This is a genomic window from Fibrobacter sp., from assembly GCF_045112255.1.
Classification (GTDB): domain Bacteria; phylum Fibrobacterota; class Fibrobacteria; order Fibrobacterales; family Fibrobacteraceae; genus Fibrobacter.
Genome location: NZ_JBGUHR010000045.1, coordinates 57672 through 114973 on the forward strand (window position 1 = coordinate 57672; position 57302 = coordinate 114973).

A 57302-nucleotide genomic window follows, 5' to 3' on the forward strand; every position below is an offset into this window, starting at 1 on the left:
CTGTGCGTTTTGGAATGGTTGCCGATTTCATGCCCCTTTGCGGCCATCGGGAAGTACTTCGACTGGTTTCCGGCATTCATGCCGCCTGTCATGAAGAACGTCACCTTGATGTCCTGGTTCTTTTCGAAGTAATCTCCAAGATTGTTCAGCTGGGAAATTTCGCTGTCATCAAAGGTGAACGATACTGCGCCTGGATAACCATTCCAAGGAACAGTGGTGATGGGACCGGCATAAGCCACTGCGCCCATCAACGACATAACTGCTACGGATGCGATTTTCATTTACCCTCCAATATTGAGCTTCTTATAATCTAAATTCATAGATAGATTTCCCCCTTGCGCTCAATATCTTTTCCGTTGTTGCAAATGACAACGAAGAGGGTGTTCTTTAAATCTTGATTCTAATCTTCTTCTGCTTGTAAATCGATTGTCCGCCGTTGCAGATGTAGGCGACTGTGCAGACGATGAAGAATGCGGGGAGGCAATTGAATCCGAAGATTTCTCCGGCGATGAGGATGGGGGCCCAGAGCGTGTTGCTTGCGCTTGCGAACACGGCGGCAAAGCCGAGCGCAGCGGCGAATGCGACGGGCATCCCGAACATGCTAGCGATAAAGATTCCGAAGGTCGCGCCAATGGCGAAAAGCGGGGTGACGACACCGCCAATGAATCCTGCGGAGAGCGTGAGGATTGTGAGTGCGAATTTCAGAATCCAGTCGTACCCGGCGATCCCGGCGGCGGTTCCAACAACATTTGCGGCATCTGCCCCAAAACTCATATCTAGCAAGTTTGTTCCAAGTCCGGCGTAACGACCCTGAAAAAATACGAGCAACAATGCGCTTATTCCAACGCCCATAATGGCGATTCGCTTGATGTTGTTCGGGAACTTCTTTGCGAAAAAGTTTTGCGAGAGTCCGAGGAGTTTTGCAAATCCGCCACCGACAATGCCGAAGAGTACGCCCATCAGCGCAAGCTTCACAAGGAACTTGCCGTCAAGCGCGCCTTCGTTCGTAAAGATGCTTGCCGAGAATCCGCTTGCGTCGAGAATGCTGTTCAAATCAACGCTGAACTTGTGGAATCCGAGCATACTTGAAACTTTGCAGGCGGTGAAAGCTGCTGCGGCAGCGGGCAACAATGCGCCAAGTTCCAAGTGACCGACGAGCAGAACTTCTAATGCGAATGCGGTGGCGGCCATCGGGGCCTGGAAAATTCCAGCGAAGCCTGCGGCAAGCCCTGTCACGAGCATAACGTGTGCTGCGTTTTCGAAAGGCAACTTCTTGCTTATGTTGTACGAGAGCGCGGAGCCGATTTGCATGGCGGCGCCTTCGCGACCTGCGCTTCCGCCAAAGAGCTGTGTCAGCCAAGTGCTCACAGCTGCCATCGGAATGGAAACGAGCGGAAAGTCAGATTCCTTATTGAGCCCGACGGCGAAGACCTGGTCCATACCGCGTTCCGTCCAGCGTCCCCATTTCTTATAAGCGAATACGATGGCGGCACCGCCGATGGCGAGGGCGGGGATGAAGTACAGCGGGTTTGCGTCGCGGATGGCAGAAAGCCTGTCGCTGATATCGCCGAAGCATGCGGTGAGTGCGCCAATGACTGCGCCGAGAACAATCCCGAGCAGCACGAATGTCGGTGTCGCAAACCACTTGAGTAACTTTTCCTTAACGCGGGCCTTGGCCATCTTCATCATCTGTTCTTTCATCTCGGGGCTGAACTGATTGAACTGCTGGCTCGCCTTGCTGAAGTCGCTGAAATTCATGTAAAATCCTTTTTATGCAACTAAAATTTTTCACAAAAAATAGTAAAACGGAACGCCTTGTTCCGCTTTTTCGCGTGTTGTCAATTGCTCAATCCTTTTACAACGCTAGATCAAAAAAAGAGGCTTTTGCAACGCGCCTAAATATATACTTAACTCAAGGATTGGATTGGTGTGGCGCTCAAAATGTATCGCTCAATTCTAAGGGATCAGACATGAAAAAATTTTATTCTGGTGTAGCGTTATTTGGGATTAGTTTTGGTTTGATTTTATCTGCTTGCGGTGATTCGAATGAATCGAAGCTGAACCCGTTGGGGCCTGAACTTGGAGATGTGAGTTCCAGTTCGATCAGTGGCTTTGACGGTCTCTCTAGTTCCACGGATTTCTTGCCGGGTGGATCTTCTGCGGGCATTCCTGGTGATGGCGGTTTGTCATCTCCGGTTGCACAGTCTTCCTCTTCGGCTTTGGATGTTCCCGCTTCTAGTGCCCAGGTTCCTCCGGCTTCGAGCGTCTCTACAGTTATTCCGCGTTTTGAAGGGAATAGCCCGGTGTTCTTCTCGGAAGTTTCTCCTACGAATACTAATTTCAAAGACAATGACGGTAACGATCCTGGGTGGGTTGAATTTTACAACTCGTCTGATACGCCTGTTGATTTGAGCGGGTATGCACTTACGGATGACTTGTCTAATCCGCGTCGTTGGGTTTTTGGAAACGTGAAGGTCCCGGCCAAAAGCTACATGATTGTTTTCCTTTCGGGCAAGAATTATCCCGACTATATTTTGCCTTCTGATTCGCTTAATATGATGAACTCAGATTGCAGCTCTGAATCGGCTTCGGGTAGCTTGGGCGGATTCAATTTCCCCGGCATGGGTGGTGACTGGGGTGGTGGCCTGGGCGGTGATTGGGGCGGCGGCATGGGCGGCTATCCCGGTGGCGGGTCTTCTGGTAGCAATGTCGATAATTTGCAAGGCAAGTCAACGCTCTGCTTTAACGAAAATGGCGCTATTCAGATTGGTGCTGTAATGAAGGTGGCTCAGGGTGGGGATTATTCGCGTGTGGTTGTCAAGACCAATAATGCATCTAGCCTTAGCAAGGTCAACCAGCTTGTTGTGCGTGGCTTTATCACCAAAAATCATAAAATCCGTGTGAACTTTAAGGAAGGCGAATCGCTTAGCAATTGGAGTGGCAAGAATCTTCGCGGTACGGGCGATTTGTCATCGGTGTTCTATGTTCGTCTAGACGATAATGCAAAGGATCTCAAACGGAACAACGTAACAGCGACAACATTTGCTACTGAAACTCAGGGCAGTGAATCGACGACCATCCAGATTACGTCGTATATTGCTCGCAACCGCGGACATGAACCGCATGCATCATTCAAGGTGGACAAGGACGGCGGTGCTCTGTACTTTATAAATGCCGAAGGCGCCATGCTTGACTCCGTTCGTTTTGGCGCTGTTCCGACGACCGCTTCCTGGTCCCGTGATGGAGCTGGCAAGTGGGGGCTTGCAACGCCGTCGCCTTACGGTAATACGATCGGTGAGGTTTTTGCGGAACAGGTTCAAGTTGCTGAAGTGAATATTCCGCCTTCTGGATTCTACACGTCTGCTGTGACTGCAACATTCCCGGCGGGTACCCGTTGCGAACAGGGCGGTACTGAACCGACTACAAACTCTATGCCTGTACAGACGGTGAATATTACCGGTACGACGGTTCTGCGTTGCCGTGCTTATGTCGGCGGCTCCTACCCGAGTGAAGAAATTATTCGTACTTATGTTTTCGAAAAGCAACCTTCGCTTGCATCAATTTTTGTGACGACAGATCCACTCTCCATGTTCAGCCCGGATTCTGGCCTTTACATGACGGGTAATGGTGCTGCCATGATGGATCCGAAGAAGGGCGCTAACTTCTGGAGCAACCGCGAACTCCCGGTCTATGTGGAAATGTTTGAACCTGGCAAGCCGCAGGCACCCGCGTTTGGCGTGATGGGTGACTACAAGATTTCTGGCCAGTACAGCCGTGCTAAAGAGAAGAAATCGTTTGCCGTGACTTTGCGCGAAGAATATGGCGAAAAGCGTCTCAAATACACGCTCTTCCCAGATCATCCGGAACTCAAGAAGTTCAAGGCATTCTCGCTTAGAAACTTTGGTAACAATTCCGGCGATGATTACGTGCGCGACCGTTTGGGAACGTCAATGACGGAAGGGCTTGATGTGGATTATCAGCGTGGCCGTTACGTTATCGTGTATTACAATGGCAAGTATTACGGCATCCACGACTTGCGTGAACGCAACAACGAATACTATTACGAAACCAAGTACGGATACGATCCGAACGATATTGACCTTCTTGCAACAACGTCAAGCGGTACAGATGAAGCAAGCACGGGATCTTCTGCGGATTACAAGGCGATGCTTGATTGGCTGCAAAGCAACGATTTGAAATCGGATGCAAACTACAAGAAGATTGCAGACCAGGTTGATGTTGGTAACTTCATGAATTACATGCAGGCAGAGATGTTCCTGAACAACAGCGACTGGCCGCACAACAACATGAAAAAGTGGCGTGTCGCAAGCCAGAAGACGAAATGGAGATGGTTCTTGTACGATACGGACTTTGGCTTTGGCGTGTCTTACAATACTCAGACTGGAAACGTGTTCAGCTATGTGACGAACCGCAATGGAACGGGCGGTATGGGCATGGGTATTGGCTTCGGTGGCGGCGGCATGGGCGGTGGTCAGCAGACTGGCGGCGCTATTTCTGAACACACGATTCTCATGATTCGCTTGCTCGAAAACACGTCTTTCAAGAATGCGTTTATTAACCGATTCTGCGTACTGTTAGCCACGAACTTCTCGGCTGACAGGCTTCTTAAGCGCATTAACGATTTGCAGTCTCAGGTGGAATCTGAAATGGCCCGCGATCAGGAATTCTGGGGCTATAATGCTTCTAGCATGAGCAACAACTTGGCGACCGTGAAGAGCTTTGCTCAGTCTCGTCAGGCGACAATTCGTGAACAGATGGAATCGTATTTTACGCTTTCGTCCCCAGCGGAAATGACGCTTAGCTCACAGGGATCAGGAACGATTCTCGTGGATGGCCTCCAGCTGGACAAGTCTTCAATGACAGTCTCGTTCTACAGGGATGTGCCTGTCACGCTTACGGCTCAGGCGAACTCTGGAAGTACGTTCACTGGCTGGAGCGATGGCGTTACGGATGTGACCCGCAAGGTGAACCCGGGTGAAGTCACGTCTATTACTGCCGTGTTCAGGTAGTTTCACTCAACTAAAATCCAAAAACAAAACAGCTAGACGGGAAACCGTTTAGCTGTTTTTGTTTGTAAAGTTGTGCGCGGTTTAATCCGCGCGATTTGCGCGTTCCGCGCGTTCGCGTTTTTATCCCAGCATTTCTTCGGTGCTGAGCGTCTTGAAGTTCTTTTCCTTCAAGGTGGCGAGAGCCTTTTCCGTATCGTGGAAGCGCAGAATCATCACGTTCGTGCTTGCTTTGCATTCAGACGGGTAAGCGTACATGTAGTCAATCTGCAAATCGTCTACGACGCTGAGGAAGTCTGCAAGGCCGCCGACTCTGTCGGCAACAGGGCAGGCGATCACTTCGGTGATTGTTGCACTGAGGCCTGACTTTTCGAGAACGTCAACAGCCTTCGGAGCGTCGTTTACGATGATGCGGACAAGTCCGAATTCACCGGAATCGGCGAGCGTGAGCGAGAGGAGGTTGATGCCTGCATCTGCCAGGGAACGGCAAACAGCGTTCAAACGCCCGGGACGGTTCGAAACAAAAATGGATACCTGTGGAATTGTCATGTTATTTTCTCCTTAAATCTTCTTTCTGTTGTCGATAACGCGCTTGGCCTTGCCTTCGCTGCGCGGCAGAGAATCCGGTTCGCAGAGCGTGACAATCACAGAGATGCCAAGGATCTGTTCGATGGAGTGCTTGAACTTCTTGTTGAGCTGTTCCATATCGCTCATGGAGTCGCTCACCATGTCGCGAGAAACTTCGACCTTGACTTCGAGCGTATCCATGTTGTTCTTGGTGTCGAGCACAATCTGGTAGTGCGGCAAAGCCTTTTCGGCGCGGAGGAGGGCCGTTTCGATCTGGCTCGGGAACACGTTCACGCCACGCATGATGATCATGTCGTCGCTGCGGCGGCCAATGCGGCGGATACGGCGGATGGTGCGGCCGCACTTGCACTTGGTCTTTTCAATGGCGGTGATGTCGCGGGTGCGGTAGCGCAAAATCGGCATGGCGCGCTTGCTGAGCGTACTGATGACGAGTTCGCCTTCTTCGCCGTCCGGAAGCGGTTCGAGCGTTTCCGGGTCGACAATTTCCGGGTAGAAGTGGTCTTCGAAAATGTGGATGCCGTCGCGGCATTCGCATTCGCAACCCACGCCCGGGCCGACAATTTCAGAAAGTCCGTAAATGTCGTAAGCCTTGATGCCCGTCTTTTCTTCGATATAGTCGCGCATGCCGTCGCTCCACGGTTCTGCACCGAAGATGCCGCGCTTCACGTTCAACTTGGAAATATCGACGCCCATCTTTTCGGCAACATCGATAATGCGGACAAAGTAGCTCGGAGTGCCACCGACTGCGGTCACGCCGAAGTCCTTCATGAGCATCACCTGGCGTTCGGTGTTGCCGCCGCTAATCGGCACGACTGTTGCGCCGAGGGCTTCGAAACCGCCGTGAATGCCAAGGCCGCCCGTAAAGAGGCCGTAGCCATAGAAGTTCTGCACAATGTCCGTGCTGCGGAAACCGCAAGCGAGAAGGCCGCGCTTCACGACCTGGGCCCAGACTTCCATGTCTTCCTTGGTGTAACCGACAACGATCGGCTTACCGGTAGTGCCGGAGCTAGCGTGCAGGCGCACGACTTCGCTCATGTCCACGGCAAAGAGACCGTACGGATAGGTGTCGCGCAAGTCCTTCTTCATGGAGAACGGAATCTTTACGATATCCTTTAAAGTCTTGATGTCTTCGGGCTTGACGCCCTTTTCGACCATGCGTTCGTGGAACAGCGGGACCTTCTCGTAGGCGAGTTTCACGGTTGCACGCAAACGCTGCAACTGCAATTCGCGCAATTTTTCTTCGGGCATAAAATCAAGCGCCATTTCGGGCAAGATCTTGTTTTCTTCGTCGTTCCAGGCTGTAGATCGCATAGTATCCTTCAATAGAGGGTGTAGGTTAAAATTTTTCGCCTTAAATATATATAATGCGTTTGCGTTGCGTTTAATTTAGGAGCGTTTCTTTTTCTTTGCGAAAATGCCTGGCTAACCTTTATCCATATATATGGAGTTTCTTAGCGCATTGCGTAACACTTTCAGAAAGTGTAAAACGCTCTTTAAAAGAGTGTTGCCGTTGCGTCATCCTCCGTCAGGAGGATCCATACAGTTCTAACAGCACTTACAAGAATTGTGGATTCTCCTTCGGAGAATGACGAAATGCAATGTTGCCGTCGCGTCATCCTTTGCTAGAATGTTTATTCGTCGGCTGTAAGCCTGTTTTTAAAAAACTCGTGTGGGCGGGGGAATGTAATTTTTGTATTTTTGGGCAGAAAATTTAAATAAACTGCTTTTATAGGTAGGTCTATTCTGCGTTCTCGTTCGCTTTTATTTGTTCTTGCTTTGGTCGGTATGTCGAATGCCCAGCTGTTGGACATGTCGCAGATTTCCGACAAGTATATGGTTGAGAATAAGATCAACAAGATTCGTGTCGAAGGAACTCATCACATGGACGATCGTTCGGTTCTCGGACGTATCGGTATCCGCACTGGGCAGAGCTATTCTCCGACGTCGCTTTCTGAGAAAGTTCAGAATTCGGTGAGTACGCTTTACGCTTCAGGGCTTTTTGATGATGTGACCGCCTGGGTGGATTACGTTGGTGACGATGGATCTTACGTGGACTTAGTGTTCAAGGTCAAGGAACTCCCGGCTCTTGACACTGCCATTTTGGATGGTTGCGATGAAGTTTCCGAAGACGATCTCCGCCTGAAAATCCACATGGTTACAGGTCAGGTCTATAGCAAGGCGCAGTTGGAACGTACGCGTCAGGCCATGCTCGAACATTACCGCTCCGAAGGGTTCCTCCTTGCCGAAGTTGGCTACCGCGAAGAACCGGTAGACGAATACCAGAACAAGGTGACCTTCGTGATTCGCGAAGGCAACAAGGTGCGTATCCGCGGTGTTGAAGTGAAGGGCAATGATCACGTGCCGGTCGAAGAAATCACGGACCACATGCTTTCGAAGGAAAACCAGTGGTGGGGCGGCGGCGAATTCAAGGAAAACGTCTTTGAAGCCGACCGTGATACCGTGCTCAATGTATTCCGTCATTTCGGTTTCTTGGATGCAGAACTCAATGATTACCGTGCCGAATACTTGCCGGATTCTACGTGCTTGTTCTACCTTGGACGCATGGTGCCAGTTGGAGAAAAGTTGGCTCCGCTTTACATGCAGTTGAACGAGGCTATGTCCGATTCAACGAACCCGCTTTACAAGATGGCGGGCAAGCCGACGATGGAAGTGACGCACTATTACAGAAACATGCGCAAGGCATCTGACAAGTATCCGCTTGCAAGGCGCTTGCCTCAAGTCAAGGATGAAGAAGACGCCTGGAAGCTCCTGAATGACATTATCCGTTACGAAAGCGCCCGCAAGGAATGGATGGACTTGGTGTCGGACCGCAAGTGGAATAACCCAAAGATTGACTCCCTCCTCAAAATCAAGAAGCGCTCCGCTTACGAAAGCAAGCTCCTCGTGCGCTACATGATCGAGGACATGATTCCTGCGCTTTATAAGTATGATAACATCAAGACTTCTAGCGATATTATCGTTCACATCGATGTGACTGAAGGCCGCCGCTACTACATGGGTGGACTCCACTTTACGGGTAACGAAGTCCAGAGCGATATGATGCTCGATTACGTTTTCCGCCTGGATAGTGGCGCTGTGTTCGACCAGTACCTTTACGAAGCATCCCGCAAGGCTTTGCTCGATTCTTACCGTGAAGATGGTTACCTCTTTGCCCAGTTTGATGAAGAAAGAACTTTTGAAAACGATTCTATCGTAAACCTCACCTACAAGATGAATGAAGGTTTGCCGGCCCAGATCCATAAGGTGCATGTGCGTGGCAATACCAAGACAAACGAAAAGGTGATCCGCCGCGAAGTGCGCCTGTATCCGGGCGATACGTACCGCCAGTCTGCATTGGAACGCAGCTTCCGCGATATCATGCAGCTCAACTACTTCGACATGGTCGTGCCTGATATCAAAGTCGTTGGCGAACAGGAAGTGGACCTTGAGTTTGCCGTTCAAGAAAAGCAGGCAGGTACAGGCCAGTTCAGCTTGGGCGTTTCCTATAGCGAAAGCGACGGCTTTGTGGGTACGGCAAGCGTGTCTATCCCGAACTGCTGCATGGGTGATGGCCAGCAGGCTGCTTTGAATCTCGAATACGGTGCTGACAAGAAGAGCGCAACCATCAGCTTTACTGAACCGTGGTTCCTCGACAAGCCGATTACGCTTGGTGCAAGCCTCAGCTACACTTGGTGGAACATGGAAAAGTATGATGATCCGGACATTACCCGTTACGGTGGTAGCATCTTTGCTGGTAAGCGTCTCAAGTGGCCGGATGACTACTTCTATGGACAAGTAGGGTATAGCTGGCTCATGAACGATCAGGGTCCGAATATCAAGGATAGCTATGTGGTCTATACGGGTAAGGAATCTGCGTTCAACTTCCGCATCCAGCGTGATGACAAGAACCTGCCGCAGTTCCCGACGGATGGTTCCCGCTATGTGCTCGACGTGCAGTGGGCAAATGCCGCCTTTGGTAGTGACTTTGAATTCGTGAAGGCCGATCTCTCCATCAAGTGGTGGTTCCCGCTCTTCCGCGACCGCTTGACGATTGCCCTTACAAACGAATACGGTGTAATTTTTGGCGACAAGTTGCAGCACCGCACTCTGTATAGAATGGGTGGTGTGCTTGGCTATGATGGCATGCTCCGTGGCTATGGTGCAGGTTCTATCGGTAACAGCCGCCTGGGCCGCAGCTACCAGTACATCGGTGCCGAACTCCAGCTTGGTCTTGTCCCGCAGACATTCTACCTCTTGCCGTTCTTCTTTGATGCGGGTAACGTGTTCGGTGAACGCATCGATACGAATAACCGAATTGACAAGCCTAAGAAGAACCCGCTTAGTGAATGGGATCCGACTAAACTCAAGAAGGACATTGGCTTTGGTTTCCGTGTTGTTGTCCCGATGCTTGGTATTATCGGCTTCGATTTTGCATGGCCGCTCGATCCGGGTGAAGCTTACGATGGTACGCAGTACTCCAAGGTCGGCGATATGGAATTCAACTTTGTCATTGGTCAGTCTTTCTAACCTGATTGGAGGTGCTCTATGATTCGCAAGTTGATCGTTTTGTTTTCGGTAGTCTTTGCATGTGCAAGCTTTGCCGAGGATGGTCTTCGCATTGCCCATGTGGATTCAAAGATTATCTTTGACGGATACAAGGGCACCAGGAAGGCTCAGGAAGAATATGACCGTCAGGTGGCTAAGTGGGAACAGCAGGCGAACCTCTTGCAGAAGGAACTTGCTGCCATCAAGGAAAAGCTTGACAAGCAAGTCCTGATGCTCTCGGACGAAAAGAAGCGCGAGCTTGAAGCTGAATACAACAAGAAGGACACGGAACTCAAGTCGTTCATCGACCGCGTCTATGGCCGTAACGGAGAACTCATTACTGAAAACGAAAAGGTGAGTGCCCCGATTATCCAGCTCATCCGCAAGGCTGTGAACGAAATCGCGCTCCAGGAAGGCTATGACATGGTCATTGACCGTGCCACCGGCGCCGTTCTCTTCTGGAAAAAGGAAAACGACCTTACGAACAAGGTGCTGAATTATCTGAATAATAGATAGTTTCCGCCCTCGTCATCCTGAACGAATGCGTGATGCTCCGTCATCCTGAGCGGAGCGAAGTCGAAGGATCTAGTTAAGTTTTATGTATCTCGCAGTTTAGAAAGCTGCGGGATTTTTTTATTGCCTCATGTAATCGCAGATGGCGTCCACGAATTGTTGCCCGAACTTTCGGATTTTCATTTCGCCAAAGCCAAATACATCTTGCAGTTCATTTATGGAAATGGGCGCCTTGTAGGCGAGGTCTTTTAGCGTACGGTCAGAAAGCACAACGTAGGCTGGCCAGTTGTTTTCATCGGCAATTTGCCTGCGGACTTTTCGCAGCGCTTCGAATAGGGAATTGTCTTCGTCGGAGTCTGAAAAGTGCGCGTAGGTCGAATGTGTATTGCCGGCAGAAGTGCGCGAAAATGCTGCGCGACCGAATGATGTGCGGCTGCTTTTTGGCTTTGCGTCTTCTTTGGCTTCTGCTTTTGCCGCGATGGCGAGTTCAGCCGTTTTCCTTCCGAAAAGGACTTCGTTACCGCTCTCGGTAATTTTAAGGTGGTTATTCTCGTTGTAGGCAATTTCGATGTAGCCGAGTTGCAGCATCTGCAAAAGGTAATCGTGCCAATGCTTGAGAATTGTCTTGCTGCCGACACCGAAAGTTTTGAGCTTGTCGTAACCCTTTTGGACGATTTCGTCGTTAAGCGTACCCTTGAGAATGTCGGCGGTCATTGAAAAGCCGATGTGCTCGCCCGTGCGCTTGATGGCCGAGAGCGCTTTTTGCACGAGAATCGTGCCGTTGAAACACTGTGGCGGGTGCTTGCAAATATCGCAGTTCCCGCAGTTGCTGCTATTGTTCTCACCAAAGTAGTTGAGCAAAATGCGACGACGGCAAACTTGCGATTCGGCGTATTCCTGCATACGGTCAAGCTTCTCGGAGTTGATATTTCGCTGGCCGCTTTCGTTTACGAATTTGCGGAGAGTGATGATGTCCTGGAAATTGTAGAACAGTACTGTCTCGGAGGGGAGGCTGTCACGGCCCGCGCGCCCGATCTCTTGGTAAAAACTCTCGATGCTCTTGGGAAGATTGTAATGGATGACATAACGGACATTGCTCTTGTCGATACCCATGCCGAATGCGATTGTCGCGCACACGACATCGACATTGTCGTTGATGAAATCCTCTTGCACGTTGTTGCGTTCTTCGGCGGTGAGCCCCGCATGGTATGCTTTTGCGTAAACGCCTGCATTGATGAGTTCTTCGGCGACTTTCTCGGTGCTCTTGCGCGAAAGGCAATAGATGATTCCCGATTCGTGCTTATGCTTTGAAATGATGGACAAAATGGCTTTCAGCTTTTCGGATGCGGAATAACCGCGCCGCACATCAAGACTAAGATTCGGGCGGTCGAATGAACTCACGAAAAGTCTAAAGTCTTGCAGATTTAGCTGCCGGACAATATCTTCTTTTGTGAGCATGTCTGCCGTTGCCGTCAGCGCCATGACGGTTGCGCTCGGAAACGCTTGGTGCAGTCCGCCGAGCTGCGTGTATTCCGGACGAAAATCGTGACCCCATTGTGAAATGCAATGCGCTTCGTCGATCGCGAACAGCGAAACATTCAAGTGCTGTTGCATCCACGGGATTTCTCGCTGCAAGCGTTCCGGCGAGATGTAGAGAATCTTGGTTTGCCCTGCTCTGCAACGCTGCCGAATAGCCGCGTTTTCGCCTTCTTCGTTGTTGCTGTTCAGCGCATCTGCGCCGATGCCGTTTGCATTTAGTGCGTCCACCTGATCCTTCATCAGTGAAATCAACGGCGAAATAACGACCGTGATGCCCTTGAACATCAAGGCCGGAATTTGGTAGCAAATGGACTTTCCGCCGCCAGTCGGCATCAGCACGAGCGCATCTTTTCGTGATACGACATGCTCGATGATTTCCTGTTGCATGGGGCGGAACGCATCGTAGCCAAAAACAGATTTTAGAATTTCGTGAGCGGTGGGCATTATTTTGAAATAGGACCCTGAATTGTTTTTCCTAGCAATACATTTTCCATTTTTTTATAATGGTCTAGGATTTCGTTCACTCCGTTTTTATCCATTAGCTTTTCGCCATCGTCCCATTCGGTATAAGCCATCATGATTCTTTGCTTGATACTGTCAAGATTTTCGCTTTGCTCATAATGTTCTTTTTTGGCGAGAGGCATATAATTGCTCAATCGTGAATTCTTTGAATTGCTGATTAGGCAAAGATTGCCAAAACTATCAAGATTCTTTTTATTTCTGATTACATAACTAGGACCTTCAATTGGATTTTGCGGATAATAATGTTCCACAGAACTTCTGAATGTGAATTCAAATGAGGCTATTCTTGAATCATTTCTTAATTTTTCGTTGTCACCGATAACGTTAAATGCTGATTTTGTAGTTCTGAAATTTTGCCAAAGCAAATAGTCAAGATAGTTGAAAATAAAGTTTTCTACAGCAGTTCCTGCGTTTAATGCGTCTTTGTTCAATAAGTTGTCATCAACGTTCTGAACATTGCAGGAATTTTTATAAATAATATCAAAGTAATCCAAAGGTGACTTGGACATAAAACGATCTCGTAAGAACGCTTTTGCCATTTTCTCCAAGTATTCTTTGTAGGCTTTTGCTGTAATCGGTTCAGACTGCTCAAAACACCATTTTAAAGCTCCATTTAACCAATGCTTATACACAAGCGTTGGCGTTGAAACATGGAACATTGAAAGCAACATTATGATTTCACGATTTTCTTCGCTTTCAATATCGGGATTTGATGTATCGCTAAATGTTCCGACATATGAATAGGAACGTTTTTTTCCTTCGTAAATACGGACTCGCTTTAAACTCCATCTATCATTCCCACCGACAAATTCACGTTTGATAATGTATTTGTCGTATAGGAATTTCATTTTCAGAAGGTTATAACCGAATTCTTTGACAAACTGTCGATTCGCCTCAGGGTTATCTGATTTTACGTAAGGCTTGAACAAATCGAGCAAACGCTTGTCATCCAGAGGTATGTCAGTTTTTGTTTGAATACGTAAAACATGAAGCAGAAAATTTGAGAAATTGATAACGGTGTTAAAACGGACGTTTGTATCTTCGTTATCTTCTTCTTTTACGCTGATATTGGCGTCATTTTTTGCAATGGCTTCGAGACTTTCTTCGCTTTCACTTTCTTCATTTGAGTTGTGAAGATTCTCGTAAACATGCTCAGGGTTGTTGTCAAGAACATCCCATAGGTTTCCGTCTTTTTCATTGCCTCCGAAAATAGCATTGCGCTCGTTTTTAGAAAAACCATATTGAATATAGCGTTCCATATTGGCCGCTGCTTCCCAAATTTTATTAAAGGCCACACGGTCTTTAACATCGAGGCATTTTAAACATTGAGCCTTCAGAACTTCGTGTTTTTCAAGTTGTTCTCCACGGCTGTTCATGATTTCAAAATAATGGTTCAAGTCAGTATCGCGTGGAACAGGAACTCGTAAAATGTAGACTTGATTTGCTAAGTACTTAACAAAGTCCTTTTCTGTAAGATTCTTTTCTTTTAGAATTTGCGTTAAGGCTTTTTCTGCATCACGATAACCTTGTATGATGTTCATGTTTGGGTTATCGTATGATTGCTTATCTAAATTAGAAAGAAGCTTTAGCGATTCTGTGGATTTGGGGCGGCTTGCAAAAGACAATATATTCCCACGGAACCAATCCAAGTCATTATTTCTATTGTATAAGAGATTTAGAATGATGCTTAATGTAGTTAGTCTTTGCTGACCGTCTATTGTTTCATAAATGGTTTCGTAATCATCCTTACGTTCGTAAACAATTAGTGTCCCGATATAATAATTGCAATTACTTTTATCTTTTGCATAGTCCGCAATGTCTAAAATAAGCTGACGGATTTGAGGCTCTGTCCATGCATAGTCTCGTTGATAAATTGGAATCTCGTAACGGATTTTTTCTTCTTCAAAAAGGGTCTTGATTGACAATGGTGTGAGATTGTTAGCCATTATAATAACCTAATGTTTTAAATTTCGCAATAATTTTTTCTTCTTTAGTTGCTTTAGTATCAGAAAAAGTGCCCAATTCTACATTTAAAATATCTTGTGGCTTATTTGCGTCTCGGATTATTTTAAACATCGCAATCTGTGAATGTCCCAAATTTAATGCGTAGTTGTCCATTGATTCAATGTCGATGCTATGTAGCTTTAATCGTAGTGTATATGCCCAAATAAATAGCTTTTCTACAATGCGATCGATGTTCTTTTGACCGAATTTATCGATATAGTCAATTAGGGCGCAATAGAATAGATTGCGTACATAACGGTCTCCAGTCCTGTTATATCCATCATAATTATGTATAATGTCTAGAATTTCATGTGATCTGTTGCTTTCTATTTCTTCACACATTTGAGCGTAATGGGATACATATTCGAAGAAACGTTTCCCATTGATGATTACCTGGTCAATTTGAAATGGAAAATCGAATGACTCATGCAAAATTTTGGAATGGCAAGATGAATTGAATTCGTCAACGTAATAGTGGGCGATACGATAAAGTTTTGTGTATGGGAAGTCTTCTTCAAGATTTGGGCTGATGCCTTTGAATGTGTCTACATCGTCTTTCGTAAAGTACCGCGCCGATAGGTCGCGACCCCAGTTTTTGATGCGATAAAGGTATTGTGAGAATAAACTGGACAACTCGTTGGGCTCCATATTTTCCCATTTCTTTACCGCGTTTAGACGTTCTTGCTCTGTAGAGGAATTGTTCATTTCACGAAGGTGATACGCTTTCAACAAATCGTGCGGTTCCAAGTCCTTGCCGCGAGCATTTTGAGAATCGAAAAACTGGAATGCTTCTGAAACGTCGTCAATTACAATTTTCACGAATTGGCATTGATTAAAGAAGAATTTTAAGAAATCTGCTTTTTCCAAATCAGATTTTCTACGTTCCATAGCCTTGAAATTCTTCTGGACATTTTGCTTGGTAATAACGTTGGAAAACTTGAGTGTTGATTGAGGCTTGAAACTATTGATGGAATCGCCTCGTAAGAAAACGTGTCTTTGCAGGTCGTTATTTTCTTCGATAAGAGGAAGAATTTTAATCGCAAGAAGAAATAATGTTATTGTTCGTTGCTGCCCATCGACAATATCAAGTTTTCCTTCTTCCTTGTTATTGTGGATGACGAGTGTTCCGATGCGGTAGGCTGATTTGTCAAGGTTGTCGCGAATGTCGTCAATAAGTTGATTGACATTTTTTTCCGTCCATTTGTACGGACGCTGGTATTCAGGAATTCGCAAATTTGGAATGGCTAGTAATTGCTTGACTGAAATAATTTCTGGTTTTAAAATAGTTTCACTCATCGGGCGCCTGTATAAAAATCAGTTTTTCGTGTATTTCCCGTCTTCGGTTCTTTGAATTTTTTCAAGATTCCATAGCCAAAGCAGGCGGAAAGATGCTTGAGCGTTTGTTGTCCAACCGACATTGTAGTTGTCAATGAAATAGTTGGTTAAATCTTTGTCTGAAATAGGTTCGCTAGAGTTTTCTATTAAGGACATGGCTTCTTCAATACCGAAAATTCGGTCCTTCATAATTTCGAAAACTTTTGCTTTAGATGGAGCTTTGAGTAATTCTTCTGCGGAGTTTGTTAATTTGAATGATTTGTTTACTAGCTGAGCTAATCCAAGGTTGGCAAAAATGTTTCTCATGTAGCTCGTTATGGTTTTATCACTGTTTACATTTTCAAAATGGTTTTTAAACCATTTTATTAGAGCTTCTTTTGATAAAGGCTTGTCCTTTAATGCGTTTAGGATGTCTAATAGTGATTCGTAATAGTGGTCTATTCCGCCAGGCAGTGGCCAAATTGCTTTCTTTTTGGCAGATTCTATTTGTGTATCGCCACTTTCGAGATTGTCAAAATAATCTTCATCAATAGAAATTAATTCCGTTGTTTTTGTTTTTATGCCGATATGGTATTTGATTAAAAGATCTAGAAGCATTTCTCCATTAACAAGAGATATGGGTACTTTGTTTTTTGCAGCGGCTTCTTCTTTTGCGGCCTTCGTGAAATCTGCTGTTGTGATGATTAATCCTCGTTGGTCTGTTTCTGCTGCTCCACGTAATTCTCTTACTACGCTATCACTAACATTGTTGGCGTAACGTTTTACTTGAACCGCTGTTTTTACATTTGTAAAACCATAGACCGTTAGAACAGCTTTGACATCGATACCCCCGTCTCCAGAGCGTTTTGTGACTTCGACATTTTCATAGCCGAGTTTTTCAAGTAAATCACCAATAAGGTGTTCAAAAATGAAAGGATCTATATTGAGTAAGCGCTCTTTTAGGGCGTCAATTTGAGCTCTGTTATACTCTTGGATAATTTGCTCTGGGGCTTTTTCTTTATTTGATGATGTGGCCGCGGTGAATATGCCTTTACCTACTTTAACGAAAGGTGATTTGTCTCCATTTTTCTTTATATCTGTATAGATTTGGGCTCCCACTGTTGCTTCAGGTGTTTCACCGGAGGTCTTAATGAGGTTTTGTTCTGTTGCCGCCTTGTAAATTTCAGAGACAGACATTGGGTGTCTTGATTCTTGGAGAATCTTGAGTGCGGCGGATTTGAAGGAAAGTAATGGCATATTTTTCTCTGCTTGATATTTTTTCCAAATATACATCATGTTACTGTCATAAAATTTCAAAAAGCAAAAAATCTTCTACAGCCCTAGCGCTTTAGCTCGATCCTGGATAGATTCTTTGTATTTTGCTTTGCCTTGTTCACTCAAGAATGACTTGTCCAGCATTTCTTCCATTGCGGGCACGGCGTCGATGGCTTGCTTTATAAAGCGTGCGGCTCTTTTTTCGACGACTCCGATTCTCTTGGCGAATTCCATAAAATCTGGAGTGCCATAAAAACCATTTGCCTCGTAAAAGGGAGTCTTGAAATCGTCTTCGTCCTTGAATAAGTCGAGTGCTGTACGCGATTGTTCGTAGGGAATGTGGAGCGATGTGTTCAACAAGTCGTATGCGGGTGTTAAATCGTAGACATCGGGATTTTCGATGGAATTGCGGAGCGAAAAATTCTTTGCGTGTGCATCGCCGTTGCATACGAGATAATTGAATAGGACTGTCCTGAAAAATACTTCAACGGCAACATCGGCTGCGCTTACATTCTCGCGAATTAGTGCGGCGATTCCTTCGTATGAAATCCCTTTGTATTTGTAATCGCTGCCGTTTAATTCGGGGACAAGTCCTGCGATTTGCGCAAAGTCGCTTTGGCTTAAGTGCTCACCTGCATGTACGCCAGTTTCGATGACGTCGAAACGCTTGGTGATGTAGACGGGGTCTCCGTTTTTGAAGTAAAGTAGTGCGGATAACGCCGTCGGAATCTTGAAAAGGACGCGCGCCATCAGCATAGTCACATGTTCGTTGGCGGGAGCGTCTTGGTAGTTTTCGTAGTACGGCAACAATGTTGGCTTGAGAATGTGCGTGCCGCCGCGATCCGTATTGGCAAGTTTCTTGTTTTCAATTTTCACGGAAAACTTTGTCTGCGCTCCAGAAATGGAAATCCTCTTTACTGCTCCATCCTTTGCGAATGCGAGCTGCGGAACATCAAAATCCAAGGTCGCATTAAACCTAGAAACGCCAAATAGCGCCTTTGCACAGGCGCGACAAAAATCTTGTTCCGTTTCTTTTAGGCAACAGTGGCAGATGCCCATTAGTGGCTCCTTTCTCGTACGGTGACGGCGCCGATTGTTTCGTGATTGGCTAGGCTCAGAAGCATTGCGAATTTGTCTGTGCGCTTAATGCCAAGGCGTTCGCAATAAAATGCTTTGTTCGCGCCTTCTGGCAACAATCCTTGAAAATACGGGAATAAGTATGGCTGTCGGAATAGGCGCTTTTTTTTAGGCATGTCCAATGCGATGGACGGATTTTGGGAGGTGACATAATTGGAGTTGTAAAGAAATGTATAGCCCCTGCTGTTTTGCAAGAGATAGCCGGCAAGAGTGTCGTTGTAATAAACGCATGCGCTACGAACTTTGTGGCTATTCATGTGTTACCCTCTCGCTTAAGGTAACCACGAAGCCGAGTGGCTTTACCATCTTGCTTAAAACATTGATGGAGGGGTTTGCTTTCCCGAGTTCGACGGAGTTGATGGTCCTGGGGGAAACTCCGGAAATCTCGGCCAAGTCCTCTTGGGACAGTCCCAATTTTTTCCGCCTTTCCGAAATCTGTTTTCCGAGGTTTTCCATAAGTGACGCTCCGAATTTGTCCATTAATTCAATGATTTTTGAAATGAAAATTTGCGATATATTGCGGTTTTTATATTAAAATATATATTTTTGCTAAAATCGTCAATGAAAATCTGCAAGATATTGCGCTTTTTTATTACCTTTCTCCATATATCCCACCTACGGAGGCCCTTATGCCAAATACACTCCCTGATCCGATGACGGTCCACCCGATTGCGGGTTACGACAAGGAAATTTACGTGAAACCGACGCTCAAGAATCCGCAGATTGTCGTGGGCGATTTCACCTACATTGCCGATAGCGATTTCGAGAGTCATGTGACGCATCTGTATCCGTGGAATGGCGATAAGTTGATTATCGGAAAGTTCTGCCAGATTGCCTCTGGGGTGGAGTTTGTGATGAATGGGGCGAACCATCAGATGAATGCAGTTTCGACGTTTCCGTTCTACACATTGCAGGGGTGGAATATGGCTGCCCCTGCGAAAGATAATTTGCCGCTCAAGGGCGATACGGTAATTGGGAACGATGTGTGGATTGGACAGAACGCGGTGATTTTGCCGGGCGTGCATATTGGCAGTGGTGCAATCATCGGCGCAAATGCTGTTGTCGGTAGCGATGTTGAACCCTATACGGTTGTGGTGGGGAACCCGGCGCAGTTTATACGCAATCGTTTTGACGAAGAATTGACATCGCTGATGCTCGAGTGGAAATGGTGGGACAAGCCAGTTGAGGAAATCAATGCGCTGATTCCGATTCTCACGAACCCGGACTTGGCTTTTGTCAAGGCAAAAATCAAGGAATTCCTTGCGAAACCTTGATGCGCGTGGCAATCGTTGCCGCAAATTGCGGCTTGTTTCTAAAATATTTCTATATTCAAACTGACGAAATAAAGGAAAATTAACCGGATCCTTCACATTCGTTCAGGATGGCTTCGTCCTGAAAAACTTTTAACCTCATAACTCAATGGACCGAAGGTCCGCGCTCATACACTGAAGCGAAGAGAATAAAATATGGCCGAACAAAACAAAGCAGAAAAATTCGTTTTCTACATGTACAAAATGACCAAGTCCTATCCGCCTAACAAAGAGGTGCTGAAGGACATTTCTTTGAGCTTCTACTATGGCGCAAAGATTGGTATTATCGGCCAGAACGGTGCCGGTAAGTCGACGCTCCTCCGCATCATGGCGGGTATCGACAAGGAATTCCAGGGCGAAGCTTGGATTGAACCGGGCCGCACCGCAGGCTACTTGCCGCAGGAACCGCAGCTTGACCCGAACTTGACCGTCAAGGAAAACGTGATGCAGGCTGTCGCTAAAAAGCAGGCCGTGCTTGACCGCTTCAACGAAATTTCCATGAAGTTTGCTGAACCGATGGAAGACGACGAGATGAACAAGCTTCTCGACGAACAGGCAAAGCTTCAGGACATCATCGACGCTCAGGATTTGTGGAGCCTCGACCGCAATATCGAAATTGCAATGGACGCACTCCGTTGCCCGCCGGGTGATTGGCCGGTGACGAACCTTTCCGGTGGTGAAAAGCGCCGCGTGGCTCTTTGCCGCTTGCTCCTCGAAGAACCGGATTTGTTGCTCCTTGACGAACCGACGAACCACTTGGATGCTGAAACGGTAGCCTGGCTTGAACGCCACCTCCGCGAATACAAGGGCTCCGTGATTCTCGTGACGCATGACCGTTACTTCCTTGACAACGTAACGAACTGGATTTTGGAAATCGACCGCGGTCGCGGCATTCCTTGGGAAGGCAATTATGCCCAGTGGCTTGACCAGAAGCTTGAACGCATGAAGAACGAAGAAAAGGGCGAATCTGACCGTCAGAAACGCCTCGCTCGCGAACAGGAATGGGTCAAGCAGAGTCCGAAGGCTCGCCAGGCAAAGAGCAAGGCTCGTCTCAAGGCTTACGAAGAACTCTTGGCCGAAGATTCCAAGGAACAGATCAAGGTGGCTCAGATCCACATTGCAAACGGCAAGCGCTTGGGCGATGTCGTCATTCAGGCGGAACATTTGCAGAAGGCCTTTGGCGAAAAGGTGTTGTTCGACGATTTGAACTTCAGCTTGCCGCGCTCGGGTATCGTGGGCATTATCGGTCCGAACGGTGCTGGTAAGACGACTTTGTTCAAAATGATCATGGGCCAGGAAAAACCGGATGGCGGTACGCTCAAGATTGGCGAAACTGTCGAAATCATCAGCATGGAACAGGGCCGCGAAAGCTTGGACGATTCCAAGACGGTTTGGGAATCCATCACGGGCGGTAACGACGAAATTATGGTGGGCGACCGCAAGATGAATGGACGTGCTTACTGCGGTCTCTTCAACTTCACGGGTGCGGCCCAGCAGAAGAAGCTTTCGCAGCTCTCCGGTGGTGAACGCAACCGCGTGCTTATGGCAAAGAACTTGCAGAAGCCGGGCAACCTCTTGTTCCTTGACGAACCGACGAATGACTTGGACATCGAAACATTGCAGGCTCTCGAACAGGCTATCTTGAAGTTCGCAGGCTGCGCCGTGATTATCTCGCATGACCGCTGGTTCCTCGACCGTATCGCCACGCACATCCTCGCTTACGAAGGCGATTCCAAGGTCGTGTGGTTCGAAGGCAACTGGAGCGAATACGAAGCTGATCGTCGCAAGCGCCTCGGTGAAGATGCCGACAATCCGAAGCCAATCAAGTACAAGACGCTCAAGCGTGACTAAAAAAACGGGACTCGAAAGAGTCCCTTTTTAATTATTTGCTGTTGCGGATGGAAATTATTTTTGGATTAAATGATGCCGTTCAAGGACCTGTCTTTTTGCAATGTTCTTTGCTACCTCAAGCATTTTGTCTCCGGCAAGGTCTAATGCTGCGGCTTCTTTAAAGTCGAGCTTAACGTTTGCCTTGTTTGCATCGATGACTGTCTGAACAGTGTGGAGAACGTTGCCTCCGGCGAGGTAGTGCGCTTCAAGAAGGTCTAATTCGACAGGGTAGCCTTCACTGCGGCTGAGAACGTGAGCATCAATGATTATCTGTATTGGAACTTTGCGTAGCCGCATGCCGACAAGTTTAAAATAACTCACATTTACGTTGGAATGCAATGCCCTGACCCATTGGAAGAGTACTTGCAAAAGACCCATGCTGATGATGGATATGATAATGGCGATTGCGATAAAAACGACTTTGTTGATGATTTGAATTTCCACAAATTTTACCGATATGAAGTAACTTCTTTAATATACTTTTATTTACGGGGAACTTCGTACCCGTGTTTGCGTAACAGTGCTACATATTCCTTGTCTTGCAAGCGAAAACAATTCCCTAAAACTCAATCTTCTCCGGAAACGCTTCTTTTCGCATGATTCCCCACATCTTGTCGATGTAAGAGAGCGTGTAGAATTGTTCGTAGTAATGATAGTAAAAGGCTCCCTTCATGGTCGTGGAATAGACTCCGTTTTCTTTTGTCAGAAACCCGAGTTTTTGCGCTAGCCAGAAATCAAAGCCGTACATTTTCTGGAGCGGGACTCCAAAGAACTGCTCGAATTTCTTTTCGTCCAGCTGCATGCTGTAAAGCGTCCAGAACAGGTAATATACCATCCTCTGCCTTGGCGTGAAGCGGATGGTCAGGGATGTCGGCAGCTTATCGCTGTCAATCCTCTTGCAGTATTCCTCTACGGAAAAGGTATTTATCTTGAATTGCTTTTGAAGGAGTGTCGTGGCGGAACATCCGAATCCGAGGAAACTGTCCCGAGTCATGGAGGAATACTTGGCTTCCTTCTTGTTCGAAAACGTCCAGATGGAACTGCGGTGGTATCCCTTCTCGTTGAAGTAGGCGGTGATTCGGTCCAGCAGCTCCTTTTTCTGCTTTTTCGGCATCGTTTTCACTTTGCTCTTGGTAAAGGAAAAGTCGATGAACGGGTAAATCGCAACATGGTTTGCGCCGCTTTCGAATGCGGTATCCACGTCCGCCTTGATGTCTTCGTAAGTCTGGTCGGGGAGCGCGAAGATGAAGTCCATCGAAACCGTTTCGAATTCCACGGCACTCAGGGCTTCTTTTAATTTGTTTGAGTCAACTTTCTTTCGTCCGAGAATGTTCTGGTATTTCTCTTGGAACGATTGGATGCCTATGCTGAGTTTTGTCACGCCTGCATTTTTCAACTTTTGGAGCGTTTCGACATTCACGTTGTCGGGGTGTAGTTCAACGCCGATGCCTTCGGTGACGATGAAATGTTCCTGGATTGCTTCTATGATTTCGCCGATTCTATCTGCGATTAGGGCGGGTGTGCCGCCGCCAAAATAAAGGCTGGTCGTTTCTTTCTTGTTCTTGTATTGACCGCCGACCTTGTGGATTTCCCTTATCAGCGCGTCTATGTAACGGTCGCACAGTTCCTTGTTATAGATTGTCTTGCAATAGGGGCAGAACGTGCAGATGCTCTTGCAGAAAGGGATATGGACGTAGAGACCGAGATTCTCGCATTCCTCGAAAGGGAGAAAATCGTCGTATTCGTTTTTGAATAAAAAAGGCTTAAAGGATCGGGTCAACCACGCTCTAGTTAAAGTCGTTCTCAAACTCATTCAAAAAATTCTCGTTAGCTTATACGTACTTGAGGTATGTCCTTACCGCTTCGAAGGCGATTTTCAAATTGCCTCTGAAAAGCAATGTGTATTCCGCGACAAAGAAGTAACCGCATTCTTCGCAAAGTCCCGGAACGTCGATGCACCTTCCGCATACCGAAATTTTGCCGTCTTCGATGACTAGGCACTGGTAGCATGGGGTGGGGAAGTTGTTGTTGACGAGGTACGGAAGGGAGACTTTGAGATTGAATATCGGGTACCCTTCGTTCATCAGCTGCAAGATGGTATCTGCAATCTTCTGCTTTTCGTCTTTGGACAGGAAAAGGTTTCTTGTGTCGGGATAGGGCGTGTGGAAATTGAACGAGACCGCCCTTACGTTTTTCGTGTCCTTCGCGATTTGGCAGACATCTCGCACGGCATCCTTGTTGATCTGGTTGATGGCCATGTAGAAGCAGATGTTGTCTGCGGTGGCGTTCTTGACGTTCTCCATGATGGTGTCGAATGTGTTGCCTCTGATGGCGTTGTGGCGTTCCCTGTCTCCGTCAAGGCTTAGCAGAATCAAGTCTGCTTCGGGCAAGTCGATGGGCTGCGTTCCGTTTGTGACCACGTTGACAATCATGAAACCCATTCTCTTGGCTTCGATGACCAAATCCCTGACGGTCAAATCGCCGTCTCTCCACAAGAACGTCTCGCCGCCGCAGAAGAAGAGAATTCGGGCGCCCATGTCGTACAAGGTTTGCATCTCCTTTTTGATTTGGGTGTAGGGATGCATGATCGAAGTAATGTTATTGACGGAGCAGTGCTTGCATTTCAGGTTGCAGCGGTCGGTTACAATGACTGTGCCAAGAATTGGATCTTTCTTTTTGAAAAGGACTGTCTTTAGCCAAAAGTTTGCGAAGTAAAGGAAGGACGAGATTTTCATTAAAATTTTCCTTTGACAAAAATTTCTTTTTTACCAAATTGGTAATGATATTATACAAAAAATGTGCCTTTCGGGATTGATTTCATGTTTTTTGAGAATTTTTACGTCAATTTCGGGGAAAAATACACGTTTTGACGTAAACTTTTAAACAAAGTAATGAATTTTGCGCTTTAAAAACAAAATTTTATTCTTCACAGCGACATTTATGGGTGAAAAAATGTTTTTGATGAGAAATTTGTGTGCTGAAAAGTACGTTTTGCCTCAAAAAAGAGCGTTAAATTACAGACAACGTTGAAAATTTACGTAAAAAAGAGATTTTTTTTCTTGTTTTGACGTAAAAAACGGCGTTTTTTCAAAATCGAGCTTTTTCACGCGCCTTTTACATCGTTGAACTCTGCTTTCATGATGATTAAATTATCTTTTGCTAAGCCCTTACATTTTTTTCAATTCCTGACCGCCTACTTCTAACTTCCTACTGCCTACTGATATGCTCCACGTTTTTAAACACGAACTTCGATTGATCTTTAGGGATCCGCGTTTCTGGATTCCGTTCATCATCCCGCCGGTGATTCTTGCGGCGAGCCAGGCAATTGCTGTATCGCGTTACGGTGGCGAGATTATGCAGGGCATGGAAAGCTACATGATGCTCTTGCTCGGCTGCCTGATGGCTCCGATGGGGGCGCCCTTGGCAGGCGACACTTTTGCGGGCGAGCGCGAACGTAACTCGCTGGAACTTTTGCAGCTTTCTCCGATTGCGCCTGCGAAACTCTTTTGGGGCAAGCTGTTTGCGATTCTCCCGTTTCCGATCGTGTTTGCGTTGCTTGCGCAGTTGGGCTACTGGTTTTCGCATCCTGATATTATTGCGCTGGAAGCTTGTGCTTCTATGCTTGGCGCGCTTTCGGCGGTGCTTTTGACAACGGCATTTTCGCTGATAGTCTCACTTCGCGTAAAGACCGTCCGTGCAGCGACTCATATGACGTTGTTCTTTATAGTTCCTCTTCTTTTGTTAGTGCAAATGGGGCACGAAATGTTTTTGCAGGGCTTGCTTATACCGGTTGTAATTTTGGTTTTGTCTACTGTAATTAGCATTGCTGTGACTGTTGTGGGAATGCGGAAATTTGTAAGTTTATAAATTACGATATAATCAAAAAAAAGGAGAAATGGAATGAATAAATTATTATTGGCTTTGGGCTCGATTGCGTTTGCTCTTGCTTTGACGGCTTGCGACGATTCCGCTTCTAGCGGTGATGGAAACGGTTCCAAAAATGCAAGCGAAGTGAAGGGGAGTTTCCCGCCGAATGGGGACGAAGGCTTCTATTGCGATGTTACGGATGGCACAAATGCAGATGGCTCGTACTGGAAGCAGATTAAGGTGAATATTCCGAAATACAAAGGCCATGTGGAAAAATTTACGTTTGACCAAAACGGCACTGGGACTCAGTATTACGAAGACTCCTTTTTTTATACAACGTCTTATGAAAAAACGGCCATGTGCTTGGAGTATGAAGACGGGTTAAAAGAAAACTCACACAAGAGAAATTATACCGAAACTTATTGTGGAAACGGATTCTATTATTTTGTTATTAGCTTCCAGAACTTACACTTGGAAACGCTTCATTCGCAGGTGGACGATTACGAAGATGATTGCAAAGATTACGAAAAGAAGTGGAAAGACGGCGATTACGACGAGGTCATAGAAAGAAGGTCGTCGAATTGATTTAATAAGGAGAAGGCTCCCGCAGTTAGCGAGAGCCTTCAAAATAGGGTAACTATAAGCCGGGTTCTGTACTCCAAATGTTGCCATAGGAGCGATGACCATCTCTCTGGACGAATCGTTACCGACCGCCTCAAGCGACCTACCCGGATATCCAGCTGGCGCGGGCCGCACCAGGCTCTTTCGAGCGGAATCCTGCTTGGTCTTGCACCGGATGAGGTTTACCATGCCACTCCTGTCACCAGTCGTGCGGTGAGCTCTTACCTCGCCGTTTCACCCTTACTCGCATTGCTGCGGGCGGTCTATTCTCTGCTGCACTTTCTGTCGCGTTTCCGCGCCTGGACGTTATCCAGCATCTTGCCCTGCGGTGCCCGGACTTTCCTCCAGCCGTGAAGCCGGCGGCCATCCGCTACCCGCCTTCAAATGTAGAAAAAGCAACGGGAACGTGCAAGTATAGAAATAGACGAAATCTCTCGTCTTTCGTCTCTCGTCTCTCGTCTAAAATTGTATATTCTCCTTGTGAAAAATTTGATATTTTATTTGTTGTGCTTTGTTTCGGCGTCTGTTGCAGACGCGCTAGATTCCAATGCTGTTTTCCGAGTCGATGAAATTCGATATGAAATTGGCGATGCATTTGATGATTCTCGTGTGCATACGAAATACGATAAGTGGGCATACGATATCTTGAATTGGGTGCATATCGAAACACGTGAAGCTACAGTCCGTAAGCTTTTGCTTTTCGATAAGGGCGACTTGGTCAACCTGCATTTTCTTCTGGAATCGGAACGTTTTTTGCGAGACCAGAAATTCTTATCTGATGCCAATATTTCTGTTGCCGGCGAAAATGGCAAGAATGTCGTGACCGTCCAGACGAGTGATAACTGGACGCTTACGATTCCTGTGACGTTTGGCTTTTCGGGAAGTGAATGGTCTTACGACAACTTGGTCTGGGGCCTTGGCATTCAGGAAAGCAATTTCCTTGGGCTTGGGCAAAAGCTCGGATTTTACTACGGTCATGACGAATTCCGCAACATGTTGCAGGTGGAATATGGTGATCCGCATTTCCTTTTCCGCTATAACCATTTGGATTTGTTGTACAGTTACAATACTGATGGCTATTTGGCTAGCTGGAAAATGTATGTGCCGTTTCTTAGCCGCAGTACGAACCAGTGGGCCTATACTCTTGAGGGCCTAAAGAACAAACGAAATGCGTATGTCTATGGAAGTGGCGATCTTCCGCATGGTGCTGTCGAAGTAAAGCCTAAGCGCGCTTTGGATTCGCTCCCGCTTTTCAATGGTGAGAAAGCTGTTGAACTGATGCAAATCGAAGATTATATAAACGATTCGCTCAGTTTCCGTTTTAGCCGGTCTTTTGGCGGAAAACAGCGTAAACTGTATTTAGGGGCAACGTATGATTATTTGCGCGAAACCGCAGATAAGGGTGAAATTTTGCGTTACCAGTTTACGGATGGAAAGAAAGCTTACGCGATTGATTCTGCAAGCGCTGTTAACGAATGGGTGCCGGAACGAAAGGATTCTCGCTTGGGCTTTTACGTGATGTATTCTAATTTGCGTTATGAAAAAATTAAAAATTTCCATAATGTCAAATGGACCGAAGATGTTGACAAGGGCTTTTCCGTTAAAGCTCAGATTTCTAAAAATTACGAACAAATTGGAGCCGCGAACAATGATATTCGTTTAGATTTCTGGACGAATCTGTATCTTGGGCGGGAATTTCACCACCTGACGTTAAAGTCTTATATGAACTTTTATCTGGACCACGGCAAGCGTCATGACTTTTTTGGTCGTGTGAATGGTGAATATATTTTCCATCCGAGCGATCGCTTTGCAACCGCATTGTCTGGCCTGCTGGATGTTTATGATGATGCTAGATATGGCTATCAGTTGACTCTTGGAAAAGCTGATGGCTTTGTAGGCTTCCCGACTGGTTTTTACGCAGGGCAAGCTCGTGTTTATGCAAATTTGGAACAGCGCTGGTTCCCGGATATTGAAATATTGACGCTTGCGCCTGTTGTTGTCGCTTTTGGCAGTGTTGGCGAAACGGCTGCTCGTGTAATGGATATCAATCGGAAAGATTTGATTTATGTGTTGGGCTGCGGTGTGCGACTGGCACAGACAAAGTCTATCACCCGATTGATAAACAAAATCGATATAAGTTTCCCGCTGAATGGCGCTCGCAAAGGTAAAGCTCATTTCTCGGTAACGACATCTTATTCTTTATAAACTTTTAAAAGGTTTTTGAACATGGCGACGGATGAAGAAAAAAATCAAGACGGGGCTGCTCGCGAGAATCGTCGAAAAAGAGCTCGAGAAGTCAAGCGCGTTTTTATGCGTGTTGAAATTATCATCGGCATTATTGCCATGATCGCAGGTGCGTGGCTTACAATTCTCGTTTGGAATGAAGGGTATTTTGCGGGTGCCTTGATGCTTGTGATGACGGGTGGTATCAATGTGTTCCTTGCAGCGAAGGAACTCGTCAATCCGACCGACCATATTTTCCACTGGCAGGCGATTTTCTTTTTGATCGTACGCCGTGCGATGTTCTTCTTGAATGTAGTCCTGATAGCGCTTGTTGTCGGTACGATGACGCGCTTGCTGTAGTTCTTAATGGACGCCGTCCTCGTTTGCCGAGGGCTTCTCGTTATACCAGGCTTGAATTTTTTCTTTAGCGGTTTCGTTGAATGCGGAACCGTCTTTCAATATGTGTTCCGCGCGTTCGAGCGTTTGCGAAATGAGTTCCTGATCGTGGATCCAGTCGAACCAGCGGAATACCCAGTTGCCGCTCTGTTCGTTGCCTTCGAGGTTCCCGGCGCCACGGGTTTTCAAGTCGAGCTCTGCAATTTCAAAGCCGTCTTCGGTGGCGGCGAATTGCGAGAGGCGTTCCATGCTTGGTTCGGCGGTTTCGCCTTCGGGCATCATCAAGAAGCACCAGGCTTCTTGATTGCCGCGGCCCACGCGCCCGCGCAGCTGGTGGAGCTGCGCCAGACCGAATCGGTCTGGCTGGTCGATGACCATGAGGTTTGCGGCAGGAACGTTCACGCCGACTTCGATAACGGTTGTGGCGACGAGAATCTGGATTTCGCCTGCGGCAAACTGCTTGATGATTTCGTCTCTTTGCGAGTCGTCCATTTGGCCGTGGACGCCTGCAACTTTGAGCTTTGCAATATTTGCATCGGTGTGGCCGAAGGCGGCGATAAAGGATTGCATCTCGTTTACGATGTCATCGACACTGCGGGCGCTACTCTCGTCGGCCGTGTCGGAACCATCGGCGTTCACGCGGCTTGCAATCCAGTAGCAGAGATTTCCGCCGGCGGCTTCCTTGCAAATAAACTGCTTCATGGATTCGCGCTTCGCGGCGTTTACGAGACGCGTCTTGATGGGCTTGCGGCCTGCGGGCTTTTCCTTGATGCTGATGACTTTCAAGTCGCCATATAGCGTCATCGCGAGGCTTCGCGGAATTGGCGTCGCACTCATCACGAGCATGTCGGGGTAGTCGCCTTTGGCGAGCAGCGCTTCGCGCTGGCTCACGCCGAAACGGTGCTGTTCGTCGATAATCACGAGTCCGAGCTTTGCAAAGAAAACGTCCTTGCTAAAGAGCGCATGCGTCCCGATGACGACATTGCAGAGGCCCATTTGCAGTTCTCCGAGAATTACTTTCTTCTCGGCGGTGGGAGTCGCTCCGACAAGCAAATGCACACGGATGCCAGCTGCATCAAAAAATGGCTTGAGCGACTTGAAATGCTGGCGGGCGAGAATGTCCGTCGGAACCATCAGTGCGCACTGTTCGCCTGCTCCGCAGACGGCCATAATGGCGAGCATGGCAACGACGGTCTTTCCACAGCCCACGTCGCCCTGCAACAGTGCGTGGAACTGCTTTTTGCCGTTGAGACCGTCAATGATTGTATTCAGCGCCGCGTCCTGACCTGCGGTCAGTTGGAACGGGAGGCGCGCTTTCGCCGCCATCACGTTCCCCAAATCAATCTGGCGTTCATGCCCGCGAATCTTTTGATTTTCGCGGCGCTTCACCATGCGCAGGCAAAATGGCAAAAGCTCCAGAATCTTAAGCTCGCGCTTCGCCTTGTAAATGGAATCAAAATCTTTCGGCATGTGGAGTGCACGGAGATTGTCCATCACTGGCGCAAAGTGCAAATAGTCCGTGAGTTCGCGAGGGCAAGCGTTTGGGAGCGTGAGTCCCGGAAAGTTGAAAATCGTTTTGTACAAATTGCGGAAGAACCGCTGTTCCATCTTCGCTTCGCGGCAGATTTCGCTAATCGGGTAGACGGGGAGAATTTGTCCGTTAAACGCTTCGCCTTCGTCGAACGGCTGCATGTCCGGATGAACCAGTTGCAGTCCGCGATATGATCCGACCGTACCTGATACAAGCCAGCGCGTTCCTGGTTTCACGCGGCTTGCAATGAATCGTGTACCACGGAAAAATAAAAGTGAAATCTCGGCAGTGCCATCGGTAAGGACGGCCATAAAGCGCGACATGCGCCCTTTGACAATCCCTGCGCGCGTGATGATTCCTATCACGACAGCTCGCTCGCCATCGTGCAGGTCCGCAATCTTTGTAACCTTTGTCTGGTCGAGGTAAGTGCGCGGAATGTTGTATAAAAGATCGGCGACGGTATTTAAACCAGATTTGCTGAGCTTTTCAACCCTTTTAGGGCCAAGTCCGGGCAGGTTTGATAAATCCATTTACTTGCCCGCTTTGTTCTGTTCTTGTTTAGCCTTGGCTTCTTCTAAGCGCTTGCGGGCCTTGTCGCGGGCGTTGTCACCGATAATGTTCATGTTCTTCCATGTAATCAGCTTAATCGGCTTTCCGTCTTTATCCTTGAACCCGAGATTTTTTGTATCGATGGCCTGGACCGCTTTGTTGAGGTTGGCGATGATTTCGTTTATGTTTTCAACAAGCTCCTTGGATTGCAAAAGCGTTTCGGAATCGATTCCCTTTTCGATGCTCGTGATGACTTCATTTGTCTTCTTTGCGTTTTCGGTAAGCGAAAGAACGACGGAATCCACGAGTGAAATTTTCTCGTTTGCCGTTGCGGTAATCGTCTTGATGGCTGTGTCGGCCTGGAGTGCGGTTGTGGTGAGAGCTTTGCTCGACGAGTTCACTTGCTTAAAGAGCTTGTTCATTTTCGTGCCGAGAGAGCCGACCGTCTTTTCTGTGTGCGCAAAGATATCTTCGATGGAGTGCATTGCCTCTTCGTAGATTTCCGGTGCGGACTTGTGCGAGGAATCTCCTTGGGCGAGCAATAGAATCGTCTTTTGTACGGCTTCGAGCTGCTCGTTCACATTTTCGATGAGGCGCAGTGTTTCTGCAATACCCGGTTCAAAATGCCCTTGGAACACGTGGTTCTCTGGCATGATTTCGCCTGTTTTCGAAGGAATGATTTCGAGACGGCGTTGCCCCATGAGTGCATAGTTGATGTTGTTGAATTGAGTGCCCGCGCGGAGCGTTAGAGGTTCCGTAAAGTTGATCTTTACGCGTGATCGGTCTTTCAGCCAGGTAACGCTTCCGATTGTGCCGACACGGTAGCCGCGTAAAACCACGGGGTCTTCGGGCTGCAAAGAACCAAGCTCGTTAAAATCGACAATCGCCGTTTGGCGCACGTTCTGGTGGGCCGCCCACATGCCAAATGAGATACCGCCGAAAATGCAGGCAAATACAATGAAAGAAATGTAACCAAGCGCTCTGTCCGAAAGTTTCATATTTTGAAAATAGAAAATTCTGCCAACTATATTGACGATAATCAACCAACAATCATTTAATTGCTATCAACTGGTAACTATTAACTAGTAACCAATAACTAACAACTAGTAACACACATTTTTTACTACATTTATTCCGTCTAAAAAATTTTTCTCAAAGGACATTCAAAATGGCTAAAACAGAATCCAAGAAGAAAGTCGTCCTCGCTTACAGCGGTGGACTTGACACCTCCATCATCATTCCTTGGCTCAAGGAAACCTACGACGTCGAAGTGATTGCATTCGCAGCCGACCTCGGCCAGAATGACTTCCCGAACGCAAAGGCTCTCGAAGAAAAGGCTCTCAAGACCGGTGCTTCCAAGTGCTACGTTCTCGACCTCAAGAAGGAATTCCTTGAAGAATACGTTTGGCCGACCGTTCGCGCCGGTGCAAAGTACGAAGGCACTTACCTCCTCGGTACGTCTTTCGCTCGTCCGCTCATCGCTAAGTACCAGGTCAAGATCGCCGAAAAGGAAGGCGCTTACGCTGTTGCTCACGGTGCTACCGGTAAGGGTAACGACCAGGTCCGTTTCGAACTCACCTACGCCGCTCTCAACCCGAAGCTCGAAGTCATCGCTCCGTGGAAGGACCCGCGTTGGACATTCCACAGCCGCGAAGACGCTATCGACTACGCCGCTGCACACAAGATTCCGCTCAACGGCATCAGCAAGAAGAAGATCTACTCCGAAGACGGCAACCTCTGGCACCTCTCTCACGAAGGTGGTGTCTTGGAATTCCCGGAACAGGAACACAAGTACGAATTCCTCAAGCACACCGCTACTTATGAAAAGGCTCCGAACAAGGCCGATCACGTGACGATCTCCTTCGAAAAGGGCAATCCGGTTGCTATCAACGGCAAGAAGATGGGCGCTGTTGAACTTCTCGAATTCTTGAACGAAATCGGTGGCAAGAACGCTTGCGGTCTTTTGGACATCGTTGAAAACCGCCTCGTCGGCCTCAAGAGCCGCGGTGTTTATGAAACTCCGGGTGGTACGCTCCTTTACAAGGCTCACGAATGCTTGCAGCAGCTCGTCCTCGACAAGGAAACTTTGTTCGAAGCCCAGAAGATGTCTATGACCTATGCAAACCTTGTCTACAATGGCCAGTGGTTCACTCCGCTCCGCCAGGCTATGGACGCCTTCTTCAATGAAGTGAACAAGGTTGTGACTGGTGACGTGACCCTCAAGCTTTACAAGGGCAACATCATCCCGGCCGGCATCAAGAGCCCGTATAGCTTGTACGACATGGGCCTCGGTGGCTTCACGGACGTTGACATGTACGACCAGAAGGACGCTACTGGCTTCATCCGTTGCTACGGCCTCCCGCTCAAGACTCGCGCTCTCTTGCTCGGCAAGAAGACGAACGTCGACTTCGGTGGCGTTCCGAGCCTCAAGAAGTAATTTTCTTGATTATGTCACCCCGGACTTGTTCCGGGGTCGCCTTTTTCCCGACTCTCCGGAGCCGGGATTTTTTTTTATAGTCATCCTGAGGAGTGCAACAAGCTTGTCCTGAGCCTGTCGAAGGAAATGATCCTGTGATTTTTTACTATGGCCTGGATGATTAGAATTTATACGTATACCCGACTTGCCATATTATCGTCGGCTCGTCATGCTTCATAAAGTAATGGACGGGAATCCCGATTTGCGTAAACACGCCATAAATATTTGTACGTACTTCTGCGGAAATATCGAGCGATTCCTTGTAGTTGTACGAACGTACATAACGCTTGCCGTTAGCCCTGTTCAATGCCTTATGGATTTCGTTTGGAGCTTTGGCGAAGGCGTATCCGCCGCCAAGTCCGAGGTCTAGCGAAAAAGGCAATTCTCTGAAAAACTTCCAGGCGAAACTTCCACGGAAACCGGTCCAGAAATCATCGGGGCCGAAGCGGAACCCGCCTCCCATTGCCCTGAAAAAGACATTCTTGTAACCAACGCCGCCGTTTATCATGATTGGGGTTGGTCTCCCTACAGACATTCCCGCTTCGAATTGCCAAGTTTTTTTTCCTCTTTGCTGGGTAACAGCAGAGTCGCTGGAGCCTTCTGATGCAAAAGAGCTTTGGACGAAAAATGCGAGAATTACGGCTGTAACAAGGCGCTTGAATAACATGTTCGTAATAATAGTAATCGAAAATGATGTTGAATCCGTTTTTCTCTTAAAAAAATGTTATCTTTAAGCACGAACACAAAAGGTCTATGGGAAAGAAGGACCATAAACAAGGAAGTAACATGAAAAAATCACTATTCGCAATCGGTTGTGCAGCACTCATTTCTGCATCGACGGCCTTCGCTGAAGGGGGAATGTTTGAAGGCTATCTCCCTGAAAACTGGACTGCTGATGTGGTCGCTGCAGTAAAGTTCACCCGTATGAATTTTTACAACTGGCATCAGGAAAGCGGAACTTCATCTTCGACATGGTTGGTAACTTATGATGCTGACCTCAAGGCTCACTGGAGTGTCGCTGACTGGCGTAACAAGCTGAATCTCGCTCTTGGTCAAACATGGACCGATGGGCTTGGCAAGCGCAAATCTGCGGATAAGATTTTCTATGAAACAATGGCTGACTTCAATGCCCTTGAAAAGTTCAAGCCCTATGTTGGCGCCCGTTTCGAATCTCAATTTATGAAAGGCTATGAATATAGCGAAGATGAAGAAGGAAACGAAATCAAGACGACCATTTCCAAGTTCATGGATCCGGGCTATGTCACGCAGATGGCTGGTATCGGCTACTTCCCGAATGACATGTTCTCTACGCGTCTTGGTTTTGCCAACCGCATGACCATTTCGAACAAGTATCTCTATGCGGATGATCCGGACACGAAGAAAGTTGAAAAGTTCAAGGACGAACCGGGTCTCGAAAGCATTACAGAATTCAAGTATTCTTTCTCGGACCTTGTCAGCTTCAAGAGCCGCTTGTGGGCTTTCGTGAACTTCAAGGGCTTCGATGAAATTGACGGCAAGTGGGAAAACCTTCTCGCTGTGACGCTTTCTCCGCTCTTTGAACTCCAGGTCGGCTATGATGTCGCTTACGATAAGGACTTGGATGAAGATTCTCAGCACAAAAATACGATCCTCATCGGTGTGACCTGGCGCTGGTTCTAATTTAGAATCAAATCCAAATTATTTACGGGAACCGCTTCGGCGGTTCTTTTTTCTATCTTTGTTCCTGTAAAATTAAAGAGGTCATTATGGCGATTACTGTTGTGGATTATAATGCGGGCAATTTGACATCGGTGATGAATGCTCTCAAGTACATTGGCGCTGATGCTAAAGTGAGCCGCGATCCGGATGAAATTGCGAAAGCGACGCGCCTGATTTTCCCGGGTGTCGGTGCTGCGGCCTCTGCTATGGAAACTTTGACCAGGACGGGAATCGGCGAAGCTATCAAGGCTGTTGTAAAAGCCGGTAACCCGGTGCTGGGGATCTGCATCGGCTGCCAGATTATTCTTGAAGAAAGCGAAGAAGACGGCGGCGTGAAAACGCTTGGGCTTATTCCAGGACGCGCAGTGCGTTTCAAGGATGAACCGGGCCTCAAGATTCCGCACATGGGCTGGAATCAGGTGAACTTCACTCGCGAACACCCGATCATGAAGGGCATTCGCAGCGGTTGCGACTTCTACTACGTGCACTCCTACTACCCGCAGGTCCCGGCTGAATATTCCTTTGCCGAGACGACCTACGGCACACAGACCTTTACGGGACTTCTGGGTAAGGATAACTTAATTGCAAGCCAGTTCCATCAGGAAAAGAGCGGTGAAGTTGGCCTTGCCATGTTGAAAAATTTCTGCGACTGGAATGTTTAACGGAGCGGGCTTGTCCCGCTTTTTTTGTGTTGTCTTAGTATCATGAAATTATTCAATTTTGATTAAGAAATGCAAAAATTGAGCATTTTGATGTAAAATTGAATGAATAGTATCATGAAATGTTGCTTTGCATCTTGTTGTATTGTATATTTACGGTTATGGCGCCGGTAACGGAATACGAAGACTATCGCATATACATGCAAGACTACTACAATGAACGAAAGCGGACAACTTCGTTCTCGTGGCGAGAATTTACTCGTGCTTCTGGTTTTACGTCTCCGACTTATCTTAAATTGGTTTGTGAAGGGAAAACGCGTCTTTCCCCTCAAGGGGCCGAAAAGGTGGGCCTTGCGATGGGGCTGGCTGGTTTTGAATTTGAGTATTTCAAGACGATGGTTTCCTATTGCCACGCGAAGACCGATCAGGAACGTAAAAATGCCTATGAAACCATGCTGCGCCTTGCATCAAAAAATAAAGTCAAAATCATTGATGGCGATGCGTTTAAGTATTTCCAGTCATGGATAAATCCTGTTGTCAGGGAACTTGCTCCGGTTATGCCTGGTGCGACTCCGGGAGAAATCGCAAAGCGCTTTTGTCAAGTAGTTTCGGCCGGAGAAGTCCGCAATTCGCTAGAATTTATGGTTCGTGCCGGGCTTTTGAAAAAGAACGGCGATGCTTATGAACAGGTGGATAAGCATCTAAAAGGCGTGACGTCGGCTGTGTCTGTTGCTTTACGTTATATGCATCGCGAAATGGCTCACTTTGCAGAAGAGGCGATCATTCGGTATGCTCCATCGGAAAGAAATTTTACGGGACTTACTATGGGTATTTCTGCTGAAGATTATGAGAAAATCTTGCAGGAATTAGATTTTTGCCGAAAAAGGATTGCTCAAATTGCCTTGAACAGCCGTGGAACGGAACGCGTTTATAGATTGAATTTACAGCTATTTCCATTGACTTGGAAAGAGGATAAGTCTAATGCAAAAACTGATTCTTAACTTATCTGCTATATTTGCCTTTCTTGGGTTGATTGCTTGTTCCAGAGGGATTACCGAAGAAGGTAATTCTATTGCCGAATTCGATCTGTGGGATGGATCGAATGGCGATTTGCAAGTAAATATGGGCAATGGAGTGTCTGGACATTGGTTTAGCGTGAATGACGGAAATGAAAATGGCTCGTCCTTAATTAAGTTCCCGACCATTGAAAAGGAAAATCTTACTTCTGACAACATAAAATCTATTGTTTCGTATTGCGGAGGCGTTTGTGGAACCGTTGAACTCGGACAAGCGTCTGATCCCAGTGCTGGCGTGGGTATAGCGCTTGCTGAAGAAAATTCTGCCATAGACATTTCTGGATGGGATGGAATTTGCGTTTCGTATGAATCTGAACTTTCTATGGAAGGCGTCATTGGTTATGAAAATGGAGCTTCTGATGACATGCCTACGGTTGTTTTTGATAAGACGACTAGTGGAAACGCTGTAGCTCGTTGTGCAAAATGGAGCGATTTTAAACAAAAGTCTTTGGAAAAATCTGGTACTGAAGCTTCTAAAAAGGCATCATCGATTATCTTTAAATTTATCGGAAAGGCCATGCAGACGGGGTATTTCAATATCAAAGGCGTAAGTTCCTATAAGCATGGTGTTGAAAATCTGGATTCTATTGAACATGTGACTTCATCAAAAAATGTAGTGGATGCCTGTCTGTGGAATGGTACTTCAAATGAGCCGGGATACATTGTCAAGAGCGGTTCCGACGATGTCGCTGAAGGAAAATGGTATTCTTACAATGATCGTGAAGAAGGTGGTGGATCATTGCTGCATTGGTCGGCCGAAGCTCCTAGTTACAAGAGTTCATTTGAATGGCTGACAAATGATGAATTGTTTGTAGGTGGACTTTCTGCAAGTGTTGCTCTGGATATGGGAACCTCGTCCAGTGCTTATGCTGGCGTTGGGTTCACTTATTCTTCTGTTCCTGTAGATCTTAGCGAGTGGGGTGGAATTTGTGTGTACTACAGGGCTGACAAGGAAATGCGAGTCGTGCTTGCAGCCGATTCCCTTGAGGCCGATTATATTTTGGACGCCTCAGAGAATCCTGTTGAAAAATGCATTAGTTGGAAGGACTTCTCTAGTTCGGGGTTAGAGAAAAAAGCAAGTGATATTAAGTTTGAAGTTCGCTCGAACGAAAACGTGTATAATCAGATCAAGTTCAATATCATTGCTGTTGGAAAGTATATGACAGATGGGGCTTGCTTCATTGATTCGTCAAAGTTGACGAATCAATGATTGAACCGTTTACGCATGCTTACGGCAGTTCGCCGCCGATGAGTTCCATCTGCTTCTTGTAGATTTCCTTGCAGGCGTTTTCGCCGAGGTCGAGAAGCGTGTTGAGCATGTTACGGTCAAAGCTTGCGTGTTCGCCCGTGCCCTGCACTTCAATGAAGTTCTTCGCGTCCTGCATCACGACGTTCATATCGACGTCGGCGGCAGAGTCTTCGACATAGCAGAGGTCGCAAAGCGGCTTTCCGCTTACCACGCCCACAGAAATTGCTGTAATGCCATGCTTCAGAATCTGCTGCGTGATACCGAGGCGTTCCTTGATTTTCTTCACCGCAATGGCGAGTGCGACAAAGCCGCCGATAATGCTGGCGGTTCGCGTGCCGCCATCGGCTTCAATCACATCGCAGTCCACGACGATGGCGTTCTCACCGAGTGCGGCGAGATCGGCTGCGCCGCGCAGCGAACGGCCCACCAAGCGCTGGATTTCCTGTGTGCGACCGCTCGCGCCTTTGCGCTCGCGTTCTACGCGCTTGCCCGTGCTCTGCGGGAGCAAGCTGTATTCAGCCGTAATCCAGCCCGTGCCGCGACCGGCAAGCCAGTCCGGAACTTTCGGGAGGAGCGTTGCGTTGCAGATGACGCGGGTGCGTCCCATTTCGATGAGCACAGAACCATCGGCGCTAGAGATGAAGCCCGTGGTCATCTTGAGATTGCGAAATTCTTCAGGTTTTCTATCAGTACGTTCGTATGCCATAATAGTTTGCGCGGCTTCGCCGCTTTTGTGTTTGTTAGATGAGAGATCGCTTCGCTGGTAGACGAAAGACGAGAGTGGAAAAATCGTGGCTTCGCCACCTGACAAAACTGTTGAATAGAATCAGTCTTTCGTCTCTCGTCTGTAGCCGCATCGCGGCGTTCTTTCGTCTAATAAGATAGCTTTTCCGTTGTTCCTTCGCGGAAGCTGCCGAGACGGTAGATGAAGTCGGTGTACTGCTGTAGTTCCTTGAGAGCTTCAACGACGTTCGGGTCCTTCGGATTGCCTTCGAACGAAAGGTGGAAAATGTATTCCCACGGGCGGTCCGGATGCGGCCGGCTCTCGATGCGCGTGAGGTTCAGCTTGCGCTTGGCAAAGCAACCGAGCGCTTCGTACAAAGCGCCAGACTTGCTGGAATCGCTCAACATAAAAAGGAGCGTCGTCTTGATGGGCGGCTTGCTTGCATCGTTTGCCGTGAAGTCCGGCAGTTCAATTGCTGTCTTCTGGATGGCGTAAAAGCGCGTGAAGTTCACGCCCGGCAAATTCTCGAGACCCTGCTTCAAAATGTCAAGACCGTAGAACTTGGCGGCGTATGCGCTTGCAATTGCTCCGATATGCTTGTCGCCGCGCTTCGCGATTTCTTCGGCGCTGCCTGCGGTGTCGTAAAATGCGGTGCTCTTGATGTTCGGATGCTGCCCGAAAAAGCGACTGCACTGGGCAAGTCCCTGCGGGTGGCTCAGCACTTCGGTCAAGTCTTCGAGCTTAGTGCCCGGCAATGCGCAGAGCGTGTGTTCAATTTGCAACTTGACTTCGGCGACAATCGGATGGCGCCACTTGTAAAGCAAGTCGTAGTTGTCATAGATGGAACCCGCGGTCGAGTTTTCTATAGGGATGGCGCCTCCGTCAACGACACCTGTTTCAATGCCCTGGAAAATTTGTTCGAACGTGTCCATCGGCACGACTTCGATATCGTTTCCGAACAGGTGGTAGGCGGCACTTTCGCTATAGGCCCCGCGACGGCCCTGGAATGCTATCTTTTTCATAGGAAAAAAGATAGTAATTACTTAAATCGTCTTGCGCCCTTGTATTTTGACGACCAATAGTTATCGTCCATGGAGGTAATCACCACGCCTTTACTCGTACTGGCGTGAATGAAACGGTTCCCCTTTAAGTAAATGCCGACGTGACTGATTTTCCAGAAGTTTCCGAAAAATACGAGGTCGCCTTCTTGCAATTTTGTACGCCTGATGGAATAGCCGCGACCATCGTCATAAATATGTTGTGCGCTGTGGTCAAGCGGAATCCCGTAAAAGCCTTTGTAGACCTGCATCACGTAGCCTGAACAGTCCGTCTTTTTTTTGCTGGCCGCACCGTAAACGTACTTTGCGCCGAGCCATTCCTTGGCGTACTTTTCAAAGTTCGTTGGCCTAGCGGTGCGCTTTGCTTGTTTTTGCGTTGGGGCTGTCTTTTTGGCGACCGCTTTCTCGGTCTTCTTTTCGGCCTGTTTTTCCACCGTTTTAGCCGAAGTATCCGCAACATTTTTCTCGGCGGCTTGTGCAGTAACGCTTGTGGCGACCTTTGCGGAGTCGTTGCCTGTTTGAACGCTTTTTCCGGTGGAATCTTGCTTGTTTGCCTGAACTTCACCGTTATTTTTCGAGGTCGCGGCAAGCCTTTCTTCTTGTACTAGTTCTTCTTGCGGGTTTACGGTGGTCGAGTCGATTTCTACGGTTTCTTGCTTTGGAACTCTGTAGCGCTTGTAAGACCCGCTTCTTCTATCGTATCCGGGGCGCACGGGAAAAGCGCAGCTTGAGAGCATACCCAAACAGCATACAATAACAATTCCCGTAATGAGGCGACCTTTGAAAGCCATCAAATTAAATTTAAATAATTACGGTTTTCAAGAAAAGCTTTATTACTGTCATGTCTGCCTCCGAGCAGGCTTCTCCATCTTTGTCTCGTGATTTTTTTAGCCGATGAATCCATGCGGCTTGAATCCTAGACCTTTCACGAGTTCGAAATCCTTGCAGCTGTTTACGCCAGCGGTGGTGAGCATGTCGTCTGTGATGGCTGCATTTGCGCCGCTCTTGAATGCTCGCTTGCCGTCGTCGCCAAGTACGCCACGACCGCCTGCAAGACGGATGAACGCCTTCGGGTTGATGAATCGATAAATCGCCACGATGCGGCAGAATTCGTCGTTCGTGAGCTTCGGGAGTTTTTCGTACGGCGTTCCGGGAATTGCGTTCAGCACGTTTACCGGAGTGGACTTGACTCCAAGCTTGCGTAAATCCAAACACATGTCGATGCGGTCTTCCATCGTTTCGCCAAGGCCCATGATGCCACCGCTGCAAATTTCGAGGCCTGCCGCAAGAGCGTTCTGGAGTGCCCCAATCTTATCATCGTAAGTGTGCGTCGTGCAAACATCCGGGAAGTGGCGGCGGTACGTTTCCAGGTTGTTGTGGAAGCGGGTGAGGCCTGCTTCCTTGAGCTTGTCGAACTGTTCTTTATTCAAGAGGCCTGCCGAAAGGCAAACGGAAAGCTTCGTCTCTTTTTTCAAGCGGCGGAGCGCTTCGCTAATCTGCTCCACGTCGTGGTTCGAAAGCGTACGGCCCGAGGTCACGATGGAGTAACGCGGGATGCCTGCCGCTTCTTTCTTCTTGGCGTCTTCGACAATCTCGTCGGCGCTGAGCAACTTGTATTCGGGGGCGCCGGTGTGGTAGTAACTGCTCTGGGCGCAGTACTTGCAATTTTCGGAGCAGCGTCCGCTGCGGGCGTTCACGATGGAACAAAAATCAAAGTCGTCGCCGTGGAACTTTTCGCGGATTTCGTCTGCGGCTTTCGTGAGTTCGTCGAGGTCTTCGCTTAAAAGCTGGATGGCGTCCTCGCGAGTCGTTTCATAACCTTCATTTAAAACTTTGTTTTTCAGTTCCTGGACGAAAGACATATCTCACTCTCTGTTTTTGAAATTTTTTTTCGGTGCCAAATATAGCTATTTACGGAAGGGGAGACAATGAAAAAGCCCGGCGGTGAGGCCGGACGAATTTCAAGTAGCGATAGAATTTCTCAAAATTCGATTTTGTCTTAGAGGCTAGTTAGACCAGGCGCGAATCCTCCGTAGCGTACAAATCGTACGTGAGGAGGTGAGCAACGCCGTATAGCGAAGCCTATAAGGCAAAAGATTATGCAAACGGAGTCATGACCTGCCAGAGCACTGCCTTATGAGCGTGCAGGCGGTTTTCAGCTTCTTCGTAGCTCATGTTCACGTCGAGATTGTCCATCACGGAGTCCGTGATTTCTTCGCCGCGGTGAGCCGGCAAGCAGTGGCTGACCTTGCAGTGAGAAGGTGCGTACTTCAAAAGTTCGTCGTTGATCTGGAACGGCAAGAAGTGGCTCTGCTTTGTAGCCTTTTCGCCTTCCTGACCCATAGAAACCCAGACGTCGCTATAGAGAATGTCGGCGTCCTTGACGGCTTCCTTCGGATCGTTGAAAACGCGGTACTGGCAGCCGTGCTTCTTCAAGCCTTCCTGAGCTTCTTCGACAACCTTGGCGGGCTGTTCGAAACCCTTCGGGCAGGCGAGTGTGAAGTTCATACCGACTTTAGAGCAAAGAGCAAGGAAGGAATTGGCGACGTTGTTGCCGTCACCGATGAAGGCGACCGTCTTCGGCTTGTTGCCGTTTGTGAATCCGCCGAGATTTTCCTTGATCATCTGCGCAAATGCGATAGCCTGGCACGGATGGTAATCGTCGGTCAATGCGTTCACGACCGGGATTGTACCGTATTCAGCGAGTTCTTCGACGAGCTGCTGCTTGAAGCAACGGACCACAATGGCGTTGACCCAGCGGCTGAGGCAGCGGGCAACATCCTTGACGCTTTCGCGCTTGCCAAGACCGATAGAATCCGGAGCGAGAAGCACGGCGTGGCCGCCGAGCTGGTTCATGCCCACCTGGAAAGTCGTAATAGTTCGCAGCGACGGTTTTTCGAAGAACATGGCGATGTTCTGGCCGTGGAGTCGGTCAGAGACCTTACCAGCGTGAACTTCAGCCTTGAGACGCGAGGCGATCTCAATGGTTTCGAGAACTTTTTCTTCACTCCAGTCGGTCAAGCGGAGGAAGTGTTTGTTGCGATCTATCATTTCTATTCCTTTGGGCGAATCTTTACGTCCGTTTTTGATCATTAAAGGTCTTTTTGGCGCTAAAATTGGTCACTTTTCTAAATGAAAAACGAAAAAACGGAGCTTTTACACTCCGTCTTTTACAGGAAATCACAAGAAAATGCTAACGGATATTAGCGAAGTTTCTTTTTGTGACGGTCACGACGACGGCGCTTCTTACGCTTGTGAGTCGCAATCTTCCTGCGCTTTCTTTTCTTTCCGCAAGGCATGTTGTATCTCCGTTAAAGGTTAAACTTAAAAATACGCCACCAAATAGAGAAAAATTTTATTTGGTTGTCAAGGGGTTGGGAATATTTTTAGACGAAAGAACGCCCACTTTGGGGCTACAGACGAAAGACGAGAGATTGTTTGTTTTCTCTCGTCTCTCGTCTCTAGTCTCTAGTCTCACCAACCAGTTCCATTGCCTTCCTGATGAGGGCGGCGGCGCCTCCGTAGAGGTGGGCGCGGGGACTCTCGTTACTGAGCGTGGCGCGGAATTTGCGGGCGCCCGGGAGTCCTGCGAAAAGCCCGTAGAGGTGCTTCACGAGAATCGTCGCGGGGCAGCCTTCGGCAGTCTGCTTCTCGACGTAGGGGAGGTAGGCTTCCAAAAGCGCCTTTCGCGTGGCGGGGCGAGCGTTTCCGGCGATGATCTCTGCCGGGTCGTTACTTTCGGGGCGAACGTCCCCGAAGATTCTTGCGTCGGCATCGTGCAGGAACCACGGATTCTCGTAGGCTTCACGGCCGACCATCACGCCGTCCAAATCCTTCAGCTGTTCTTCGACCTGGTCGAGCGTCTTGATGCCGCCGTTGATGCTCAGGTTCAGCTCCGGCATTTCCGCCTTGAGGCGGTGGACGAATTCGTAATGGAGCGGCGGCACTTCGCGGTTCTCCTTGGGCGATAGACCCTTGAGCCAAGCCTTGCGCGCGTGCACGATGAAAATCTTGCAGCCTGCATCACGCACGGTCTGGATAAAGTCCGTGAAAAATTCCCAGCTGTCCAGGTCATCGACGCCAATGCGGCATTTGATCGAAACTGGAATCGAAACAGCGTCCTGCATCGCCTTGAAGCAATCGGCGACGACGTTCTTCTCTTTCATGAGGCATGCGCCGAAGTTCCCGTTCTGCACACGGTCCGAAGGGCAACCGCAATTCAAGTTGACTTCGCTAAAGCCTGCTGCTTCCACGAGCTTTGATGCGGCGGCGAGATCCGCCGGATTGCTACCGCCAAGCTGCAATACAGCCGGGTGTTCAAACGGCTCGTGCCCGAGAAACAAGTCCTTGTTTTCGCAGTGCAGAAGTCCCGTAGAAACGACCATCTCGCTGTACAGCAGAATATGCTTGGAAAGCAAACGCAAAAAATAACGTTCGTGGCGGTCCGTGCAGTCAAGCATCGGCGCGATGGAAAGTCTACGGTTGAAGTCGATGTTCATGAACGCAAAAATAGAAATTTTGCGAATCTTATTTATGCAATAGGTTTGTCGGTGCTTTCAACAGCCTTGTCATCGCTCCAGAGGATGACCTTGTTTCGACCGTGTTCCTTGCCTTCGTAAAGCGCCTTGTCAGCGAGCTGAATGCACTTTTCTGCGCCTTGACTGCTATCGAACTGGGCTACGCCAAGCGTAATCGTCACCTTGATTTCGTATCCGCCAAAGAATATGGTCTGATTTTCGATTTGCTTGCGGAATCGTTCAGCGACGTGCGCCGCATCCTTCAGTTCTGTTTCTGGTAGGAGCGTCAAGAATTCCTCACCGCCGTAGCGGGCGAGCACATCGTACTTGCGGAGTAGACTGCGTATCGTGCTCGCGACAGACTTGAGCACGGCATCGCCTGCGGCGTGTCCATACGTGTCGTTCACATCCTTGAAATGGTCGATGTCGATAAAGATGATGCTGAAAGCCTTCCTAAAGCGGTTTGCACGGTCAACTTCCTTTTCGATCGTCCTGTGCATATCGCGACGGTTCGGCAATTGCGTGAGTTCATCGGTTCTCGAAATCAAGTCCAGTTTTTTGTTAGCTTGTTCAAGCTCGTAGGTGCGTTCCTTGACTTCTTTTTCGAGCAATTCCCTGTGTGCGTTCAGTTCTTGAATCTGTCGCTTGATGGTTGCGTGCATCTGGTTAAATACTTTAGCCAGTCTGCCAATTTCGTCCTGACTGCTCTTCGCCTTGAACTCCTCGATGTTGAGGTTCCCTTCTGTAATTTGCGAAATGTGGTCAATCAAGTTGTTTAGCGGCTTGCAGACAATCAGGATTTGCCAGAGGGACACAAGCAAAATGGCGATGATGGAGCTGTACAGAATGATTCGGCTGACGTGCTGAACCGACGATACCATCGTGTCGATTTCTTTCTTGGGCTGCAGTGCGATAAGACCAAGGTCATAAGTCGGATTGAATGTCCTGTTGATGAGGTAGGAGGTTCCGTTATCAAGAGTAAGGAATTGAATGTTTCCATCGTCGTCTTGCTTGAGGTTCATGTCCCCAAGTCCAAGCTCCGAAATCTTGTGGACTCCGTCGAGCCACGTTCTCATGTCCGGGTGGTATAGAATTTCGCCTTGACTGTTGCAGGCGATGAGGATGCCGTTCTGCCCGACTTTATAGTCTGTGAAGTATTTCCAGAGGCGACGGATTGAAAAGCTCGAAATCAGTCGACCGTCTCCTATGGCTCGGTCCGATACGACAACGCCAAACGCGCGCTTGGGTGTGCCGTCTGCATCGCGGTACCATGGTGAAATGGTCGGCCGGTGGGGTGAAATTCGGTTGAACTCGATGGGGTAGCTGATCTTTGCAGAACCCATCATGGAGTTGTTGCAGATGAGATTGTAATTTCTGTCGAAAAGGGAGATGGTTTCGCCAGAGATGAACAGCGATGAGATATTGTAGCTCTTGAGGTACCCTGCCGCTGTGAGCTTGTCCATGCTCTGTATTTCGGATGTCTTGGCTAAAAGTGAAAGGCGGCTTGCAAACTGTTCCATTTCGTTGTTTGCGGTGTTTGCTAGTTGCTGAAGCTGAGTTTCGTTTGTGTCGTAGCTCAGTTTCAAGGTCGTCTTCATTTGCCTCTGAGTAAAGATGTATGTTCCTATCATCACGATGACAAGCATTGAAACTATCAGGAGCAACAGGCTCTTGATAATGATGCTGTTCGTGAGACTGGAAATCTTTAAACTCATACGTATCTTTTATAAGAAATATAACTAATGGATTAACATTCCGTTAGCGCTTCTTTCTGCGAGTGAAGGCGAAAATGAAGCCTATGAGAACCGCAATGGCAAAAATCCAGGGGGTACGGCTAAATCCGGAATCCATTTCTGGGTTTGGCTTAGGCTGTTCGGTGATGTGGCGGGAATTGCCGTTGCTGTCCTTGATGCCCAGGGCCTTGTGCCATGTTGAACGGAATTCGGCAAATGTGAGGTTGTTTGCGCTTCTGTAATTCAACCGTCTGTTGATTTCGTTCGAATAGTTTGTGAGAATTTCGTAAATTTTTTCTTCGGAATAAAGTGCTGGAATTTCAAGGTGATCCCAGATGGCGCTGAACATGGAAACGAGAATTTGTTCGATATCGCCCCATTCCGGGATGGCTGTATACGTTTTCCCGGATTCGAGCATGGTCACGAGCGTCTTGTAGTCATCGTCCTTGGACCAGTTCTTGAGCACCTTCTTCGAGGCGGGAAGCATGCCTATCTGTTTTGTATAGGAATTTAGGTTTTCGTCATTCGTAAGGAACAGCAAAAGTTCAAGAGCTTCGGGCCTGCTGTTGCCCGCCGGGATGGCGAGGTTGCTGCCTCCGATAAAGCTTATGGATCCATCTGTGCCTGTCGGGATGGGGAGTGCCATTACGCTATCCTTGCCGATTCTCGTATTGATAAGGCCGCCCTTTGCCCCTTCGAAACGGGTCTGCATGATGACTTCGGACGTGTTCACGATAAAGGCGAGTTCGCCTGCGTTAAAGTGCTGCACGATTTGGGCCGTGTTCATTTGCAAGGCGTCCGTGCTCACAAGCGTATCAAGTACAAAGCTCAGATACTTGGCGATACCGTAAATGGTCTTGGGGGTAAGGATTGCGGCTTTCCATTTGCCGTTGTTGTCTTTTTCGATGAAGTTGCCGCCGTTGCTCCAAATCCAGGGGGCGAAGTTGTGCGGAATATTCCAGTCGCTTTTGCCCGGGAATGCGAATGCACGGACCTTGGTGCCGTCATCGAGCACTTCGTGGGCGTTGTTCACTTTGCGGACTGCATTCACGAATCCGTCGAATGTGGCGACATCTTCAGGCTGGATATTGTGCTTCTTGAGGATGCGCTTGTTTGCAAGAATTGGGCGGATGTCGATGAACCATGGCACGGAGTAAATGATCGTGTCGGAATCGATGCGGGTCGTTTTCCAGCTTACGGGGACGAACCTGCTGGAGTCGATTGATGAAAGCCAGGGGTTTAAAGCCTTGATTTCGCCGCGGGAGGCAAAATACGGAATCCATGTCGTGCCGAGCTGGAGAATGTCCGGGGCGCCGTTGCCTGTGGCCAGCGTTGTCGAAATGCGGTTCCAGGCTTCACCCCAGTCCAAGACGGCGACTCTAGTCTTGATGCCTGTTTTTTTAGTGAAAAGGTTCAGTCTCTGTTCAAGTTTTTCTTGGGGAGATGCCCCGTTAGGCATGATCCAGACGGTGAGAGCGTCTTGCGTAGGTGCGGGCTTTGCTGGCGCCTTTGCTGCAAAGGTGGCGGATACTGCGATTGACGAGATGATGCATATGAGTTGAAGAAAACCTTTCATAGAACCTTCTCCTTTTTCCAAACCATTAAAAACTATAACTAATATATATGTTTTTTGTAAATTTGCTAAATAAGATAAAACAAAATCTGTTGAAAATCTATGATGAAAATCTGAGGAGGGGTAAAATGCTGGCTGTTTGTGGAATTGTTCTGAAAAAGGGGCGAGTCTTGTTGTGCAAAAGACCTGTTGGCATGAATTTTCCAGGTTTTTGGGAACCTCCAACAGAAGTGATAGACGAAGGTGAAACTCTCGAAGATTCCTTGGAAAAGGCGATTTTTGAGCGATTAACGGCAATTCCGCAAAAAATCCATCATTGGGGAGCTGTAGATTTTGCTTATGGCGAAGGAGGTCGGCTCTTTGCTTGTGACGTCGAATTACAACGTAATTTTATCCGTATATATGGATATGACGACTTTCGCTGGGTGAAATTGCAGGACTTGAAACGCTTTAGAATGTTAAAACCACATGTGACGATACTCACGGAACAAAACGGTTCGGAAAAATAATTGGATAATAATTGAACACAACTAGCAAATCCAAATATTCTTTCTTATATTTTTAACGAAACAAAAAAACACTTAATTATAAGGAGTATGTAAACATGAAAAAAGGAATCCTGGCCCTTCTCTGTGCTGGTGCAATTGCGCTGACCGGCTGCTATGGTAGCTACGCCGTATTCAACAAGGTCCATAAGTGGAATGGAACCTTCGGCAATAAGTGGGCAAATTTCTGCATGCACGTGTTGCTCTGGATCTTGCCGGTCTACGAACTTAGCTTGCTTGGCGACGCCCTCCTTTTTAACTCCATTGAATTCTGGTCGGGTTCTAATCCGATGGCTTCTGGAGACTCTTACTTCGAAAAGGATGCTCAGGGCAACTCCGTTGCTGCTGTGAAGAACGAAGACGGCTCCCTCTCTGTGCAGTACACGACATCCAAGGGTGAAACCACGAATCTCACTCTCCAGCGCGATGAAAACGTCGTCCGTGCTCTCGATGCCAATGGCGACCTCGTTGCTCAGTACGAAATCGAAAAGTAATCGACAAACAAATTTCGTAAAAGAGAATGCCTTCTGGATATTTCCGGAAGGCGTTTTTTTATTGGGAATTCGGAGCTATGAATTCGGAATTGAAACAATCGCGGCGAAGCCGCTAAATTAAATACTTCCTACTGTCTACTAACTAGTAACTCGAAGCCATTGACAGAATTACAACATTCTTTCGTCTCTCGTCTCTCGTCTTTCGTCTAAAAATTTATATATACTTACTACCATGTTAGGTCGGGTTGTCTATTGCCGGTTGTTAGGCGCGTTGGAGTTGCTGTTCGCGATGCTTGTCGCGACGGTTCTTTGCGCATGCAGCGGGAGCGATCTCGCTCGCGGTGACGAGGCGCTCCGCATTGGCGATTACGACCGAGCTGTCGCGAACTTCTCGAAAGTGCTCGATGCGGAACCAGCAAATCGCGATGCCCGCTATGGGCTTGCCATTGCGTATTATGCCATTGCCGAGGACAAGGAACGCTTGAAGGAACGCACTCTTGCGCTCTGGGAACGTACGGTTCGCGAATTCAAGATTTTGTCTGTAGTCGATTCTAGCGAGAAGTCGAAGCCAATGTATTCGACATCGCTTTTTTACCTTGCCCGTGCGATGCTTGCCGAAAATGCGCAGGCGAAGGTGATGTCGCTTTTGGACCAGTCCATTCAGCTGGACCCGGAAAATTACTTTAGCTATAATCTGAAGGCGTTGATTCTTGCCGGACAAGGCGATACCGATGGCGCCAAGAAAATTTATGCGTACATCGTGACGAAGGAACCGAAATTTGCATCGGCGTATGTGAATCTCGGAAACCTTTACTGGAACGCGCACGACTACGAATCCGCATGGGATATCTGGTCGATGGGGCGCGAGGCGCTGCCGCAAGATGCAGTGCTTGCCAAGTGGACGCGCATAGCGGAAGACTCACTCAAGGCGATGGTTTATTCGGGCAAGCTGTGAGCGGGTAAGCCATGAGAAAATTTGAAAAAACGCTCTTGGACTCCGTGAAGGGTGGCGCCTTGCTGCATCGTGGTGGTGAAGCCTCGATTTACCTGTTGAACGTGGGCGGTGCGCCGTATGTGCTCAAGTGGTATCATGACGGATTCTCGTTTGACGAAAGCGTTGTTGAACGTGCGCACAAGGTTCGTGAGCCGGGACTGTACCGCATTGAAGAATGGGGCAACTGCAATGGAACGCCCTACCTGATTTACGATTATATAGATGGTGTTTCTTCGGAAACGCTTGGGCGGATGCCTGTTGCGGTTGCGCTTGTGGCGCTGAGACAAGTGGCGCGGACGCTCGCTTCTTTGCGCAAACAAAGCGTGTCGCATGGCGACCTGAGTCCTGCGAACGTGATCTTTGCCGTGGACGGCGTGGGTTGCGGAAATGCAGACCAGGGACTGCGTACGGTATTGATTGACTGCGGCATTGTCGGGCCGGGCGCACTTGCATATGCTGCCCCGGAGCGCTTCCAGGGCAAGCCTGCCGATGAAAAGAGCGACTTGTTCAGCCTTGGGCTTTTGCTGTACCGCTGGATTGCGGGCGAGGACTTGATCACGGCAGATGGCTATGAGCAGTTTGCCGAGCAGATGGCGAACGTGCAGGACTTGAACATCTCGGAAAAGCTTTATGCAACGGGTGCATTTGAAACGCCCGAAGGTGCTCAACAGCTCTCGGCGCTGGAACCGCTTTGGTCGGGGCTTCTCTGCGCAGAAATCTCGGACCGCGTCGAAGACTTTGACGAGCTTGATGAAATCCTCGAAATTGCACTTGATAAAGTATCGCATGGTGAGATTGCGCTTGCGGGTTGCGTTACCCAATATGCCAAGTCCATTAATCGCCCGGATGGCGACCTGAATGTGGGGCGAAAAGTTCCAGTGACCCTTGAAAAGGGACTTCCGTTTGTTGTCTGTAAGAAAAATAATCGGCTAAAATGGGCCGTTTTGAGCGTTTTGGTACTTATATTAGTTCTGATAGTTCTGTTGCTTACGAGTGGAACAATGCGTTTCGGTATCGATGCGACAGGGGACCGGCTGTTAAAGCGGTCGAGGAACATTGAGTCATCTGTAGAAAGCGAGAGGACCCCTGATCTGAAGGTGGATAGCTTGCTCATGGAACTCCCGGTGCCCTCTGCCGAATAGCAGCATAAACGCAAAAGGGCTTTTTATGAAATCGGAATCCATGCTCGCCACAGAAAAGATGCTTGATGTGGTCAAGACTCTTTTAGATGAGGAACAGCCGGAGGCTCTTTTCCCGAAAATTCTTGAGGTGGCCAAAGGCGTTTTGCATGCCGATGCCGCTGTGCTAGATATTGGTGGCGAAGAACCTCTCCACTTTTCGAATCCGGAGAAGGTTTCTATTTCGATTTCGGCGGTTCGACTTGCGAAAAATGAAAAGCGGGCCGTGGTGTGGAACCAGCTCGATGACGAGTCGGCGGATTTGTCTAAGTCGATTGTGCAGAACCAGCTCACAAGCATTATGGTCTCGCCGTTTAGGACGCCGGATTCCGAGGCGGGTTATCTCTATTTGCAACGCGCGGCCCGCAAGGAGCCGTTCACCGACGAAGATAGCGCTTTGTTTGACTCGTTTGTGGCGGTCTGTGAAAAGTTTGCGTTTGCCGCTTACGATCGCTTGCGCGACAAGGAATCGCTTGATACGCTTAAGAATGTTGTCCGCAAGGATGGGATTGTCTATTCTTCGAAGGCGATGGTCGATGTGATTGCGATGGCCGACAAGCTTTCGCCGCTTCCGCTCCCAGTGATTATCCGTGGCGAAACGGGTACGGGCAAGGAAGTGATGGCGCGTTACATCCACAAGCACAGCCCGCGTGCCGAGAAACCGTTTATTGCGGTGAACTGCGGCGCTATTCCTGAGCACTTAATGGAATCGCTCATGTTCGGGCATGCCAAGGGCTCGTTCACGGGCGCGATCGAAAACAAGAAGGGCTTTTTCGAAGAAGCCGATGGCGGAACGATTTTCCTCGATGAAATCGGCGAACTCCCGCTCAACATGCAGGTAAAGCTTTTGCGCGTGTTGCAAGAGAAGCACATTACGCGTGTGGGCGACAACCGTGAAATTCCGGTGAATGTGCGTGTGATCAGTGCAACGCATGTGGACTTGGAAGAGGCGGTACGTGAAAAGCGATTCCGCGAAGACTTGTATTTCCGCATTCAGGTGTTGCCGCTTGAACTCCCGCCGCTGCGCGATCGCGGTCAGGACGTGGTGCTCTTGGCGGAGAATTTTATCCAGCGCTATGGTGCAGAATATGGCCGTGGAAAATTCCACCTCAGCCGTAACGCCGAAAAGGCGCTGCTCGGTTACCACTGGCCGGGCAATGTACGCGAACTCGAAAACCGTGTGCAGAAAGGCCTGGTGCAGGCCGTTCATGGCGTCATCCAGCCCAAGGATTTAGGACTCGACGACATGCAGGAACAGGCGAAGGAATCGCCGCGTACGCTCAAGGAAGCCCGCGAAGCGGTTGAACGCGAAGTCATTTCGCGCGCGCTCAAGGACACGAATGCGAACCTCACGCTAGCCTCTACGATTCTTGGCATTGACCGCAAGGTGCTGCGTGAAATCATGGAACGCCTGGGCTTGAAAAAAGAAGACTTTAAGGTATAGGGGTGATTTGTAAAATGCTGAAGCTCAATCTAAGGAGACTCACCATGAAAAAGATTGTAATGGCATCCGCTGTGATGGCGGCGACCGCCATGGCGGGCGATTTTGAATCGCGCCCTGAAGCAAGCGTCCCGACGCCTGTCGAGCGCTCCGAATCTTTGGACAAAGTCCCGAAAATGTCCGAAAAGGAAAACGTGGACTGGCAGAAAATGCGTGAAGAACGCCGCATTGCCCGCGAGCAGATTCTCGAGGACTTGAGGAATAATTCGGCAGCGGAAAAGAAAAACCTGCGCGAAGCGATCGCGAAGCCTGCGGTTTCGGAAATGCCGCCTGTTGCAGAAAAGCCACTTGAAAAAAATGTGGAAAAGCCGAAGGACGAACTCGTCCGTGAAAAGAAAATGGACGAAAAGGAACCTCCCAATAATCCACGTGGTGGATTTGTTCCGTTTGGCCCCGGCCGCATGGAGCCGATGCGCCCGTTTGTGCCGCGTCCGGTTGAACGTAATCCCTGGGAAAGGCAGAACCCGCGTGAATGGGAGAAGGGACCGTTCCCGAAAAAGTAAATGATTCGTTTGTTTGGTCTTATGATGCTTGTGCTTGTGGCTCTGCTTCTTGCTGAGACGCAAGAGGAGGCGTATTATCGTGCGATGAAGCTTGAAGAGGCGGGCGATATAACGGCTGCGCTTCGGGCTTTTGAAGAAGCTATAGCTTTGCCTGGCGAGTACACCGAAGAAATTCAGGGAATTATTCGAGAGTATAAATCGGCTCTTGGCTTAGCGGATGACGGTACTTCTAGTGCCGCAAATGAAGCGAACCCGTGGGAATTTCATGTGGCGGGTGAGCTTGGACTTTACGGCATGCATTACAAGGAAACGGGTTTGGATATTGCGGAAAAAGGCGGAGACCTTTTTGTAAATGTGAACCCGTATTTTGACTATGTTTCTGGAATTTGGTCGCACACTTTTGCGGCTTCTGTGCAGGGCGATTATTTCTTGAATAACGACGAAATGTCGGTTCTCGATACGAACGACTGGAATCTCGTGCTGGGGTTGGAATACACGTTGATGGGGCGAGGAATGCTCCTGGACTTGGGCTATGATTTCAATATCGAGGGCGAAAAACTTTATTCGGATTTTTATCTCTGGTTTGAGAAAAACTTGTACAAGTATGAAAAACAGCGCCTTGGTGCTGTTGCGTGGGCTTATTACCAGACTTCTGGTCCGATGTCTTTTGCGGCGTATGCTTCATGGCATAGGACGGTTTCGGAAGGCTTGAACGGAACGGTCTATGTTGGTGCAAAATTTGAAGCAGATTCTGTTTTTGATTATAAATCGTTTATGGAATCTTATGCTGAGTACAAGCAAGCTGTTAGCACCTATAATGACTATTGGCAGTATTTGAGCGACCATGGCGTTGATATGGATGATGCGGAATATGAAGCGTATGAGGCAAATTCTCCTGCTGAACCTTCTGTGGAAAGTATTGTTTATCGCCAGATGATGGGCCAGTGGTTTGGTCCTGTTTTCCGTTCTAGAATTTCGTACAAGTTTAAAAACCGCATCTCTGTTGAAGCTAAAATGAACTTGTTCTATGGTTTTGCGGTTGGCGGCCCCGACGAGGATTTCAAGAAAATCAAGAAGTTCAATGGCACATGGGGCGGCTTGGTTTCGTGGAAATACAAGATGATGAGTTTTTATTTAGGGCTGGAACGCAACTACAAACACATGAATTTGCCTAATTTCTACAAAGGATTGTACCGCGAAAGCACGGTTCTCACGCAGCTCAAGCTCGGCGTGAAATGGGATATCTAGGTGGCTTTGCCACAGTAGACAGTAGGAAGTAGGCGGTAGACAGGATAATTTGATTAGAAAATTGGTGTATATGGAAAACAAAAGAGGCAAGCAGATGCTTGCCTCTTTTACGTGGAGATAGTGGGAGTCGAACCCATGACCTACAGATTGCGAACCTGTCGCTCTACCAACTGAGCTATATCCCCATAGCTTTTTGCTTGATAGCGGGCTGAATATAGCTAAAGTAAGACTGTTTGGCAAGTGAATGGGGCGGGGATGGGCGGACTTCTACTGGAGGTGGGGTGACGCTATCTCTTCTTGAATACGACAATTTCGGCATCGGTACCGTTCTTGCCGTATTCGCTCACAAGAATGTAGTGCTCGTCGCAGGCAATTCCGTAGCAGCGGCCTTCGGCGTTTAACTTTTCGACCTGGTTGCCCCAGTAGCTTGCGTTATCGTCCAAAAGCTTGATGCTGTTGCCGTTGATCTTGTATTCCTGATTGATGAACGAGCCTTGCAATACGAAGAGGTTGTCGATGGTCGGCATGTCTTTGATGTTAAGTGCGTTGACTTCTTCAATCAGCTTTTGCTTGATCGGCGAATTTGCATGAGGAAGCTCGGCGTCGCTTGATTTCCAACGTTTGAGTGTCGGAAAATACTTGCGGAGTTCCTCCTTGTACTCTTCGCGGGTAAGGCTCTTGCCTGTATTCTTGTTGAATTCATCGACGAACTGCGAACAGAATTCTACCATCTGTTCCATGTTGAAGTCGCCGGTGAATGCGCCATCTTTGTAGCAGTAGATGCAGTATTCTTCGCTCTTGCTGCCGTCGGCATTAGTGCCGAGGATTTCCGGTGTGAGCGGCATCCCGCAGCTCTGACAAAATTTTAATTCCATGATTTCTCCTTTTTATTTGCTATAGACTTTGTCGTCAAGTGGGCTCGTGCAGCCCCATTCTTGTGCCATTCGTTCGAAGTTCTTTCTGACGATGCGCTTGAAAATGAGATTGAACAAGAATACTCCTATTTTTGGATTCTTTTCGGGACCTGTGAACTTCTGTGCTTCAGGAGTTGTGAAGCTTCCGTTGCGGGCGAAAGATTGTCCCATAGCCGTGTAAGAAGCGAGCATCTTGTCGGTCATCTTTTTGATGTAACTGTTTTCTCGGTTGCGAAGCAAGAAACTGCCGCCTCTCACGAGGACTCCGCCGTAAGTGCAACCGAGCTGAGCGGGGAGTGACTGCAAGAACTTTTCGCCAAGTCGCAGTTGGTGACCTTCGTCAAATCCGCCGTGAAGAATGAACGAGAGCTTTGCCGGTTGCTTGCGATCCGTGGGGAGCGTGCTCAAAAATTCAAGCAGCAAACTCGGCAGACATTCTACAAAAAGCGGCACGGCGATAATGATATTGTCGCTTGTCATGAATGCTTCGCGGGCTTCATCCCATTCTGCATGGTTCGAGAGCGAATATAGCTTGTGTGTGATTCCTGCTTCTTCAAGTCCTTCGGCAAACGCTTGGATAATCTTGTTTGTGTTACTGTTCTTTTTGATGCGCGGGCTTCCGTTGAGGATAATGACGTGCTCGGCAGAAGTGGGCGCGACGTATTTTGCAGAAGGAATTGCGGCGTTTTCGCGAGCCTCATCTTTGTCTAAACTAATAACGCCGAGTGAACGCCCTGCCATATTTCTGGCGACCCGCATGCTCCATTCTTCGAGCAGTTCTTGGTCGCCGTTGCCCTTGTAAATGACACCGAAGTTTATTGCGTGGTAGCGCAACTGATGGCGTTCCCAGCCGTCGCGGAATTCGATGTACATGTTCAGCATTGGAACAACGCGGTCCAAGACTCGCTTGCCGCAGTAGTCGATAAAACCAAATTTCGTGTCAGCCACAACCCAAAGATTTTCGGCTGCGACCAACTTTTTGAGAATGATTTCGTAGTCGTCCTTGATAGCGCAAACACCCGGAGTTTTCAGCCAGCAGTTGTTGCAGCCCATGCAATGCAAAATCTTCAAATTTGCGGTGTTGATGATTTCTATTTCTTCATTTTTGTCCGCAAAAAGTGCTTTAATCTGTTCCGAGCAATCGCCCGATTCCAATGTATTCAAAACTAAAGTCATTTTATTGTCATTCTCGCGGCAGCGAGAATCTCCTTTTTATATGTAACACCTAAGGTCTTGAAAAGTGTCACTGAATTTTATCGAAGTTCGTCAATCGCTTGTTGCAGATTTGCGAGGAACTTCCCGGCGTGAGCGCCGTCCATTTGCGTATGGTGGAACTGGAACGAAACTGGCAATTCATAGCGGAAAAGACGCTTTCTGTAGCGCCCCCAAATCATGAAGGGGTTGTTGAAAATGCCGGAATTCATGCCGACTGCGCCGTCAATTTCCGTATCGATAATAGCCGATGTTCCGATGACCATGCTGTTTTCGGACAAGTCCCAGTCTTGGCAGCTTTCTGCCACGATTTTTGTGTACTTGAGGTAATTGCGGTTGAATGTCGCTAAATCTTCGGAATATGGGATGTCGCAAGAGCTGACTTCGCCATCGTCGTTCTTGACAATTGTGTTTACCGCAATAGAATCGTATTGCATGAGCTTGCCGTTTACCGGGAGCATGTAGAACTCCTTAATGCCTGCCGCCGCTTTGCCGATGCAGTAATCCATAAGCATGTTGAATTTCAAGCCGCGTTTCTTGCTGATTCTCACGAGTCTTGTGACGTTTAGCGATTTGAAAAATGTCACCATCGGATTCGGCGCTTGCATCCAAAACTCAAATGCTTTCGCTCTAGTTGTACTTTTCGGATCGATTTCTTTTGCCATTTTTTGCCTTTAAATATGTTCGCCGACGACTTTATCCGTTTCGGCAGAGTTTCATCACTTTCACGGGTCGCTTGCTGCCACCATAAAGATTTTCGCAGTAGCGCATTTCGCCTGTTTCGCGGAACCCGCATTTTTCCATCACGCGGCCAGAGGCGGGATTGTCGATGAAAAAGTCGCTCCAAAGAACATCAATGTGTTTTTCGTTGAAGCAATAGTCTATCATCAACTTCAATGCTTCGGTGCAAATACCTTTGTTCCAGTAAGGCTTTGCAATCCAGTAACCGGCTTCGGCTTCGTTCTCGCCAATATCGATGTTGCTTTCGCCTTTGAGCAGGTAACCGATGCAACCGATGGGTTCTCCGGTCTCTTTTAGCTCGATAGCCCACATGTGATCACCGCCGAAAATGGTGCGGATGATTTGCAGGCTTTCTTCT

The 57302-nt window shown here is 48.2% G+C and carries 50 protein-coding genes, 1 tRNA gene and 1 other RNA gene (2 of these 52 cut by a window edge); 21 read left to right on the plus strand and 31 right to left on the minus strand.

Translation table 11 applies throughout. The features are described from left to right. Positions 1 to 281: the start of a polysaccharide deacetylase family protein gene (locus tag ACJMM9_RS06285; protein ID WP_405324798.1), read on the minus strand. The gene continues 928 nt to the left of window position 1, outside the view; only the first 281 of its 1209 coding nucleotides appear in the window; the start codon lies at positions 279 to 281; the stop codon falls past the left edge of the window. Positions 282 to 387: 106 nt separating this feature from the next. Continuing rightward, positions 388 to 1758 (minus strand): chloride channel protein, encoded by a 1371-nt coding sequence (locus ACJMM9_RS06290; RefSeq protein ID WP_405324799.1) that lies wholly within the window; start codon positions 1756 to 1758, stop codon positions 388 to 390. Between the two features lie 260 nt (positions 1759 to 2018). Here ACJMM9_RS06290 and ACJMM9_RS06295 point away from each other — a divergent pair, with 260 nt between their 5' ends. Beyond that, positions 2019 to 5030 (plus strand): CotH kinase family protein, encoded by a 3012-nt coding sequence (locus ACJMM9_RS06295; RefSeq protein ID WP_405324801.1) that lies wholly within the window; start codon positions 2019 to 2021, stop codon positions 5028 to 5030. Positions 5031 to 5150: 120 nt separating this feature from the next. On the opposite strand, the gene ACJMM9_RS06300 is transcribed toward ACJMM9_RS06295, so the two are convergent. Together ACJMM9_RS06300 and ACJMM9_RS06305 are read right to left on the minus strand one after the other, a co-directional pair. Then, entirely contained in the window at positions 5151 to 5576 is a 426-nt protein-coding gene (locus tag ACJMM9_RS06300) for an ACT domain-containing protein (protein ID WP_405324803.1), read from the minus strand. A gap of 12 nt (positions 5577 to 5588) precedes the next feature. Further along, positions 5589 to 6926 carry a phenylacetate--CoA ligase family protein gene (locus ACJMM9_RS06305; RefSeq protein WP_405324805.1) on the minus strand — a complete coding sequence of 446 codons (1338 nt, stop codon included), beginning with the start codon at positions 6924 to 6926 and terminating at the stop codon, positions 5589 to 5591. 474 nt (positions 6927 to 7400) lie between these two features. On the opposite strand from ACJMM9_RS06305, the gene ACJMM9_RS06310 reads away from it, so the two are divergent. Both ACJMM9_RS06310 and ACJMM9_RS06315 read left to right on the plus strand, forming a co-directional pair. Then, entirely contained in the window at positions 7401 to 10142 is a 2742-nt protein-coding gene (locus ACJMM9_RS06310) for an outer membrane protein assembly factor (protein WP_405324808.1), read from the plus strand. A gap of 18 nt (positions 10143 to 10160) precedes the next feature. After that, on the plus strand, positions 10161 to 10676 hold the full coding sequence (locus ACJMM9_RS06315) for an OmpH family outer membrane protein (protein ID WP_088640702.1): 516 nt from the start codon (positions 10161 to 10163) through the stop codon (positions 10674 to 10676). Positions 10677 to 10793: 117 nt separating this feature from the next. On the opposite strand, the gene recQ is transcribed toward ACJMM9_RS06315, so the two are convergent. Genes recQ through ACJMM9_RS06350 form a run of 7 tightly spaced genes read right to left on the minus strand, consistent with a single transcriptional unit; the run spans position 10794 to position 18920 of the window. Further along, on the minus strand, positions 10794 to 12656 hold the full coding sequence (recQ, locus tag ACJMM9_RS06320) for a DNA helicase RecQ (RefSeq protein WP_405324810.1): 1863 nt from the start codon (positions 12654 to 12656) through the stop codon (positions 10794 to 10796). Then, complete coding sequence (locus tag ACJMM9_RS06325) at positions 12656 to 14680, minus strand: DUF262 domain-containing protein (RefSeq protein WP_405324811.1); 2025 nt, start codon at positions 14678 to 14680, stop codon at positions 12656 to 12658. Before ACJMM9_RS06325 ends, recQ begins: the two co-directional genes overlap by 1 nt. Further along, positions 14673 to 16034: a DUF262 domain-containing protein gene (locus tag ACJMM9_RS06330; RefSeq protein ID WP_405324812.1), complete on the minus strand. Its 1362-nt coding sequence runs from the start codon at positions 16032 to 16034 to the stop codon at positions 14673 to 14675. Before ACJMM9_RS06330 ends, ACJMM9_RS06325 begins: the two co-directional genes overlap by 8 nt. A gap of 18 nt (positions 16035 to 16052) precedes the next feature. Then, entirely contained in the window at positions 16053 to 17348 is a 1296-nt protein-coding gene (locus ACJMM9_RS06335; RefSeq protein ID WP_405324813.1) for a restriction endonuclease, read from the minus strand. Positions 17349 to 17384: 36 nt separating this feature from the next. Next, positions 17385 to 18386, minus strand: a complete 1002-nt coding sequence (locus ACJMM9_RS06340) for a type II toxin-antitoxin system HipA family toxin (RefSeq protein ID WP_405324814.1) — start codon at positions 18384 to 18386, stop codon at positions 17385 to 17387. Further along, complete coding sequence (locus ACJMM9_RS06345) at positions 18386 to 18721, minus strand: HipA N-terminal domain-containing protein (protein WP_405324815.1); 336 nt, start codon at positions 18719 to 18721, stop codon at positions 18386 to 18388. The genes ACJMM9_RS06340 and ACJMM9_RS06345 overlap by 1 nt, the downstream gene beginning before the upstream one ends. Next, positions 18714 to 18920, minus strand: a complete 207-nt coding sequence (locus tag ACJMM9_RS06350) for a helix-turn-helix transcriptional regulator (RefSeq protein ID WP_173388926.1) — start codon at positions 18918 to 18920, stop codon at positions 18714 to 18716. Before ACJMM9_RS06350 ends, ACJMM9_RS06345 begins: the two co-directional genes overlap by 8 nt. A 173-nt stretch (positions 18921 to 19093) precedes the next feature. Between ACJMM9_RS06350 and ACJMM9_RS06355 the strand changes: the two genes are divergently transcribed. Together ACJMM9_RS06355 and ettA are read left to right on the plus strand one after the other, a co-directional pair. Further along, positions 19094 to 19738 (plus strand): CatB-related O-acetyltransferase, encoded by a 645-nt coding sequence (locus ACJMM9_RS06355; protein ID WP_405324816.1) that lies wholly within the window; start codon positions 19094 to 19096, stop codon positions 19736 to 19738. Positions 19739 to 19930: 192 nt separating this feature from the next. Further along, positions 19931 to 21625, plus strand: coding sequence for an energy-dependent translational throttle protein EttA (ettA, locus tag ACJMM9_RS06360; protein ID WP_405324817.1), 1695 nt, complete (start codon positions 19931 to 19933; stop codon positions 21623 to 21625). Positions 21626 to 21679: 54 nt separating this feature from the next. Here the strand turns inward: ettA and ACJMM9_RS06365 are convergent, their stop codons facing one another. The 3 genes from ACJMM9_RS06365 to ACJMM9_RS06375 all read right to left on the minus strand — a co-directional run bounded on the left by ACJMM9_RS06365 (position 21680) and on the right by ACJMM9_RS06375 (position 24399). After that, positions 21680 to 22108: a flotillin-like FloA family protein gene (locus ACJMM9_RS06365; protein ID WP_405324818.1), complete on the minus strand. Its 429-nt coding sequence runs from the start codon at positions 22106 to 22108 to the stop codon at positions 21680 to 21682. Positions 22109 to 22223: 115 nt separating this feature from the next. Further along, a complete protein-coding gene (locus ACJMM9_RS06370) occupies positions 22224 to 23477 on the minus strand; it encodes a coproporphyrinogen-III oxidase family protein (protein ID WP_405324820.1) in 1254 nt (417 codons plus the stop codon). A 19-nt stretch (positions 23478 to 23496) separates the two neighbouring features. After that, on the minus strand, positions 23497 to 24399 hold the full coding sequence (locus ACJMM9_RS06375; RefSeq protein ID WP_405324822.1) for a radical SAM protein: 903 nt from the start codon (positions 24397 to 24399) through the stop codon (positions 23497 to 23499). A gap of 487 nt (positions 24400 to 24886) precedes the next feature. On the opposite strand from ACJMM9_RS06375, the gene ACJMM9_RS06380 reads away from it, so the two are divergent. Then, complete coding sequence (locus ACJMM9_RS06380) at positions 24887 to 25531, plus strand: ABC transporter permease (protein ID WP_405324824.1); 645 nt, start codon at positions 24887 to 24889, stop codon at positions 25529 to 25531. A gap of 33 nt (positions 25532 to 25564) precedes the next feature. Further along, the gene (locus ACJMM9_RS06385) at positions 25565 to 26116 is read left to right on the plus strand and encodes a hypothetical protein (protein WP_405324826.1); all 552 of its coding nucleotides are present in this window, start codon (positions 25565 to 25567) and stop codon (positions 26114 to 26116) included. A 39-nt stretch (positions 26117 to 26155) separates the two neighbouring features. Here the strand turns inward: ACJMM9_RS06385 and rnpB are convergent. Beyond that, positions 26156 to 26531: RNase P RNA component class A (gene rnpB / locus ACJMM9_RS06390), an RNA gene on the minus strand. A gap of 122 nt (positions 26532 to 26653) precedes the next feature. Here rnpB and ACJMM9_RS06395 point away from each other — a divergent pair. Further along, complete coding sequence (locus ACJMM9_RS06395) at positions 26654 to 28357, plus strand: hypothetical protein (protein WP_405324828.1); 1704 nt, start codon at positions 26654 to 26656, stop codon at positions 28355 to 28357. Between the two features lie 105 nt (positions 28358 to 28462). Beyond that, on the plus strand, positions 28463 to 28735 hold the full coding sequence (locus tag ACJMM9_RS06400) for a hypothetical protein (RefSeq protein WP_405324830.1): 273 nt from the start codon (positions 28463 to 28465) through the stop codon (positions 28733 to 28735). Positions 28736 to 28738: 3 nt separating this feature from the next. On the opposite strand, the gene ACJMM9_RS06405 is transcribed toward ACJMM9_RS06400, so the two are convergent. Together ACJMM9_RS06405 and ACJMM9_RS06410 are read right to left on the minus strand one after the other, a co-directional pair. Further along, on the minus strand, positions 28739 to 30832 hold the full coding sequence (locus tag ACJMM9_RS06405) for an ATP-dependent DNA helicase RecG (RefSeq protein WP_405324831.1): 2094 nt from the start codon (positions 30830 to 30832) through the stop codon (positions 28739 to 28741). Then, positions 30833 to 31849, minus strand: a complete 1017-nt coding sequence (locus ACJMM9_RS06410) for an MlaD family protein (RefSeq protein ID WP_405324833.1) — start codon at positions 31847 to 31849, stop codon at positions 30833 to 30835. Between the two features lie 170 nt (positions 31850 to 32019). Here ACJMM9_RS06410 and ACJMM9_RS06415 point away from each other — a divergent pair, with 170 nt between their 5' ends. Further along, positions 32020 to 33288, plus strand: a complete 1269-nt coding sequence (locus tag ACJMM9_RS06415) for an argininosuccinate synthase (protein WP_405324835.1) — start codon at positions 32020 to 32022, stop codon at positions 33286 to 33288. 160 nt (positions 33289 to 33448) lie between these two features. On the opposite strand, the gene ACJMM9_RS06420 is transcribed toward ACJMM9_RS06415, so the two are convergent. Continuing rightward, entirely contained in the window at positions 33449 to 33994 is a 546-nt protein-coding gene (locus ACJMM9_RS06420; RefSeq protein WP_405324837.1) for a hypothetical protein, read from the minus strand. Between the two features lie 119 nt (positions 33995 to 34113). Here ACJMM9_RS06420 and ACJMM9_RS06425 point away from each other — a divergent pair, with 119 nt between their 5' ends. The 4 genes from ACJMM9_RS06425 (at position 34114) to ACJMM9_RS06440 (ending at position 37970) form a co-directional block, all read left to right on the plus strand. Beyond that, positions 34114 to 34986, plus strand: coding sequence for a DUF3078 domain-containing protein (locus tag ACJMM9_RS06425; protein ID WP_088640718.1), 873 nt, complete (start codon positions 34114 to 34116; stop codon positions 34984 to 34986). An 86-nt stretch (positions 34987 to 35072) separates the two neighbouring features. Then, positions 35073 to 35687, plus strand: a complete 615-nt coding sequence (gene hisH, locus ACJMM9_RS06430) for an imidazole glycerol phosphate synthase subunit HisH (RefSeq protein ID WP_405324839.1) — start codon at positions 35073 to 35075, stop codon at positions 35685 to 35687. 158 nt (positions 35688 to 35845) lie between these two features. Next, on the plus strand, positions 35846 to 36685 hold the full coding sequence (locus ACJMM9_RS06435; protein ID WP_405324841.1) for a TIGR02147 family protein: 840 nt from the start codon (positions 35846 to 35848) through the stop codon (positions 36683 to 36685). After that, positions 36666 to 37970 carry a hypothetical protein gene (locus ACJMM9_RS06440; RefSeq protein WP_405324842.1) on the plus strand — a complete coding sequence of 435 codons (1305 nt, stop codon included), beginning with the start codon at positions 36666 to 36668 and terminating at the stop codon, positions 37968 to 37970. The genes ACJMM9_RS06435 and ACJMM9_RS06440 overlap by 20 nt, the downstream gene beginning before the upstream one ends. Before the next feature lie 19 nt (positions 37971 to 37989). Here ACJMM9_RS06440 and rph read toward each other — a convergent pair whose 3' ends face one another. From rph to ACJMM9_RS06480, 8 genes are all read right to left on the minus strand, one after another. Further along, entirely contained in the window at positions 37990 to 38715 is a 726-nt protein-coding gene (gene rph, locus ACJMM9_RS06445) for a ribonuclease PH (protein WP_088659597.1), read from the minus strand. A 167-nt stretch (positions 38716 to 38882) separates the two neighbouring features. Next, positions 38883 to 39755, minus strand: coding sequence for a prephenate dehydratase (locus ACJMM9_RS06450; protein WP_405324844.1), 873 nt, complete (start codon positions 39753 to 39755; stop codon positions 38883 to 38885). Between the two features lie 17 nt (positions 39756 to 39772). Then, complete coding sequence (locus tag ACJMM9_RS06455) at positions 39773 to 40528, minus strand: C40 family peptidase (protein WP_405324846.1); 756 nt, start codon at positions 40526 to 40528, stop codon at positions 39773 to 39775. Positions 40529 to 40678: 150 nt separating this feature from the next. Then, on the minus strand, positions 40679 to 41653 hold the full coding sequence (gene bioB / locus ACJMM9_RS06460) for a biotin synthase BioB (RefSeq protein ID WP_405324848.1): 975 nt from the start codon (positions 41651 to 41653) through the stop codon (positions 40679 to 40681). Positions 41654 to 41888: 235 nt separating this feature from the next. Then, positions 41889 to 42842 carry an ornithine carbamoyltransferase gene (argF, locus tag ACJMM9_RS06465; RefSeq protein WP_405324849.1) on the minus strand — a complete coding sequence of 318 codons (954 nt, stop codon included), beginning with the start codon at positions 42840 to 42842 and terminating at the stop codon, positions 41889 to 41891. A gap of 410 nt (positions 42843 to 43252) precedes the next feature. Continuing rightward, on the minus strand, positions 43253 to 44290 hold the full coding sequence (gene dusA / locus ACJMM9_RS06470) for a tRNA dihydrouridine(20/20a) synthase DusA (RefSeq protein ID WP_405324851.1): 1038 nt from the start codon (positions 44288 to 44290) through the stop codon (positions 43253 to 43255). Positions 44291 to 44322: 32 nt separating this feature from the next. Then, positions 44323 to 46023: a diguanylate cyclase gene (locus tag ACJMM9_RS06475; RefSeq protein ID WP_405324853.1), complete on the minus strand. Its 1701-nt coding sequence runs from the start codon at positions 46021 to 46023 to the stop codon at positions 44323 to 44325. Positions 46024 to 46066: 43 nt separating this feature from the next. Further along, a complete protein-coding gene (locus tag ACJMM9_RS06480) occupies positions 46067 to 47617 on the minus strand; it encodes a sugar ABC transporter substrate-binding protein (protein ID WP_405324855.1) in 1551 nt (516 codons plus the stop codon). A 125-nt stretch (positions 47618 to 47742) separates the two neighbouring features. Between ACJMM9_RS06480 and ACJMM9_RS06485 the strand changes: the two genes are divergently transcribed. The 7 genes from ACJMM9_RS06485 to ACJMM9_RS06515 all read left to right on the plus strand — a co-directional run bounded on the left by ACJMM9_RS06485 (position 47743) and on the right by ACJMM9_RS06515 (position 54077). Continuing rightward, positions 47743 to 48123: an NUDIX domain-containing protein gene (locus ACJMM9_RS06485; protein WP_405324857.1), complete on the plus strand. Its 381-nt coding sequence runs from the start codon at positions 47743 to 47745 to the stop codon at positions 48121 to 48123. 95 nt (positions 48124 to 48218) lie between these two features. Then, positions 48219 to 48653: a DUF3332 family protein gene (locus ACJMM9_RS06490; RefSeq protein ID WP_088640732.1), complete on the plus strand. Its 435-nt coding sequence runs from the start codon at positions 48219 to 48221 to the stop codon at positions 48651 to 48653. 271 nt (positions 48654 to 48924) lie between these two features. Further along, positions 48925 to 49608 carry a tetratricopeptide repeat protein gene (locus tag ACJMM9_RS06495; RefSeq protein WP_405324859.1) on the plus strand — a complete coding sequence of 228 codons (684 nt, stop codon included), beginning with the start codon at positions 48925 to 48927 and terminating at the stop codon, positions 49606 to 49608. Positions 49609 to 49619: 11 nt separating this feature from the next. Next, complete coding sequence (locus tag ACJMM9_RS06500; RefSeq protein ID WP_405324861.1) at positions 49620 to 50789, plus strand: serine/threonine protein kinase; 1170 nt, start codon at positions 49620 to 49622, stop codon at positions 50787 to 50789. A gap of 25 nt (positions 50790 to 50814) precedes the next feature. Further along, complete coding sequence (locus tag ACJMM9_RS06505) at positions 50815 to 52269, plus strand: sigma-54 interaction domain-containing protein (RefSeq protein WP_405324863.1); 1455 nt, start codon at positions 50815 to 50817, stop codon at positions 52267 to 52269. A gap of 44 nt (positions 52270 to 52313) precedes the next feature. Continuing rightward, positions 52314 to 52829, plus strand: coding sequence for a hypothetical protein (locus tag ACJMM9_RS06510; RefSeq protein ID WP_405324865.1), 516 nt, complete (start codon positions 52314 to 52316; stop codon positions 52827 to 52829). Then, on the plus strand, positions 52830 to 54077 hold the full coding sequence (locus ACJMM9_RS06515; RefSeq protein WP_405324867.1) for a hypothetical protein: 1248 nt from the start codon (positions 52830 to 52832) through the stop codon (positions 54075 to 54077). A gap of 112 nt (positions 54078 to 54189) precedes the next feature. Here ACJMM9_RS06515 and ACJMM9_RS06520 read toward each other — a convergent pair. From ACJMM9_RS06520 to ACJMM9_RS06540, 5 genes are all read right to left on the minus strand, one after another. Continuing rightward, positions 54190 to 54262: transfer RNA gene (locus tag ACJMM9_RS06520), tRNA-Ala, on the minus strand. Between the two features lie 102 nt (positions 54263 to 54364). Then, complete coding sequence (locus ACJMM9_RS06525) at positions 54365 to 54952, minus strand: zinc ribbon domain-containing protein (RefSeq protein WP_405324869.1); 588 nt, start codon at positions 54950 to 54952, stop codon at positions 54365 to 54367. A 12-nt stretch (positions 54953 to 54964) separates the two neighbouring features. Continuing rightward, a complete protein-coding gene (locus ACJMM9_RS06530) occupies positions 54965 to 56167 on the minus strand; it encodes an NAD(P)H-dependent oxidoreductase (RefSeq protein ID WP_405324871.1) in 1203 nt (400 codons plus the stop codon). A 77-nt stretch (positions 56168 to 56244) separates the two neighbouring features. Continuing rightward, entirely contained in the window at positions 56245 to 56868 is a 624-nt protein-coding gene (locus tag ACJMM9_RS06535) for a CatA-like O-acetyltransferase, family 2 (RefSeq protein WP_405324873.1), read from the minus strand. A 31-nt stretch (positions 56869 to 56899) separates the two neighbouring features. Beyond that, positions 56900 to 57302, minus strand: the 3' portion of a protein-coding gene (locus tag ACJMM9_RS06540) for a GNAT family N-acetyltransferase (protein ID WP_405324875.1). The gene runs 119 nt beyond the window's last position; 403 of the gene's 522 nt are visible here — the last part of the coding sequence; the start codon falls outside the window, past its right edge — the gene reads right to left on this strand; the stop codon is at positions 56900 to 56902.

What these genes read in the sequence shown, in the direction of transcription:
- ACJMM9_RS06290 (WP_405324799.1), bottom strand. Translation starts at nt 1,758, where the DNA reads ATGAATTTCAGCGACTTCAGCAAGGCGAGCCAGCAGTTCAATCAGTTC.
- ACJMM9_RS06435 (WP_405324841.1), top strand. Translation starts at nt 35,846, where the DNA reads ATGGCGCCGGTAACGGAATACGAAGACTATCGCATATACATGCAAGAC.
- argF (WP_405324849.1), bottom strand. Translation starts at nt 42,842, where the DNA reads ATGATAGATCGCAACAAACACTTCCTCCGCTTGACCGACTGGAGTGAA.
- recQ (WP_405324810.1), bottom strand. Translation starts at nt 12,656, where the DNA reads ATGCCCACCGCTCACGAAATTCTAAAATCTGTTTTTGGCTACGATGCG.
- ACJMM9_RS06510 (WP_405324865.1), top strand. Translation starts at nt 52,314, where the DNA reads ATGAAAAAGATTGTAATGGCATCCGCTGTGATGGCGGCGACCGCCATG.
- ACJMM9_RS06535 (WP_405324873.1), bottom strand. Translation starts at nt 56,868, where the DNA reads ATGGCAAAAGAAATCGATCCGAAAAGTACAACTAGAGCGAAAGCATTT.
- ACJMM9_RS06410 (WP_405324833.1), bottom strand. Translation starts at nt 31,849, where the DNA reads ATGAAACTTTCGGACAGAGCGCTTGGTTACATTTCTTTCATTGTATTT.
- ACJMM9_RS06480 (WP_405324855.1), bottom strand. Translation starts at nt 47,617, where the DNA reads ATGAAAGGTTTTCTTCAACTCATATGCATCATCTCGTCAATCGCAGTA.
- ACJMM9_RS06440 (WP_405324842.1), top strand. Translation starts at nt 36,666, where the DNA reads ATGCAAAAACTGATTCTTAACTTATCTGCTATATTTGCCTTTCTTGGG.
- ACJMM9_RS06500 (WP_405324861.1), top strand. Translation starts at nt 49,620, where the DNA reads ATGAGAAAATTTGAAAAAACGCTCTTGGACTCCGTGAAGGGTGGCGCC.
- ACJMM9_RS06370 (WP_405324820.1), bottom strand. Translation starts at nt 23,477, where the DNA reads ATGAGTTTGAGAACGACTTTAACTAGAGCGTGGTTGACCCGATCCTTT.
- ACJMM9_RS06425 (WP_088640718.1), top strand. Translation starts at nt 34,114, where the DNA reads ATGAAAAAATCACTATTCGCAATCGGTTGTGCAGCACTCATTTCTGCA.
- rph (WP_088659597.1), bottom strand. Translation starts at nt 38,715, where the DNA reads ATGGCATACGAACGTACTGATAGAAAACCTGAAGAATTTCGCAATCTC.
- ACJMM9_RS06450 (WP_405324844.1), bottom strand. Translation starts at nt 39,755, where the DNA reads ATGAAAAAGATAGCATTCCAGGGCCGTCGCGGGGCCTATAGCGAAAGT.
- ACJMM9_RS06420 (WP_405324837.1), bottom strand. Translation starts at nt 33,994, where the DNA reads ATGTTATTCAAGCGCCTTGTTACAGCCGTAATTCTCGCATTTTTCGTC.
- ACJMM9_RS06315 (WP_088640702.1), top strand. Translation starts at nt 10,161, where the DNA reads ATGATTCGCAAGTTGATCGTTTTGTTTTCGGTAGTCTTTGCATGTGCA.
- ACJMM9_RS06300 (WP_405324803.1), bottom strand. Translation starts at nt 5,576, where the DNA reads ATGACAATTCCACAGGTATCCATTTTTGTTTCGAACCGTCCCGGGCGT.
- ACJMM9_RS06455 (WP_405324846.1), bottom strand. Translation starts at nt 40,528, where the DNA reads ATGCTCTCAAGCTGCGCTTTTCCCGTGCGCCCCGGATACGATAGAAGA.
- ACJMM9_RS06310 (WP_405324808.1), top strand. Translation starts at nt 7,401, where the DNA reads ATGTCGAATGCCCAGCTGTTGGACATGTCGCAGATTTCCGACAAGTAT.
- ACJMM9_RS06380 (WP_405324824.1), top strand. Translation starts at nt 24,887, where the DNA reads ATGCTCCACGTTTTTAAACACGAACTTCGATTGATCTTTAGGGATCCG.
- ACJMM9_RS06515 (WP_405324867.1), top strand. Translation starts at nt 52,830, where the DNA reads ATGATTCGTTTGTTTGGTCTTATGATGCTTGTGCTTGTGGCTCTGCTT.
- ACJMM9_RS06305 (WP_405324805.1), bottom strand. Translation starts at nt 6,926, where the DNA reads ATGCGATCTACAGCCTGGAACGACGAAGAAAACAAGATCTTGCCCGAA.
- ACJMM9_RS06325 (WP_405324811.1), bottom strand. Translation starts at nt 14,680, where the DNA reads ATGGCTAACAATCTCACACCATTGTCAATCAAGACCCTTTTTGAAGAA.
- ACJMM9_RS06345 (WP_405324815.1), bottom strand. Translation starts at nt 18,721, where the DNA reads ATGAATAGCCACAAAGTTCGTAGCGCATGCGTTTATTACAACGACACT.
- ACJMM9_RS06350 (WP_173388926.1), bottom strand. Translation starts at nt 18,920, where the DNA reads ATGGAAAACCTCGGAAAACAGATTTCGGAAAGGCGGAAAAAATTGGGA.
- hisH (WP_405324839.1), top strand. Translation starts at nt 35,073, where the DNA reads ATGGCGATTACTGTTGTGGATTATAATGCGGGCAATTTGACATCGGTG.
- ACJMM9_RS06355 (WP_405324816.1), top strand. Translation starts at nt 19,094, where the DNA reads ATGCCAAATACACTCCCTGATCCGATGACGGTCCACCCGATTGCGGGT.
- ACJMM9_RS06385 (WP_405324826.1), top strand. Translation starts at nt 25,565, where the DNA reads ATGAATAAATTATTATTGGCTTTGGGCTCGATTGCGTTTGCTCTTGCT.
- ACJMM9_RS06330 (WP_405324812.1), bottom strand. Translation starts at nt 16,034, where the DNA reads ATGAGTGAAACTATTTTAAAACCAGAAATTATTTCAGTCAAGCAATTA.
- ACJMM9_RS06525 (WP_405324869.1), bottom strand. Translation starts at nt 54,952, where the DNA reads ATGGAATTAAAATTTTGTCAGAGCTGCGGGATGCCGCTCACACCGGAA.
- ACJMM9_RS06405 (WP_405324831.1), bottom strand. Translation starts at nt 30,832, where the DNA reads ATGGATTTATCAAACCTGCCCGGACTTGGCCCTAAAAGGGTTGAAAAG.
- dusA (WP_405324851.1), bottom strand. Translation starts at nt 44,290, where the DNA reads ATGAACATCGACTTCAACCGTAGACTTTCCATCGCGCCGATGCTTGAC.
- ACJMM9_RS06335 (WP_405324813.1), bottom strand. Translation starts at nt 17,348, where the DNA reads ATGATGTATATTTGGAAAAAATATCAAGCAGAGAAAAATATGCCATTA.
- ACJMM9_RS06505 (WP_405324863.1), top strand. Translation starts at nt 50,815, where the DNA reads ATGAAATCGGAATCCATGCTCGCCACAGAAAAGATGCTTGATGTGGTC.
- ACJMM9_RS06490 (WP_088640732.1), top strand. Translation starts at nt 48,219, where the DNA reads ATGAAAAAAGGAATCCTGGCCCTTCTCTGTGCTGGTGCAATTGCGCTG.
- ACJMM9_RS06375 (WP_405324822.1), bottom strand. Translation starts at nt 24,399, where the DNA reads ATGAAAATCTCGTCCTTCCTTTACTTCGCAAACTTTTGGCTAAAGACA.
- ACJMM9_RS06400 (WP_405324830.1), top strand. Translation starts at nt 28,463, where the DNA reads ATGCGTGTTGAAATTATCATCGGCATTATTGCCATGATCGCAGGTGCG.
- ACJMM9_RS06475 (WP_405324853.1), bottom strand. Translation starts at nt 46,023, where the DNA reads ATGAGTTTAAAGATTTCCAGTCTCACGAACAGCATCATTATCAAGAGC.
- ACJMM9_RS06485 (WP_405324857.1), top strand. Translation starts at nt 47,743, where the DNA reads ATGCTGGCTGTTTGTGGAATTGTTCTGAAAAAGGGGCGAGTCTTGTTG.
- ettA (WP_405324817.1), top strand. Translation starts at nt 19,931, where the DNA reads ATGGCCGAACAAAACAAAGCAGAAAAATTCGTTTTCTACATGTACAAA.
- ACJMM9_RS06415 (WP_405324835.1), top strand. Translation starts at nt 32,020, where the DNA reads ATGGCTAAAACAGAATCCAAGAAGAAAGTCGTCCTCGCTTACAGCGGT.
- bioB (WP_405324848.1), bottom strand. Translation starts at nt 41,653, where the DNA reads ATGTCTTTCGTCCAGGAACTGAAAAACAAAGTTTTAAATGAAGGTTAT.
- ACJMM9_RS06530 (WP_405324871.1), bottom strand. Translation starts at nt 56,167, where the DNA reads ATGACTTTAGTTTTGAATACATTGGAATCGGGCGATTGCTCGGAACAG.
- ACJMM9_RS06340 (WP_405324814.1), bottom strand. Translation starts at nt 18,386, where the DNA reads ATGGGCATCTGCCACTGTTGCCTAAAAGAAACGGAACAAGATTTTTGT.